We start from the raw sequence: 57,671 nt of genomic DNA on the forward strand, positions 1-57,671 counted from the left end.
CGAACTTTTTATTCGCATCACGTTGTAGCTCAGTTAAGTCATACAGACCAGGAGAAAATGACTTCTTCTGTTTTTTATCAATCTCCACAACAGTAGCATTTTGCTTATCTAAGCTCTTTACAATACTATCAATTTTTTCTTTGTTGAAGCTTCGATTATTCCCGTTAGTATCTTGCCAAGTTAGTTTGACTGAATCAGTTTGTGCTTCAATGCCATAGTATACTTGTGGTTTGAAGTTTTTAATTTCATCTTCACGTGCAGCTATCATGGCTACAGTAGGTGTCTGAACACGCCCACAATTTAACTGTGCATTATATTTTGTCGTTAAAGCTCTAGTGGCATTTAGTCCGATGTACCAATCTGCTTCAGAACGAGCTACGGCAGCAAAATATAAATTTTCGTATGCTTTACCAGGTTTTAAATTATTGAATCCATCTTTGATTGCCTTATCTGTTACAGATGAAATCCACAAACGTTTGATTGGTTTATTTACTTTAGATTTAGCAATTATCCAACGGGCCACTAATTCACCTTCACGCCCCGCATCTGTTGCGATAATGATTTCATTTACGTCATTACGATTTAACTGTGATTTAACAGAATTAAACTGTTTACCGGACTGTTTGATTATTGATAGTTTTAAACGATCAGGTAACATTGGTAAATCTTCTAAATTCCACTTTTGATATTTCTTATCATACATTTCTGGATCAGCTAAGGTTACTAGATGTCCAAGTGCCCATGTTACGATATATTTATCGCCCTCTAAAAAGCCGTTTCCTTTTTTATTACATTTCAGTACATTCGCAATATCACGAGCTACTGATGGTTTTTCTGCTAATACTAAGCTTTTTGCCATATCTTCATGCTCCTTCAATATCTTGTACTTATACTATAACACAGTTCTAATACATGAAATATGGTGTGGATTTGAAATAAAGTCACGATGTTTGTAAGAAAGACGTGATGTTTTGAAGGAATTTATGACGTTTATAAAAAAGATGCGATGCTCCTTCTCTTCAATCAAAGAATTCTCAATGAGTTTTGATTAAACTTTTTATAAAACTGAAAGTTCATTTAAAGAGAAAAGGATTGATTTTAATTAAACGCAGAAGGCAGAATAATAAAAAAATCATGGTCCTGATTCCTTTGCTGCAAGAGGATGGACCATGATTTTTTGTCTACTAACCCCACTTTATAAAACGGAATCTAAAACGGCTTTGATCTTACGAATAGCATCTTTTTTAATTTTAATCCCATTTTCAGTTCCTAAATCTTGAATTTTCACTAAGGCATCAAAAGCTTCAACGGCTTTGAGATCACTCATTAATTCTTCTGGCACACCATCTATTTTTTTCCTATAGTAAACCTTATTAAACCAATTACAGCTGTAAATGAAATCTTTCCCCGCAACGCATAGTTCAAATTCGTTATTATCGTAAGCTTGTGAAATATCATTTACAATATCCACAAACTCATCAATGCGTTCTGTCGGGATATGAAAAATTGTTTTCTCTTCTGAAGTTGGTGAAAAATTAGCTTGAATAAGTTTAGCTTCTAAAAGTTTGAAGAAGCTCGAATATTTACTGCCTTGGCTTCTTTTTTGATATTCCGATACAAAAACTTTATCTTTATCCTCGTCAAAATAAACATAACAAAACCTAGAATATCCATCAATAAATTCTGCACTGTTATGATAAATGTGAAAATTTTTTCTGGCTGTAACTAAAGTCCGAAGATTCCTAAATTTCGTCTTCAATGACTCGGGAAAAGAAGTCGCTTTTCCCTCTACCAACATCGACCTTGCAGGCCCAGCATTAGAGTTCGAGCTAAACCTAGAATTGGAACGGTAAATAATGACTTTATCAGGAAGCAATTCAGAATCTGAATTAAGCCCCTTTTGTGTGAAATATTTTGGTGTATCTCCTACTTTAAACATTTTCATCATCTCCGATTCGTTTTGTTAATCAACAAAGTGTATCTTGTATATTATATTAAACCACAAAACGCATTCTGTAAATATACAGAATGCGTTTTGTGAAAATGTAAAAAGCATAGCTGTTTCTTCCCCATTAAGGTGCGAAACAGCTATGCTTTTTATTAATTGAATATAAATAAACAGAAAATAATAATTTATCAATATTTTCATAAAAATGATACCGTATTTTAATCAAACTTTATTTCAAATCCACATATAGATAAGTATTAGTTCTATTTTGAAGTCATTATTGTCATTGCTTGTTTAAGTATTTCTACTTCCTGTTTTAAACGTTTATTTTCTTTTTGAATAGCACTAAGTTCTTTAAAAGAAATAGCCGATTCATCGGCATATAGTTTTATCCAAGAATAGATTGCCGTGGGTGACACTTTATATTCCTTACCCAGTTCAGTTATTGCCCTTCCTTCAAGATGTAATTGAACAATTTTCTTTTTAAAGCTTTCGTCATATCTCTTACTAGACATAAAAAATCTCCTTCAAAAAATATTTATTAATATTGTAGCACCACCTCTTAATGATGACTATAGTCGGTCGATTAAATTAGTGAATTTCTTAGTTAATTAACTAAGAGGTGAGCCTATGGAGATATCGAAAGCTTTTGGTACCGTGTTGAGAAAACACAGAAAACTAGCTGGTCTTTCCCAAGAACAATTGGCGTTACAATGTGACCTAGATAGGACTTTTATTGGATTACTAGAACGCGGACAAAGACAGCCTAGCATTACTACGATATTTATTATTTGTGGGGTACTAAAAATAATGCCTCATGAATTGATTAAAGAAGTTGAAAGTTTATGCGTTATTTAAATGATATATTTCACAAAACACAGAGGGAAATTGAAGAGCGAATATACTATACGAAAGCACGCCTAGATTAAGAGAACCCATGCTAGTTGAGTAAGGTTCTCTTAATTATAAGCGAAATATATTTTTTATTTTTCCACTTTATCGGAAGACTATAAGTCTAAGTCTTCAATAAGTGTATTTTTTGTCTTCGTTATTGTTACTACATTATCAATTGTATTGTCAGTATTAAGCTCTAGTATAGCCTTATTAGGCTGTTCTTTAAATATATCCTTAAATAGTTGTTCCACTGTAGCAGATCTAGTTTTTCCAGTTGTAATTAAGTTTATTAAGTCAAGATCTTTAACGCTTGATAAATTTGCCCATTGAAAAAAAACATTTTGATAGATCTCGTTATTGTCCTTAAGATTCACAATGTCAGCCTTTAGTTCGACGATTTCTTGTGTCATCTTAGCTTCTTTTTCTTTGAGTTGATTGTAGCGAGTAGATATTTTTCGATAGCCATACTCATTTACCTTCAGTTGATTAATAATTTTCTTTTTTGTGGCTGGAGTGTCCTGTGATAATCTGTTTATAACATCATTTGTTGAGATAATTTCAATGTATTGATTATTATTTTCTATTAAAGTGCTTCTCTTTTTATTGATTTCATCAACTAACAATTTCCCTTGACGATCGGGTTTTCTCCAAAAATCTTCACTCAGTTTAAAATCTAATATTCCTTTATTATATTCTTCTAGTGCATAAAGGAAGATTTCTTTATACCTTATAATTTGAACATTTTCCTGATTTCTTAAGAAATCATCAACAATCTTTAGAAGAATATCTTTAGAATATATTTTAGGCTTACGCCCTCGACTTTTCATACATTTCAAACCTTTCCTTTAGTTTTGCTAATTGGTATAATGCATCTTTTACTTTCTTAGAACTTTCAATTAACTGATAATTGAATTGCGAATTTTTTTCATCATATACATCATTTTTATGATGTATGAGACCGGTTTTATGAAGTGCTAATAGTTTATCGATGCATAATTTAAGAACACACTCTTGATTAACAAGGATGTTTTGTAATTTATCATAATGTTTTTGGTAATCATCGAAGGTTATTCTCCAATGTTTACAGAGATAGTGTTCATCTACGGGACAGTCTTGTAAAGGATCTGTACAATAACCGATTTCTAATGGAATTTTAACAACTTCAGAAACTTCCGTAGTGGTATTCATCGCATTTTTGAAAATAATTTCTTTGAAAAATTCGTTTGAAAGGTCACCTAAATGTCTTTTTTGATTCGCTAATAATTTTATTAGGTCTGAATCAACCCAATATTCCAAGTGATTATGATAAGCCATTTGAGAATAAATAGAATTGTGTCCCCCTAATCTAGCAATCTCACTGGGATGATAACCTTGCAACATTAAATTCAAAAATGCAAAATGGCGAGTATCATTTGGTCTTATTTTCCTATAAATATTGTAAGGTGATTGGATATGTGGCTCCAAGCTGTTCTCTAATAATTTGAGGCCATACTTCCCACAAACAATTTCACTATAAAATTTGTTTAATAAATTCTTGAAATTTGTGTAATTAAAGATTTCTGGTTTTATATTTCGAACTGTACTAGACGTTTGCAATAATGTTTTAGACGGTTTAACAGAATATATTTTTTGTTGATATAATTTGATTGAATTGGCAATTTTATCCGAAATCAAAATTTTGTCGTAAGCGATTTTACGATTCCTTAGATTTTTGCTTCGAGGTAAAGATAAAAAACATCCTTCTTTATTAAAATTTAAACAATCAAATTTCAAATTACAAAATTCGTTAATACGTATTGGGATAATGTTTGTTAAATTCCACCATAAATAAATTGGATAGTAGTCCAAATATTCTTTATCAATTTCCTCATTTGAAAAGTATACTTCAACTATTAAAGAAAATTTAAGAACATCTTGGCTTGATGGTAATTTTCTTATTGCTGTTGATTTCTGTATTTGATAGTATCTTAAAATTAGTTCCAGATACTCTTCTGGCACTATCAGATCTTGGCAAAAATCTAGAAATTCTAATAGAAAAGATGCTTTAGTTTGTAGAGAATTATGTTTAAGCTCTTTAGAAAAATAGTTAAGTTCAAATTCATCTATTGCTTCTAGATTAAATCCTTTACTTAGGATCAGTGCATCCTTTGCTCTTCTTGTTTTCCTTATCAAATGCTGAAAGCTGTTACCATCCTCTAAAAGTAAAATAAACCAAGATTTTAATAGCAAGATAAATTGGTCAGTATCAAACTTCTTTGATGAAAAAGAATCGAAGCTAAAGTCTACAAAATATGTTTGTGAAAAATATTCATCATAAATATTCCATCTGTTATTGGATGCTTCGGCTGTAAGATTTACACCCGTGCTTTTAAGACTGTTTATCCTATCTTGTAAAGTGCCACGGAGACTCTCATTATAATGAGTTGAGGTAGACGAAAAATCCAAACTATGATTATTCTCCATATTAATTGCCTCCAATTGTTAGATTTTCATTTATACTATCTAAGCTGCGTATGTTATTTAAAAAATCTGAGTAGTCCTTGCCTAAAAATGAGCTTAGTACATTTTCTCCAAATTGTTTTTTAGCAGTACTTATTAAAGAAAGGTTTTTGTATAATAAATTAGCTAATCTAACCCTTTCGCCTTTATAAGAAATGTTTTTAATCTGTTCTAATTTAGGTATCAAATTATTTAGGTTGTAAACAGTCTTTGTTAGTACATAGAAATGTGGGATTGCAAATGGACAACTGTTACATTTTCTATCTAGATATAAACAATCACCAAGAATACATTGCCAAAAAGATTCTTTGGCCGGCAATTGATTCATATTTATTAAATCCAATACTTCTCTCTGTTGTTCTTGCGATAAACTCTTAACGAACTCGTATAATGGTTTCTTTTGTTCTTCAATTGCATTTAACATTATGGAGAAATTTTCAATTTTATATATGTCTCCAAAAACTGTGGCTAACAGATTTTTTTCATTGTTTTCCATAAAATTATTTTGAGATTCACCAATAACAATTTGTTTTAAATAATTGTAGGTATAACCAAAATAGCCTTTATCGAATAATTGCTTACTAATTTTATTTAGATGTTCTTCATTTACATGGACATATCTGTTGGTAGTGTCTAAAGAATCATGATTTCTAATGAATTTAGTAATCTCCAAAGGATTACGATTTGTTTTTTGTTTTAGGATTGAATTCACAAAGGTTATAAATGTACTGTTAGCCATTAGCGATTTAAATTTAAAATTATTTATAGGAAAATTCCCGAAAAATTTATCATGCATGCTAGTAGTCAATTCGTTTGAATTACCTAAATCAATTAAGTTATTTCTTTTTGAATTTATCAATTGAGCCTTAAGTTCACATAAAACTATGGCATTAGCTACAGGTACAATCATATCTTCAGAAATAAAGAAAAAAGCCTTTTTACCATTTTTGTTATGATAAACATTCATTAAGTTTGATTTTAACTCCCAGATGATTTTTGTAGCTTCCTCTAAGGTTAAATTGTGATTTTTAAATGATTTATAATCCTGCACAGGGATAGACAAGGGGATACGAGGTATCTTTTCAATAAAATCAGTACTTCTCCATCCGTTATTTAAATGAAGCATTACGTATAACCAAATTGATTCATAATTCCCCTTTGTCCCATCCATTGATTTTGCTTTATATTCAGAAATAGCATTTTCTTTATGGAATTTACTGTCTTTAACATAGTCCAGTAGTGTTAAAAACTCATTAGTCGAATAGATTTTCTTATTGTGTTTAGAGTTTGCTAAACGCTCTTTTTTTTCCACATGGGGGTTATTAAGTTTTGAAACCAAGTACTTACAATTGGGAAATTTTGAAAACAAGTGATTAAAGAAACTATATAAAGATTCTTTGTAAGCACCTGGAACTTTATTGTTTAAAAATACGAAATTAATCTCATTAGAAGTCATGTCCATAATTTCTTTTGAAATTAATGTCGACTGTAGTAATTCTGTTATTTTAATAAATCGAACAAAAAGTTTCTTGATCGTTTTAATATTTCCGTTTGAACTTAATAATTTTTTTGAAACAAAATTATGCCATGCCTTTTCTGTACCTTTAACTAAATTTGGAAAATGCAAACCTAATTCTTTGACTGCTTTCAAAAAGATTTTATCTGGGAGGGTAGTGTACTCCAATTCATTTTTATATTGTTCAATTAAATTGGGGGATTTTAATGATTTTAAATAATCATCAATAACTTTCTTAGGATATACAATTCTAAGTTTTTTTAGCCGACCGAACCTCAAATGAGATGGTATTTGAAACTTTTCTCTATTTTTATTTAATACAGGGCTGGGGACTTTAGTAATTGCTTCATCATAAGTATAGTTTAATTTTAATAAATTATTTTGCTCTTCATATAACTTTTTTAAAAGATTAGAACAATCTTCTAGCAAATAATAATTAAGATTCTCGTACTCCAACTTTAAGATACGAAAGTTTTCTTTATTTTCATCAAACTGTTTTCTTGAATAGTCTAATTGGATTATTAAATCTTTTTCGGAAATTATGGTTTTAATTTTGTCATTTATAGAGGGCGTTGAATAGTTTGTTATTTCCTCTATAATTTGTACGATTTTTTCATCTTCTAAATGCCCAAGTACTTGAAGTGAGCTCTTTATTTCTGAGATGGTGTTTGGATCATATTTTATAACATCAATAGGATCCGTAATAGTAGTTGATTGATTAGTTTCTATAGGTGAAACATGTTTTTTGATTTTCTCAGTAATCAGTGCATTCTTTTCCTTCTCTAAATATTCAAGCATCCGGAATGAACTCTCTGCTCGTGGGATAATAGTTGAATCCTGTTGTATATCATTAATAGATTCCAAAACATTGGTCGTTTGATTATTAATAGTAATTTGCCGTTGTTTGTCATTTATTCTTGCAAGAATGGCATCGATTTTATCTTTCGGAAAAGCTACATGAGATTTATAGAATTTTTTAAATTTCACTTCAATCGGTAATTCTTCAGAAATAACGGGAATGTTAAAATTTGAGCAAATTCTGTAGAACTTACTTATTTTATATCCTAGTAAATATTCTACTTCACTAATTAAATAATAATTCGAATCGTAGTAGTTATATAAATCCGTCCTCCTTTTAACAAAATCATCAATCTCATCCTTGGGCCAATAATTTTGACCTAATGGAGAAATTTTTATAGGAGGGATCCTAAGTTTAGCCATATATCTATTAATATTACTTGGTATATCAAGCAATTCCATTAATTGTCTAGAAGTATAATATTCAGTTAAAACATTATTAGTTTCAGCTAGATCGCGATATTGTTTCTTTAGATCGAGAAATTGTTCCTTATCATAGAAAATAACGGCACTCGCAAACTTATATACGTTATCAATAGGCCTTGTATGGATAGGGGTTAATTTACGAATAAGTTTTTTAGAATATCCTAAGACTTTTATTTGACCACCAGTTATTTTGGTTTCAAGGTTATGTTCATAATTTTTATCTATAATATTTTTCAAGGAATCTATACTTGATTTGTCATAATAATTAATTTCATATTTCCCGTTTGAAGTTAATGCAATGTCATATTCTTGAATTACCTTTTTGAACTTTTTAGTATTTGTATAGCCTAAATGTTCTTTAGCATCCTTTTCGCAGATAGTATGAGTTAAAATTTTTCTGGATTTTAACTTTCCCTCCACTTCGACTTTATCATAAAAGGCGAGCACCCCAGCGTACTCATTAATTCTATCTATATGTTCTGCCTTAACCTTTTGAAGTACTATCCTATCATTTTTTTTAAATCCTAGTTCCTGCACTTGCTGAGTGCTCAAACGATTGGCTTTATTAAATGAATACCTTTTTTTAACTAAGTCAATAAAGGATTTTATATCTGATTCCTTATAATACTTGAAAGAGCTATATCCTCTTTTTACTTCTTTAATATCGCAATCATTTAATGCTTGTTGAAGTTGGTGGTGGGTTTTAAAACCCACTAATTCCATTATTTGCGAAAGTGATAATAATTCACAACTACAGTTTTTAGATGCTAAATATGCATTTACTTCTAATTTGTCATAGAAATAAGAGACTCCAGTAAAAGTCCTATATCTATCGAAAAGCTCAGTATGTTCGCTCTTAAGAATATCTCTATCGTGTTGAGTGCATCCTAACGTGATAAGTTCTTTAGGAGTATATTTATTTAAGCAATTGTCTTTATATCGTTTTTCAAGAACATTCCGTAAATTGTTTATAATATTGGTATCATAAATAATTTCTCTAGAATTATTAATACTTACTTTTTGTATTAAGGCTTCTTTAAGAAATAATCTAGTTTGATATATTGATAAGTTAAGGAGAGTTGAAACCTCTTTTAATGTCATATGATTAGGCAAGTCCTACACTTCCTTTAGTATGTCAAAATTATTAATTGCTAAATTCATAGAGCTAAGTAATGTATTTTCATCTACATAACTTAATGCAGACTGTAAGCTTCTATCGCCTCTAGCTAATGCAATTTGGGTAGGAGTTAGACCCAAATCTATTAATATGTTCGTGAAAACGCCCCTGCCAATATGTGTAGACCATTTATTGTTTGTTAACAGTATATAATCTTCGACTTGATTTTTTGCTAGTAAGTCATTTAAAAATTGTTGTTTAATCTTTTCAATTTTTGCTGAATATCTTTTTCCCCTTAAAGCTTTGAAATTCCTCGCTGAGATAAAAAGTGCTTCGGAAGTTCCTTTAGTTAGTTTAGTTAGCATTTTTAGATGTTCTTCACATAGGGGCTTTACAATTTCAGGACAAATACACATTTGATCTCTTGGATATTTAACTTGAATATCCGCCTTGTTTATTGCATCTGCAAATAAGATGTTTTGATTGTCTCTAATCTCAATTATTAGGTTGCTATTAGTCCATTTTAAACTAGAGCATTTTAAGTTAATGACTTCAGAACGTCTTAATCCCCCAAAGAATTGTAAAGCTATACCTAACGCCATTAATGGTTCAATACGCTTTGCTGTCATAATAAAATCTATAATTAGTCTATTTCTATTTTTACCGAAGTCTTTAATAACATTATTTTGAATGGAATTTCTTATTGGTAAAATAATATCTAAATCATTAGTGTTTTCAAAAATGTTAGTTTCTATTTTCCTGCTTTTTTGACCATAATAAACGGTCTGGTAATTCACACTAAAGGCCTGGTGAATTATGTTTTCTGACTTCAACCAATGGAAAAGTTTGTTTAGATACTGTATCTCAGTTTTTACATATTCACTCTTTAATTCACCTGCTCTACTTTTTAATGATAAATAGGAGATATAATCAGCTCCATGTTGAAGAGTTAAACTGCTTAGTCCCCCTATAATTAATTCAGGATAACTATCTTTATTTTTATATAAATGATTTAAAAATCTTGTTATTACATAAGCTGCATTTCTTTGACTATTAATAGACTTTCCCTTATTTTTATATTCTCTTTTTATAAAATTTGAAAGAGGTGAAGGAAATATTAGATAACTATTTTCTTTAATTCCGATACCAATACTACTGAATATTTCTCCGTTTTTTGAAGTTTCATCAAATTCCCTTACAACAAATCTCATAGTTCCCTCCCGTAAGTTCTATTACTATGTTTATTTACTTTTTATACCCAAAATAAAAATGTACATGGGTGAAATTATTATTGATATCATTACTATTAAAAGAATATATTAAATTTCGCCCTAAAAACAGTATACATGTTCAAACACCTACTGTAGCCATGATTGCAAGCCGTGAAGATGAAATCAAACATTTCAAAGCTCAAACTTTCTATGGTATCGAAGCTCAAACAGCTGAGAGATTAAAGCTAACTTGGCAAGATACAAAAGGAAATAGCCGTAGCTTTAATAAAGAAAAAACTGATGCAATCGTGAACAAAATTAGTAAGCAAAATGCTACTGTTGTAGACATTGATAAAAAACAAAAGAAATCGTTCGCTCCTGGTCTTTACGATTTAACTGAGCTACAACGTGATGCGAATAAAATATTTGGTTACTCTGCGAAAGAAACATTAAACATTATGCAAAAATTATATGAACAGCATAAAGTTTTAACGTACCCTCGTACAGATTCACGCTATATTTCATCTGATATTGTCGGAACACTTCCAGAGCGTCTGAAGGCTTGCGGAGTTGGAGAATACCGTCCTTTAGCACATAAAGTATTGCAGAAACCTGTAAAATCTAATAAATCATTTGTTGATGATAGTAAAGTAAGTGATCATCACGCAATTATTCCAACAGAGAGCTATGTAAACTTCTCAGCTTTCACAGATAAAGAGCGTAAAATTTATGACTTAGTTGTAAAACGTTTCTTAGCTGTTTTATTCCCGGCCTTTGAATATGAACAACTAACATTGCGCACGAAAATTGGTGACGAAACGTTCATCGCACGCGGAAAAACGATTTTACATGCTGGTTGGAAAGAGGTTTATGAAAATCGATTTGAAGATGATGATGCAATCGATGATGTAAGAGAACAAATCTTACCTCGAATCGAAAAAGGCGATACATTAAACATAAAACTAATTGTCCAAACATCAGGTCAAACGAAAGCACCTGCACGCTTTAATGAAGCAACATTACTTTCAGCGATGGAAAACCCAACAAAATACATGGATACGCAAAACAAACAACTTGCTGACACGTTAAAGTCAACTGGTGGATTAGGTACTGTAGCAACGCGTGCTGATATTATCGACAAGTTATTCAATTCGTTCTTACTTGAAAAACGTGGTAAAGATATTCATATTACTTCAAAAGGCCGTCAGTTACTTGATTTAGTGCCAGAAGAACTGAAATCTCCTACACTAACTGGTGAATGGGAGCAAAAGTTAGAAGCTATCGCTAAAGGAAAATTAAAGAAAGAAGTATTCATTTCAGAAATGAAGAACTATACGAAAGAAATTGTTGCTGAAATTAAATCGAGTGATAAAAAATATAAACATGACAACATTTCAACGAAGTCTTGTCCAGACTGCGGTAAACCGATGTTAGAAGTAAACGGCAAAAAAGGTAAAATGCTCGTTTGCCAAGACCGTGAGTGTGGTCATCGTAAAAATGTATCTCGTACAACAAACGCTCGTTGTCCGCAATGTAAGAAGAAACTAGAACTACGTGGTGAAGGAGCGGGCCAAATTTTCGCATGTAAATGTGGCTATCGTGAGAAACTTTCTACATTCCAAGAGAGACGTAAAAAAGAATCCGGCAGCAAAGCTGATAAGCGCGACGTTCAAAAATATATGAAACAACAGAACAAAGAAGAAGAACCATTAAACAATCCATTCGCAGAAGCATTAAAGAAATTAAAATTTGATTAAACAAAAAGGTTCCTACCACTATCGGTAGGAACCTTTTATTTTTAATGAATAATTTTACTTCCTTTTGCGTTCTCAACAAACTTTTCACTCGATTTGTTAATTGGTGTTTTCAGTAATAACGCAGCAATAATCATAACTACTACGAAAACACTTAACACAAGTAAATCTCTTATTACTATATCCCAAAGCATTCCGCCAACTGTTTCACGAATTGCACTAATTGCATATGTGAATGGTAAGAACGGATAAATCGCTTGGAAGAATGGTGGTGTCATTTGAATTGGGAACGTACCACCCGATCCTGCTACTTGTAGTACAAGTAAAATAATCGCCATCGATTTCCCAACGTTTCCGAAAATAGAAACGAGTGAGTATACGATACACACAAAGACTCCACCGATAAATAAACTAAATAATACAAACCAGAACTTATCGACTACGTACGTACCGAGTAAGAATATATCTCCCATTGATACGATAAACGCTTGTGAAAGACCTATCGTTAAGAATGTTAATAAACGTCCGAAGTAAACTTCATGGCTCTTATAATTCGCGCCCTCTTCATGTACTTCTACCGTTAATAACGAAACCATTAATAATGCGCCTACCCATAATGCAAGCACTGTATAGAATGGTGACATTGCTGAACCGTAGTTCGGCATTGCAAATAATTTATTCTCTTTTAAATTTACTGGATTTGCAAAGTAGTCACTTTGCTTTTCAACATCATTCTTTAATAAGCGTATGATGTCTTTTATATCCTCTTCAGATTCAAAATCACGAATTTTATCTGCTAATTCTTTAATCTTTTTCTCAGTAGCTGGCATTTCAGCTTTAATATCTGCAATTTTCTTTTGACCATCTACTAAGCCTTTTGATGAGTCTTCAAGTAATTTTTTCACATCTGGAAGCTTCTTATCTGCCTCGCCTAAAATTTGAGATGTATTTTTAGACATCTCTTTTGTACGAGCAATTGCTGCGTTAAAGTTTGGAACAATTTCTGAATCGTAATTAGCTAAGATGTCACCTATTTGTCCTGAAACACTTTTAGATACTTGATTAATACTTTCAATAACATCTGCTGCTGGTTTTTGACCTTTATTAATAGCGTCAATTCCTTTATCAGTTAAATCCATTCCTTTTTGCAAACCATCTTTTGCTTTATTTAACTTAGCAATTGTGCCATTAAGATTTTTATCACTATTCACATCGCCCAAAACTTTATTTGTACTTTCCATAACCGGAATCATATCATTAACTAAATTCCATCCTGCTTTGAACTGTCCATTTAAATCATTTAAGGCTACTTTTGTAGAATCTAATCCATTAACACCTTTGTTACTTAAGTCTTCTCTTGCTTTTTCAAGCTCCGTTTTTAATCTGCTGTAATCATTTACAGCCTTATCATATTTTTCCCTACCATTGTCTAATGCTTCATTTGTTTGGTTTACTAAATCATTTGCTGCTTTTATATCTTGATTTAAATTCCCTCTTAACTGCTGAGCGTCTTCTTTTACATTTTCAGCTTTGTTTTTCAATTGCTCAGCTGTGCTTACTGCTTTTTCAAAATCAGCTACAAATGTTGCGTTATAGTCCTTCTCAGCCTGATTAACTAAATTATTCACTGTGTCTAGTTTTTGATTAATACCATCTCGCACATCTTGTTTAACTTCTTGTCCCGAACTAATTAAATCTCCTACATGCTTAACTCTGTTATTAACATCCACCATAGAATTTTTAAGCACTTTTAGACTTTCCACTCTGTTTCCAAAGAACTGCTTACCAAAGTCCGTTGAAGCTGATTCTTTAAAAGTTGTAAAGAAATCAATTAAATATGAAACACTATCAATACGGTCTTGGAGAAGTTTTGAAGCATCCTGAACGTTTTTCTGAGCTACAGCTGGGTCCACACCCTTATTTTGAAGCCCATCCATAACACTTTTCACATAGGCCGTTCCAACACGAGTAGAATTGAAAACATTGTTTACAGTTTGATCAATATTTGTAGCAATATTTTTATACCCCTCACCATTCACTTGCGGTAACGCTGGAATTTCTGGTATTTGTGGTACGTGCGGAATAGTTATATTAGGCAACACTGGGAATTTAGCCGGATCTGGAAGTGTCAGATTAGAATCAAATGATGGATTTTTTAAGAAATCTGTAATTGCTGCCGCACTATCTAAACCTTGTTGCATTACAATTAAATTATTCTTAATAGTTCCTGGAGCACGTTTCAATGTTTCATCATTTCTCGCAAAGAATTTATCTAAATTCCCTAACGCTTCTTGCCCATCATTCATAACACTTTCTACAACTGGTAACTCTTTTTGCGCTACTTTCACAACATCTTCTGCCCGAGTCGCATCATCTAATGCCTTATCCACAAGTGTATTCATTTCTGGGAACTGTGCTTCTAACTTAAAGACAAGATCCTTGACCTTCTCAATACTCGGTAAGTTAGTTTCTAAATCGATTCCAAGGTCATTGAAGATTTTAAAAATCTCACCGTTTGCTGTTTTAACAAAGTTTTTACTAACCTCTTCTGTAAGACCCGATGCACCTTTAGCTGTAATCTTCGGTGCAATGGCATTCACCTTTTCATTTACATAGTAATCAATTTCTGGTTTCTGTGGATTTTCATTCAAGACTGTTGCAATCTTTTCAGAAAAATCTTTTGGAATAGTAATACTTGCGGAATAATCTCCACGCTCTACTCCATAAATTGCTTGCTTTTCATCAACAAACTTCCACCCGAAATTTTTGTCCTTCTTAAGTGAATCTACAATTTCTTCCCCGATGTTAATATCTTTCCCTCTTAAATTTGATCCAACATCTTGGTTAGAAACTGCAATCTGGATTCCTTTCGTATTTCCGTAAGGATCCCAAGAAGCTTTAATGTTAAACCATGCATATAACGATGGTAAAATCATTAACCCTAAAACAATAACAATTGCAGCCCAATGTTTGGCTACATTCCGTAAATCTGTCTTATAAATACGCCAAATTTGTTTCATAAAAGTTATCACCTAATTATATATTTTTCCTTCTTTAGAAAATGATACATACATTTTGCAATTATATCACTTTCTACATCGTGGATTAAACGAAAATGCATTATTTTCCCTATTAAATATTTCACTTACTTCATTATATAACGAAGTAAGTGAAAACATGAATACAAAATGACCAAATTGGTTTTACATTCAGTAATAACAAATATATAGGAAATGTCATAAAAAATACAAGTATTTTCTCTTGGAAATACTTGTATTCATTAAAAAATCCTCACAGCTTTTTATAATCTGTGAGGATTTCTTCTATTATATGTCTAATTGCATCTCTACACCGAAATGATCTGAAATTACATTTCGGTTTGTGCCATTAAAAATAACTTTTGAAGAATGAACTGTTTTACTTTGGTTACACAATATTAAATCGATTCGCAAATTATGTTTATTTTCATCCCAACCAGCAATCTCACCTTGGACAGTTGTTCCTTCATCCTTCTCTATCGCTAGTTCATATGTGTCATATAAACCTTTTTGCATCATATACTCATAACCCTCTCCTTCCAAACGAGCATTGTTATTAAAATCACCCATTAAGAAGGAAAGTTCATTGCTATTTACACGCTCCATTAAACGATCAACTTGGTCTTTGAATGATTCTTCTTCATCATTCCACCAGCCAAGATGGCAAGAATAAAACGTTATATTCTTATCATTATAAGCAATTGTTGCACTTACAATTTTGCGTGTTTTCCAATACGTTGTATCCTTATTTTCTGAGATAAAGAACGTATCTTCCTTTACAATGTTGTGCTTTGTTATAATTGCTAATCCTTCCTCGTACACATCATATCCAATATGAGAGAAATCCCAAATAATATTGTATTCTTTTACATTTAATGCTCTTAACTCTTCTAGCAGTAAAAGTCCAAAATTATCTTTTTTCTTGTTACCGCATACATTTTCAGCTTGTATAGACTGACTTACTTCTTGCAATGCGATCACATCATAATCTTCTTCTTGAATTACTTTAGCAAGATACTTTATTTTTTCAATTTGATTCTCTTCTTGCCAAGAGTGACAATTTAAAGTTAGCAATTTCATATTATTACGCACCTAACATATCTTGAATGTCTGACTTTAATACGTCAGCTTTCGGGCCATATACTGCTTGTACACCTTTATCTTTTACAATAAGTCCTAAAGCACCATTTTGTTTCCATTGTGCTTCTGGTGCAACAACATCTAAATCTTTTACTGTTACACGTAAACGTGTCATACAAGCATCTACGTCAGCAATATTTTCTTTTCCACCTAATAAATCGATAACTTTTGTTGCTAATGAACCATCTTGTACGTTTCCTGTTCCTTCTGATGACTCATCTTCATTATCAATATAGTTACCCGCACGACCTGGTGTTGGTAAATTGAACTTTTTAATTAAGAAGTTGAATAATGTAAAGTTAAGACCGAAGAACACTAATGAAACGATAACGAAATTGATTAAATCTCTTGTTAGACCTGCGTTAACCATCATTGGTGTACGTGTAATTAACTCAATAAATCCGAATGCGTGAACACGTAAATCAATTAAATCTGCTAATGCGAATGCAAGCCCTGTTGTAATTGCATATACAACATATAATACTGGAGCAATAAACATGAACATGAATTCGATTGGCTCTGTTACACCTGTTAAGAATACTGCTAATGCTGCCGATAAGAACATTGGTTTATATTTTGCACGTTTTTCTTTATCAACATTACGGAACATCGCAAACGCGATCCCCATTAGTGCTGCTGTTGAGCCGATAACTTGTCCTGCTTTGAAACGAGCTGGCACAACGTTATTTAATAAATCGTTATATGCTTTCGTATCTCCATTTGCTAATAAGTTATTTAAATCTGTAATCCATGCAAGCCATAATGGATCTTGTCCCGCTACGATTTGTCCAGCTTTTGAGCCAGTTAACATCGTGTATGTTCCGCCTAGCTCTGTGTAGTTCATCGGAATCGTTAACATATGATGTAATCCAAATGGTAATAATAAACGTTCTAAAGTTCCATATACAAATGGCGCAACAACTGGCGCACTATCTTTAGATGCTGCAATCCAACGACCAAATTCATTTAATCCACTTTGGATAAACGGCCATAAAAGTGATAATACAATCGCAGTGACTGTAGACCAAACAATTACAACGAATGGTACGAATCGTTTTCCATTAAAGAATGCTAATGCCTGTGGCAGTTTATTATAGTTATAATACTTGTTATATAAAGTAGCTCCTAGGAAACCTGTGATAATCCCTACGAAAACTCCCATGTTTAATGCTGGTGCACCAAGTACAGAAGTAAAGTAATCTTTTACAACTAAATCTCCTGCTAATACTGAAGAAACTGTTGCTTTTGAATCCGCTAACATTTGAGCGTTTACGCCAAATATAGCTCCTGTAATTCTATTTGTTAAGACGAATGCTAATAGTGCTGCAAATGCACCACCTGCGCGATCCTTCGCCCAAGATCCCCCAATTGCTACTGCGAATAAAATGTGTAAATTTGTAATAATTGCCCAACCGATGTCTTCCATTACGCGAGCAATTGTATGAACTGCGTTAATATCCCCAGCAGACATCCCAATTAACTTCCCGATGGAAATCATTAAGCCCGCTGCTGGCATTACAGCTACAACAACTAATAATGCCTTCCCGAACTTTTGCCAAAAATCAAAAGACGTAATTTTCATCTGTTCTTCCTCCCCTTTATTTATAACAACATAATGATTTAAATTATAATTTCTGTCTCTCTTATGAAAACGATTCCTTATATCCCTATTTTTTTATTGCGCAACCGTTTTCATAAATCTATTTTAATAAAAGCGTTTTCACATTGCAATAGAAATTTATTTTTTTTCATAAAAAAAGATGCTCAAAGAGCATCTTTTTTTATTATGAAATGCGATAAGCCCTTGTTTCATAAGGTTTTAACGTCATTGTAGTTACTTGTTCATGTTCTGCAACTTCATAGTTATTTAAAAGCAAACGTTTGCGTTCTAGTGCGAATAAAGGCTCATTATACACAGCTTCCTCTTTTGAGATATTACTAATTACAATGACTTTTTCATCCTGTAACGTACGTGTATACGCATAAATTTGTGGATCGTCCTCTAAAAGTAAATCGTACGTACCATAATTCAATACATCATGCTCTTTTTTCAAAGCAATCATTTTCTTATAGAAATTGAAAATAGACTTTTCGTCATTTTTTTGCTTTTCAACATTAATTTCTTTGTAATTTGGATTCATGCCAAACCAAGGTGCACTTGTTGTGAAACCAGCATTCATCTCATCGTTCCACTGCATAGGTGTACGTGAATTATCACGGCAAGAAGCCCATATAATTTCCATCATATCTTGATGTGATACGCCCTCTGCAATTTTCTCTCGATATAAATTTTTAATTGCTACATCATCGTAATCTTCAATATTTGGTAACTGAACATTTGTCATACCAATTTCTTGTCCTTGATAAATAAACGGTGTACCGTGCATAAAGAAATACATCGCTCCTAGAGCTGTTGCACTTTCACGCCAATATTGTTTATCATCTCCCCACGTTGAAACGATACGTGGCTTATCGTGATTCTCGATATATAAAGCATTCCATCCCTTATTTTCTAATCCTTTTTGCCATTTCGTTAATACCTTTTTCAATCCTACAACATCAAGGTCTTTCTTCTTTTCTGCATCCCATAAGCTTAAATGTTCAAACTGGAATACCATATTGAATTTACCTTGCTCTTCTCCAACCCAAAGCTCAGCATCTTCAATCTTGACACCATTCGCTTCTCCAACAGTCATAATATCGTACTTAGAAAATGTATTTTCTTTTAACTCTTCTAATAAAGGTTGAATACCGTCTACATTCATATGTTTATCAAAAGATGGTACATATTTCAATTCTTTTGGATTTGGCATATCCTTGAAGCCATCTTCTTTTTTAATATGGCTAATTGCATCAACACGGAAACCATCAATCCCTTTATCAAGCCACCAATTAACTGTATCGTATAACACTTCACGAACTTCTTTATTCTCCCAGTTTAAATCTGGTTGTTTACGTGAGAATAAATGTAAATAATATTGTTCTGTTACTTCATCATATTCCCATGCCGAACCATTAAAAATACTTTCCCAGTTGTTTGGTTCTACGCCGTCTTTACCATCATGCCAAATGTACCAATCACGCTTCGGATTGTCTTTAGATGAACGAGATTCAATAAACCAAGGATGTTCATCGCTTGTATGATTAATAACTAAATCAATAATAAGCTTCATGTCACGCTTATGAACTTCATCTAGTAAAGCATCAAAGTCTTCCATCGTACCAAACTCATCCATGATATCTTGATAATCACTAATGTCATAGCCATTATCATCATTAGGTGACTTATACATTGGACAAATCCAAATTACATCTATATCTAAATCTTTTAAATAATCCAGCTTTGCAATAATACCTTGTAAATCTCCAATACCATCACCATTTGAATCCATAAAGCTTCGTGGATAAATTTGATAAGCGACAGCTTCTTTCCACCATGTCTTATTCATACTAATTCTCTCCTTTTGCATCCCATCGGAATTTTATGCAAACGTTTTCGTAACACTATCATAACAAAATATGAATAGTTTGCAACTGTTTTCATTGAACTCTATGTAGATTCCTTCTTCTTATGCTTTATTTATTTCTCGCCAAGGCAAATCTCATTCTTCTCCTCTCCTTGTCCACGCGTATTACAGACCTTTTTCATATATTAATAAAAAGCCTGAATTATTTTAGGAAGGAGCTATAAATTGAAACATACAAAATTAACCGGTCGTGTCGTCATACCTTCAGATCCTGACTATGACGTGGCCCGAATAAATTTAAATTTAAGTATTCCAAAACTCCCTTGTATTATTGTTTTTTGTCAAAATAAAAATGATGTGTGTAACGCCTTAAAATGGGCACGCGAACGTCATATACCTTTTCGCTTAAGAAGTGGGCGGCATAGTTATGAAAATTTCTCTCTTTTAAATGGCGGACTTATTATTGATGTGAGTGAAATGCATCGAATTACTGTTAATACAGAGAAGTTAACAGCAACAATTGAAGCTGGTGCAAATCTTGGTACTGTTTATAAAGAGCTTTGGAAATATGGTGTTACAATACCAGCTGGCACAAGTGCAAGTGTTGGGGTTGTTGGGTTAACGCTTGGCGGTGGCATCGGTATGCTTTCACGCTTATTCGGATTAACATGTGACCAATTAGTAGAAGTTGAAGTGGTACAAGCATGCGGTAAATTGGGCGCAAAAATCATTCGCGCAAACGAACAAGAAAACCCTAACTTGTTTTGGGCATGCCGTGGCGGTGGCGGTGGAAATTTCGGCATTGTTACTTCCTTAACCTTTCGAGTCCACCCTATAAAAAACGTATCCATTTTCTCACTTGCATGGGAGTGGAAAGACTTTATTTCTGCATTTCAAGCTTGGCAAAACTGGGCCCCTTATATAGATGAACGTCTCACTTCATCTATCGAATTATTCTCCAAACAAAGAAATAAAATTGAGGTAAAAGGTGAATTTGTTGGCTCTCCTTCTGAACTCTATCCCCTATTATCCCCTCTTCTTGAAACTGGTAATCCTTCTCTCTTTATAGATGAAGTTCCTTATATAAAGGCCGTCCAATTCTTTAACAGTGGTAATATTCCCGAAAAATTCAAGCGTTCTGGTTCCTATGTATATAAACCTATTCCCCTTAAAGGCATTCAAATCATGAAATATTTTCTTTCTCATGCACCAAATAAAGAGGCAAGCATTTGGCACCAATCACTCGTAGGTGCTGTAGAAAATATTTCCCCTAATGAAACCGCTTATTTCCATCGCAAGGCAATTATTGTTCAAGAATATATTACCTCTTGGAAATGCGACGATGAAGAAAATCGAAATATACGCTGGGTTAAAGACTTACGAGAAAGTTTAGATCCTTATACACTAGGCGACTATGTCAATTGGCCCGATATCGACATAAAAAATTGGCAAACTAGTTATTATGGCTCTAATTTTCAAAGACTACGTAAAGTGAAGACTGCATATGACCCTTGCAACGTTTTTCACTTTCAACAAAGTATTCCCCCTTTTCATACGTAAAAAAGGAGGAATAAAATAAAAAATCATCCAACATGTTCGCTGCCTTATAGCATGTTGGATGATTCAAGTTAATGTTCTATATCGTTTCAAATTATTACTCCTACTCATAAACTTTCAATTACGGATTAATTGTATTTCCTATCATTTTCATGCAATGAATGTAATTTAATATTTGGTACTTTATCTTTTTCAATACCGCTATTATAAACAACAGGAATTTGAAATTCGAATTGCTTTGTCTCATGTTTTTGTAAATAGACTGGTTTCGGTACTTGATAACTTTTCGAATTCTCGTTTGCATTATCATATAAAACAACTTTTAATGCTTGTGAATGATTACGATAATTTTTTAAAGTAACAATGCACTTTTGTTCGATATCCTCTCCATTTTTCTCTATTCTACACTGGCTGTCTTCTTTTTATATTCTATTGCTTCTACCCCTGTTTTTCCTGCGTAATACCATGTTTTATTCAATGTCTGGAGGATGTTATTTAAAATAAACGGCATCATTAAAATCAAAATACTAATGCCTACTACTTTTACCTTATTCATTGTTCTAAATGTACTAGATTCCTTTTTTCCTAGCCATTTTACGAATAATATAAATGCAATTACATGTAGTACGAAAGAAACAATCAATATATTTGAGACTTTATAATCCATATAAATATATGTATGTACCGGAACCTTATAGAAATTGAATAGTTTTTCCCCAATTAATTCATTATCATTTGGAATTTTTAATAATAACAAAACCCCTATACTGTAACAAATAGCTACTAATCGATCATACTCAATTCGGACCATTCTTTCTCCCCTTCCCTTTGCTTTTTTATTATCGATTTTAGCTATTATTACCATACTATACAATCTTTTTATAGAGGATAACGTAAAAAAGCTCCTTATAAATATATAAAGAACTTTACTAATATACAGTATGAATTAGAAAATCAATATGCAATTTTCACATAGAGATTTCCTCAAAATATGTTGGATTATGTATTGTAATTTTTTTATCCAGAATTGTAACAATACTATCATTTTTTAATTGTTTTAATACGCCACTAACCGTCTCTCGAGACGTACCAGATATTTTCGATATTTCAATTGTTGTAAGTGGACAGGAAATTACAATCGTTTCGCCACTCTGTTCTCCTAAATCCTGCATTAAATAATTTAATGTTTGAATGACTCGATCTTGTGCATTAGGAATTGTAATATTTTGCACTCGATTTTCGTTTAGTTTTAATATCGATGATAATTGCTGAACAACGTACATTAACTGCGTCCTACTAGATTTCACCATATCTTCGAAAATTACTGTCGGAATATAGTATACTTCTACATCTGTCATCGCTTCTGCCGTATAGTTATATCCTCTGTCTGTAAACATACCACCATAAGGAAAAATAGAATACCGCTTTACATAGTCCTCATATAATAAATTCCCACTTTGATTTACCCGCTCTAACTTTACAAAACCATCTAACATGAAGTAAATTCTTTCTCTTGAATCCCCTTCTAAAAATAAAAATTGACCCTTTTTATAAGTTCGCCAATAGACAAACTCCGTCAAACCTTTCAATTTCTTTTCTGTTAAATGAGCAAATAATTCAAACTGCTTTAAATCTTTAACTACGTTCCGTCTATTCATAAAATTCCCTCTCTCTTGCTGTATGTTGGAGCGAAAAATCAAGAAAGCGTATTCAAATTAAATTTTATCATAATTAACTTATATATTCAGATTTCATCATGAAAACTTTATGAACAATGAGTACAAAAAATATTAATAAATAAAAAGAATGAAGTTACTAACTTCATTCTTTTTTTACCAATAAGTAGAGTACATAATTATTTAAACATACATGCATACATCCTGTTTAGAAATAATAGTACCAGCTTTTTCTTCTAGTGCTTCATATACTTTTTCTAAAGACGTAATAATTGTTTTTCTTTTTGGATTTGTATTAACAAAATTAATAGCAGCTTCAATTTTTGGAAGCATACTTCCCGCAGCAAATTGTTGTTCTTCAATGTATTCTTCTAATTGATTCACTGTGACATGCTCTAATTTCTTTTGATTCAGTTGATTATAATTTACATACACATGATCAACTGCAGTTAAAATTACGAGCGTATCGGCATCTACTAATTCAGCTAGTTTCTGCGCAGCGAAATCTTTATCGATAACCGCTTCAGTTCCTTTTAGCCCTTCTTCGGAATCAATCACTGGAATTCCACCACCGCCAACAGCTATTACTATATTTCCATCCTCGACCAAAGAATTAATCACTTTATGCTCATGAATACTTACAGGCTTCGGTGATGGAACAACACGTCTCCACCCTCTGCCAGCATCCTCTTTAAACACTGCTTTTGTTTCTTCCATTAATCTTCTGGCTTCTTCTTCTGTATAAAAAGGACCAATTGGTTTAGTTGGATTTTTAAATGCCTCATCTTTTTCATCCACGACAACGCGTGTTATAACCGTTGCTACGTCTTTTTTTATATTCCGTTTTTTCAATGCCTTTTCAATCGCATTTTCCATCCAATATCCAATCATCCCTTGACTCATTGCACCACAAGTATCTAATGGCATTGCAGGTGTCTTTTCCGTTTCTGCAGCTTTTTGCTGTAATAAAATATTCCCCACTTGTGGGCCATTTCCATGCGCAATTACTATATCTACATCATTTTCCATTATTTTCACAAGTTGTTCCGCTGTTTTTTCTAACGCTTCTTGCTGTGCTCCCGCAGTAGCTTTTCCAGACTGTATCGCATTTCCCCCTAGTGCAACTACAATTTTTCTTCGTGCCATATTTCAACCCTCCAATTGATTTCATTTTCACAGTGCTTTATAAAGTAATACTTCCTGTAATTAATCCATAAATGGCAAAGAATGCTAAAGCACCAATCGCTACCGACGATGCTAATTCCACTCGAGTAAATATTTGCTTCGAGCTCTTTTGCTTTTGAACATTGTAGAAAATAAAAATACCTGGTGCATATAAAGTCATTGTTAGTAATAAATAATCTAAACCAGCTGCATAAACTAACCACACGCCATAAATACTTGCTATCAAACCAATTATTATATTTTTATTTCGATCTGCTTCTTCAGACTTTAAGCTATGCTTCAGTTGATAAAATGCTGAAAAAGCATATGGGATTAAAATAGCAGAGGATGCTAGAGAAAATGCAAAATTATAAGCTTGATCGGAAACAACGAATGTCAATAAGAACATTTGAATCAAACCATTTGTTATCCATAATGAATTTACGGGCGCCTTATTTTTATTTTCTTTTGCAAACCATTTTGGAAATACTCCGTCTTTAGCAGCTAAATACGGAATTTCAGAAGCAAGTAAAGTCCATCCTAACCAAGCACCTAATACAGATATGACTAAACCTAAATTAATAAAGATAGCACCCCATTTTCCAACAACGCTTTCAAATAAATAAGCCATAGCTGGACTTTTCAAATTAGCAATATCTGCTTGTTGCATAAGTCCAAGAGACAATAATGTAATTAAAATGTAAATGATGAGTGTACCAATTAAGCCAATAACCGTCGCTTTTCCTACATCACTTCTACTTTTTGCACGACTAGATAAAACAACAGCTCCTTCTACCCCAATGAACACCCACAGAGTTACAAGCATTGTACTTTTAACTTGACTGCCAACCGCCCCCCATGAAAAAGAACCAGCTTGTCCCCAAAATCCATCTAGGAAAGTATCAATATGAAACGCGAAGATTCCTACGACAATAAATACAAATACAGGTACTAATTTCGCAATTGTAGTTACTAAATTCACAAGTGCTGCTGATTGAACTCCGCGTAAAATTAACATGTGAACACACCATAATAATACGCTTGCACCAATAATGGATGCTACATTTTGACCGCCTTCAAAAATTGGGAAGAAATACCCTAATGAAGAAAACAATAATGTGCCGTAAGCTACATTACCAAGCCAAGCAGATAGCCAATATCCCCACGCACTATTAAACCCCATGAAATTACCAAATCCTGCTTTTGCATAACTAAAAATACCACCATCTAAATCTGGCCGTTTTACAGTTAGATTTTGAAAAGATAATCCAAGCGCAATCATCCCAATTCCTGTTATAACCCAACCAATAATAATGGCTCCAGCGCCAGCACCTTTTGCCATATCACTTGCTAAATTAAATGCTCCACCACCGATCATAGAACCAACTACAAGAGCCGTTAAAGTAAACAATCCTAATTTCTTATCTTCACCCATTCCACTCACCTCTCTTTAATTGCAATAACAATACTAACGCAATAGTGAATGATAGTGCCTAAAGGAGGGGAAAGAAGAAAGGAAAATCCCCTTTCTTCTCTACTCCATGTTTCCTAAAGTAGCTGCCATAACAGCTTTAATTGTATGCATTCTATTTTCAGCCTGATCAAATACTTTTGAATGTTTACTGCGGAATACTTCGTCAGTTACCTCCATTTCTTTCAACCCATACTTTTCATAAACTTCCTCACCATACATCGTTTCAACATCATGGAATGCAGGTAAACAATGTAAGAAAATCATATTTTCATTTCCTGTTTCTTTAATCATTTTCATATTTACTTGATAAGGTTTCAATAACTCGACACGTTCAGCAAATTTTTCTTCTTCCCCCATAGATACCCATACATCTGTATAGATTACATCCGCACCCTCAACAGCTTCTTTAACATTACTTGTTACCATTACCCGTTCGTTATATTTTTTTGCTAAATCAATTACTTCCTGTTTTGGCCATAAAGATTCCGGTGTACAAATACGTACATCCATTCCAACGATCGCTCCACCAACTAGTAAGCTATTAGCGACATTATTTCGTCCATCTCCAACGTAAACGAGCTTCACATTTTTTAATTTCCCTACATGTTCTCTAATTGTTAATAAATCTGCAAGTGTTTGTGTTGGATGCCACATATCTGTTAATCCATTCCAAACCGGCACACCAGAATTTTGTGCTAAAGATTCTACAGTTTCATGATTAAATCCACGAAACTCAATTCCGTCAAACATGCGTCCTAACACTTTTGCTGTATCTTCTACAGATTCTTTCTTCCCAAGCTGAATATCACCTTTCCCTAAATATTCAGGGTTTGCACCTAAATCTGTACATGCTACTGTAAATGCACATCGTGTACGAGTTGAAGTTTTTTCAAATAAGAGCGCTACATTTTTTCCTTCTAAATAACGATGTGGGATACCATTTTTCTTTTTCTCTTTTAATTCTGCTGCTAAATCTAGAAAATATAATAATTCTTCTTGTGTAAAATCTTTTTCAGCTAGAAAACTTCTTCCTTTTACATTAGGTCTAGTCATTAACATAATTCATCCCTGCTTTCTCCGTTATTTATACTAAATATCTTTACGAACAATCGGCATACTCATGCAACGTGGACCTCCACGACCACGAGATAATTCCGAACTTAGCACCTCAATAACTTCTATACCATGTTCCCGTAATAAAGCATTGGATACATAGTTGCGATCATATGTAACAACTACTCCCGGCGCAATCGCTAATGTATTCGAGCCATCATTCCATTGTTCACGAGCAGAAGCAATTACATCTCCTCCTCCACAAGGGATAAGAACTAATTCACTTAAGCCTAATACCTCTTTTAATGCTTCCATTAAAGAAGTACGATGTGTAATTTTAAGAGTTTCTTCATCTGAGCCTTTTTCTAAAATATAAATATTCATATTTCCTTTCGGTCCTTGAATGGCCGGATGAATTGTAAATTTGTCATAATCGACCATTGTAAATACTGTATCTAAATGCATAAATGCTCGGCATTTTGGAATTTCTATTGCTAACACTTTCTTAATTTTATTTTGTCGACTAAAGAGATTTTTAGCTAAACGTTCAATTGCTTTAGCTGAAGTGCGGGCAGATACTCCAATTGCAATTGTTTCCTCATTTAAAATTAGCTCGTCGCCACCTTCAATTGGAAACTTATAATCACGATCTAGCCAAATTGGCACATTGTGATTTGCAAATCTTGGATGATATTTAATGATGTACTCCATGAATAATGATTCACGTCTACGCGCCGGTTCTCTCATCTTATTTATCGTTAAGCCATCACTCATGGCAGCTGCTGGATCACGAGTAAAATATAAATTAGGCATTGGGTCTAAGTAAAATGGATAGTGATCTTCCATTAACTCATATAAATGTGTTTTCTTACTTGTTTCAATTTCGTTTTTCCGTACACCACCCATAATTTTTTGAATTAATTCTTCATTTGAAAAGGAAAGTAAATATTCTTTTAAAGTTTGATGTGCAACATTTACGTCAGCCTGTCCTTCTTGTAAAATACGATCAACAAATTCTTCTCGAAGTTTTTTATCTACTAACGCCTCAGCAGCTAGTTTTTCTAAATAAAGAACTTCAACACCCCGATTGCGTAATGTTTGTGCAAAATAATCATGCTCTTTTTGAATAATTGGTAAGTATGGAATATCGTCAAATAATAATTGCTGTAAATAATCTGGCGTTAAGTTTTCCACTTCTTTACCAGGTCGTTTTAATAAAACCGTTTGTAATTCCCCAATCTCTGAAGTAACATGTATCGGATGCTTCATTTGTTGTACCTCCTTTTAAATATGTTTGATGTCTTACAAGTACATAATAAATGCTACACGCTTTTATCTTTGTGAAAGCATCCACATTATCATTGTGAAATATTAAACAAGTTATTTTTTTAAAATCATATAAATTTGTATTTTTATAACACTTCATCCCGCTTTTTCAATAAAAAAATACATATATTACGCATATATGTTGAATATTTAACTTCCGTATTTAAACAAAAATCCTGTTTTTAATTTTTATTAAAAACAGGATTTTGCATCTAAATAATTAAATTTAACCTTTCTTCTAAAATCTCCCTATCTGATTTCGACTGAGAAATTATAAGGCATGTATCATTTCCACATATACATCCTATTTTTTCTTTCCAATCTAACTCATCAAACAGAACACCAATAACATGTGCATTACCGGGTAATGTTTTAATAACCATTAATTGATCTACACAATCAATTTTTACAACAACCTCTCGTAATTTTTTCTTTAACTTTATATCAGTTTGTAAATGCTCTTCTGAGAAAAATTTATATATCATTAATCCTTCTTGAGAAGGTACCTTCGTTAAGTTTAACTCACGAATATCTCGAGAAACTGTAGCTTGTGTTACTAATACATCTTTTTTTGCTAACAATTCTACTAATCTTTCTTGCTTATCTATTTCATACTCCTTTACAAATTGTTTAATTAATCGTTGTCTTTTTTCTTTTTTCATAAAAGACACCCCTTTTAATATTATAGCTCGCTATAATTTTCATCCGAAAGGGACAGAAAAGAATGTTGCGGAAACGTTCATAGTTTATACTTTTTAACTGTAGATATTAAATCTAGCTAAAAAAAGAGAAGAACAGCATTCTGTTCTTCTCTTTTACATCGAAAACTGTTCAATCGTTTGTTTTAAATCGGCTTCTTGCTTCTCTAAATCTTTTAATAATTGATCGATTACCACCATATTTTTGGACTGTTGTAGCGTCACACGCGCCACTTCTTGTGAACCAGCTGACGTTTCCTCTGCAATTGCTGCTACAGCCTTTGTTTGTGATCCTGTTTGATGAATTTGATTCACTTGTTCATTCATATAACTACTAGTTTGCTTCGTAGCATCGGCTACTTCCATAATACTTGATGACATTTCTTGTAAAATTAATTCAGTAGCTTTCCTTGCAGCTTCTTCCAACTTCTGAAGTGGTTTAATTAAAAAAATTGCTGCTCCATATGCTAAAATTCCAGACCATACTACACCTAATAACATAAAGATAATATTATAAACAGTTAGACTTACATAAATTTGAAAATAATCATACATAACGTAAATAAAAAATATGCTTGTTGAATATGTAATGAAAGCTAAAACTGTCGTAAATAGCATAAGCTGTATACGTAAACCATAGGAAAATGTTTTCCTTTCTTTTTCCATCTCTTCTTTCCCCCTTATTTTAAGCAATATAAGTAATACCTATATATTGTTATCCATATTTTCGCTATAGAAAGATATAAAAATTTTAAAAATCATAATTTCCTTGAATATCAAATCTCGCCAAAAAAATAAAGGATTCTGACAATTTGTGACTAATAACAGAAATAAGGGGCAACATTTGTAAATATATTTTTGACTGGGGGTTTTGTATGATTCAAGTTCGAAATCTAGTAAAATCATTTGGTTCACTTGATGTTTTAAAAGGAATCGATTTAGAAGTAAAAGAAAAAGAAGTTGTTGTTTTAATCGGTGCCAGTGGTTCCGGCAAAAGTACATTACTTCGCTGTCTGAACTTTTTAGAAATGTACGATGAAGGTGAAATTCATTTACAAGGTGAACGAATTGATCCAAAGCATTCAAATTTAAACAAAGTCCGTGAAAATGTCGGTATGGTTTTTCAGCACTTTAACCTCTTTCCTCATATGACCTCACTAGAAAACATCATAGAAGCACCTATTCACGTAAAAAAATTGGAGACAGCAGACGCGAAGGATGTTGGTAATCAACTCCTACAAAAAGTCGGCCTACAAGATAAGGCGGATGTAACTCCTCACCTACTGTCAGGTGGTCAAAAACAACGCGTTGCGATTGCACGAGCTCTTGCTATGAATCCTAAAATTATGCTATTTGATGAACCTACCTCAGCCTTAGACCCTGAACTCGTTGGAGAAGTATTGCAAGTTATGAAAGAACTTGCTGAAGAAGGAATGACAATGGTTATTGTTACTCATGAAATGAATTTCGCAAGAGATGTAGCTGATCGCGTCATCTTTATGGATGACGGGAAAATTGTAGAGGATGCTCCACCAGCGCAATTCTTTTCAGCTCCATCACATGAACGAGCAAAACAATTTTTACGTAACGTTTTATAATGTGACTTCTATTTCAAACGTAAAGAAATACATTCATACGGTGCACAACTAATTGTCCAAATAAAATATCTCGATAACATACTTAAAACCATCCGTATGATCAATATATAGGAGGGGTTTTATGAAAAGAAAACTATTAACTATTGTTGCGAGTATTACACTATGTACATCCTTCATACTAGGAGCCTGTAGTAAGGAAAGTTCGACTACTTCATCAAATGGTGAAAAGGAATTTCGTTATGCGATGAGTGGATTATACAAACCTTTTAACTATAAAGAAAATGACGGAAAACTTGCCGGATTTGATGTAGAAATAGGTGAGGCGCTCGCGAAAAAGATGGGAATGAAACCCGCTCCTATTACAAATCCGTGGGAAACGCTAATTCAAGGTCTACAATCAAAAAAATATGATGCGATATTAGGAAGTATGGCCATTACAGAAGAACGATTAAAAGCTGTTAGTTTCTCAGACCCATATTATCGCTCTGGTGCCCAGATTTTCGTAGCTAAAAAGAATACATCTATCTCTTCTCCAGAAGATTTGAAAGGAAAGAAAATTGGTGTTGTAAAAGCTAGTACCTTTAAAACTCTTGTTGCAAAACATACAGATCAAATTACAGAATACGATAGTGATATTACCGCTCTTATGGACTTAGAGCCTGGGCGTGTTGACGCAGTAATCACTGATCAAATGGTTGGTCTTCGAATGATTAAAGAAGGTAAATCAAATATAAAAGAAGCTGGAAAACCATTAAATCTTGATGAAATGGGAATTGCTATTCGCAAAGATGATAAAGAAATGGTTGAGAAAGTAAATAAAGCTTTAAATGAAATCATTAAAGATGGTACGTACGAAAAGATTAGTAAAAAATGGTTTGGTCGTAATATTCTTGGAGAAGAGGCAAAAACGAAGTAAGTTAACTATTCAAAGATTCCATAAATCATGCCCCACTTTTTATGTGGGGTATTTCATTCCCTACTAAAATCTATACACTATGAGGTGAAACGCATGTTTGAAATTTTTATCTCTACCTACCCCACACTTTTAAAAGCTACTATTATCACATTACAATTAACATTAACTTCCCTAGTACTCGGCTCATTAATTGGATTACTATTCGCTTTTTTTCGAATCTCTAACAATAAAGTTCTAAATAGTATCGCTCATGTCTACATCGCCATTATTCGTGGTACACCTTTAATTGTTCAAATCGCAATTCTCTATTTTGGTATTACATCTGTTGTTGTGTTCACCCCTTTTTGGGCAGGAGCAATTGCTTTAGCAATTCATAACGGTGCATATATTACCGAAATTTTCCGTGGATCCATTCAATCCGTTGACCGTGGACAATTAGAAGCTGCTCGCTCTTTAGGCATGCCTTACCCTTTGGCGATGCGCCGAATTATATTACCACAAGCATTTCGTCTATCTCTTCCTCCTCTAGGTAATCAATTTATTATTGGATTGAAAGATTCCTCACTTGTTGCTTACGTAGGACTGTCCGAATTATGGGGATCGGGTTTATCAATTGCCGCAAGTAACTTCCAACAATTAGATACATATGTAATCGTTGGTTTATATTATCTCGTACTCGTTCTCCTATTTACTTATTTTGTTAACCTTTTAGAAAAACGATTACAGCGCAAAGAGACAAACTCTATCCAAGTCCATACAAAGAATAAAAAAGAAGTTTCTTTATAAAAAAAAGCAAGCCTGAGATGGCTTGCTTTTTCACTGCAAAATATATCAACTTTTACTGATTTACTTTTTTAATACTCTCTTTTTCCTCTATATGTTCCTCACGATATGAAATATTATGAGGATCTAGGCCATTTCCTAAAGAACCATAGAAATGCTCCCTATGCGGATCAACTAATTCACTTCCGTGATAATACACACGTGGTGTATTCCAAAGCGCTGCCAATGCTTTCGTCATCGGCATTTCGTGATAGCGTTCTGGCCACATTTCTTTAATTTTATCTTTTACTAATGGATAGTATTTAGAACTCATAGCAGGAAACAGATGATGTTCTGTATGGTATGAGAAATTGAAATGTAAAACGTCTACCCAACGCGGCACTGTTACTGATAAACAGTTTGCTAAAGGATCATTTACTGGAACAATTGGATTTAAGCGGTGATTTGTTGCGATATATGCCATTACAATGAAGTTAGCAATTAACAACGGAATCACATATGCAAATAACCATTTTGCAGGTCCCATAATAAACAATAAACTAATCCAAACTGTCCAGGGCAAAAGAAGTTGCAGCCATACAGATTTTTGATTGGATGACTTAAATTCCTTTATAAAATGAAAGAACATTCGAGTCGAATGTAACGTAAATTGAATTGTTAGTGATAGGAAACTAAAGAATGAACGTACATGAAGAGGCATGCGATATACCCAACTCAAAAACTTACTCTTTTTAAGTTTCTCAAGTGTTGGCCATGCATCTGGATCATTCTCTTCATGCTGTGTGTGAACATGATGCGTTGCATTATGCCACTTTCTCCAAAGTTTTGGACCAGTTGATAATGGCATAAATGCTATCGCACCTAAAAAATCACGAAGCCATGCCTTTCTTACAACTGTTCCATGTAAAATTTCATGTCCTAAAAATCCAAGTGAAGCAAAACATAATCCAAGAACAATTGCAATTCCTAGATTTGCCCACACATTCAATTCAAATACACCGATCGTTATTAAACCAGCCAATGCCACAAGTAAATAAGCCAGTCCACCAAATAAACGAGTAGGAACTGGTTTAAATGCTTTTTTCGGCAAATGTGGTGATACACGCGCTGCATACCACCCAAACGTATGAAGCTCCTTCATCCTTTTGCCCCTTTCTTATGCCGCGCCCTGCGCAACTTGCATATATTAATTCTTGCTTCCAGATTGATTTTACTATGTGATCCAAAAAGCATTTATCATAAGGAAAATATACTCACTCTATCGTCACTTATTTTTCCGCTTTTATTATCAATGAAAAACATTTCTCTTTTTACTCTCTATCAACCTTTCCACATGATGAATCATAACAATAGACTTTCTGTATTGTCAACAACTTTTATGACCTAGTAATAAAAGTTGGTTATATTTTTATAATTATACTTTATTTCACTAAAGAAAAAGCATAGATTTCATAAGGCTTTATCCGCTATATATACACATCCACTTAAACACCATATCCTCTATCCTATTCAAGAACTCTCTATATAATCAACAAATTGAATCATTTGAATTGAGTTTTATATAAATCCTACTTCTTCATACTGCCCCTAATAAAATAATTATATTAAAATAACTTTATCTTTCGTTTGATAAAGTGAAACTTTAATCAGTGGGGGTTTTGTTCATCCCCCACTGATTATTAGCCTTCACCAATCGGGCTTTTACGGGCAGCAGGGCTCCAGCCGAATTTTGAGTTGGGAGTTTTACTACCCACAAATAGCGGGATAAAAATAGGATGCTACGAAAACAACATACATGAATTCCATATAATATGGAAATATTAAAAGGAAAATTGTTCTAATTTAGGAGGTTTCCAAAATGACAGATGACACATTTCCGCAGTTACCATCATCCTATTGGATTGAATCTACTCAATTGCCTACTTTTCCTCACCTATCCGAAAATATAAAGACAGAAGTTGCTGTTATCGGCGCTGGCATTACAGGCATTACCACCGCCTATTTACTCGCTAAAGAAGGAATGAAAGTCGTTTTAATTGATTCTGGCTCTGTTTTAAATGGAACAACTGGGCATACAACCGCAAAAGTAACAGCACAACATGATCTTATTTACGACGAACTAATAAATCATTTCGGTGTTGAACAGGCCAGGATTTACTATGAATCAAATAATCACGCTCTACAATTCATAAGTGACACTGTGCAAACATATAAAATCGACTGTAATTTCACAAATGAAGATTCGTATTTATATACAACTACCAATAATGGACTGCGAAATTTAACGAAAGAATATGAAGCCTATCAAAAATTAAATATTCCTTGTGAATATGTTCAATCCCTGCCGCTTCCTATTCCCTTACAATCTGCACTTGTGATGAAAAATCAAGCGCAATTCCATCCCCTCCTTTATTTAAAAACACTTTTAGAAAAGTTTGTTGCGATGGGCGGAAAGGTTTATGAACAAACAACAGCTATTGATGTGGAAAAAGGAGATTATCCACAAGTAATTACAAAGGGTGACCATCGCATCACTTGTAAATATATTGTCTCTTGTTCACATTTTCCTTTTTATGATGCTAATAGCTTTTTCTTTACGCGAATGTATGCAGAACGCTCCTATGCTCTCGCAATAAAAGCAAAAACGGATTATCCAGGCGGCATGTATTTAAGTATCGATGATCCAAAACGCTCCTTACGTTATATGACAAGCAATGGAGAAAAGCTGATATTAATTGGCGGAGAGAGCCATAAAACAGGACAAGGAATTAATACGATGCTTCATTACGATGCACTATATTCCTTTGCTGAAGCTACTTTTGGAGTAGATGAAGTTCCCTATAGATGGTCAGCACAAGATTTAATCACTCTAGATAAGCTTCCTTATATCGGACATATTAACGAAAGGAATCCAAATATATTTGTTGCAACTGGCTATCGTAAATGGGGTATGACAACTGGAACTGCTGCAGCCCATTTACTGAAGGATTCCATTCTAAAAATCCAAAATCCTTATAAAGAACTGTTTGCACCATCACGCTTTCATGCAAATCCGGATATAAAAACATTTCTCTCACAGAACATTGATGTTGCTAAACATTTAATTGAAGGAAAAATTGAAACCGCATTACGTAAACCAGAAGATCTTGAAGTTGGCGAAGGATCTGTAGTACATGTAAATGGGAAACGCGCAGGTGCTTATAAAGATAAAGAAGGAAAATTACATATCGTCGACACCACTTGTACGCACCTCGGCTGTGAAGTTGAATGGAATAACGGTGATTGTACATGGGATTGCCCTTGCCATGGTTCCCGTTTTTCAATTGAGGGCGACGTTATTGAAGGTCCTGCAGATCAACCATTAAAACGAGTTGATAACGAGTAAAAAACAAAGAAGTTCAACAAGAATCCTGTTGAACTTCTTTGTTTTTCATGACACCTTTTCATATAAATTTCGACACAAGCAGGGAAATATTAACATTAAATAAAATAATATATTCATCTACAAATAAAAGGGGTGAATACTATGCAACCTTCTGCTCCACCTCATCTAGAAGCTACAGAAACTATCTTTTCAAGCTCTATTACAAAACTTGTTGTTTTTATTTGTTGGCTCGCCATTCTAGCTGACGGATATGATTTAGGTATTTACGGCGCTGTTCTGCCAAAGCTTCTAGAAGACAACAGCTGGGCGCTATCACCAGCTCAAGCTGGAACAATTGCCAGCTATGCTCTATTTGGGATGTTTATTGGCGCTATTCTAGTCGGAACCATTACAGATTTAATTGGACGAAAGTGGACACTTATATGCTGTTTAGCTCTTTTTTCTATCACAATGGGCTTAGCTGCAATTGCTCCTTCTCCTGAATTATTTGGGTTATCTCGATTTATCGGAGGAATCGGATTAGGCGGTGTTATCCCAACGGCTTCAGCACTTACTGTTGAATATTCACCAAAAAAACGGCAATCTTTTATTTACGCTCTTATGTTTACCGGCTATCCTTTAGGTATCGTGTTAGGTGCTATTTTATCCATGTTTATGTTAGAAGATTTCGGATGGAGAATTATGTTTGGCATCGGAATGATTCCGCTACTCCTCATTCCTTTCATTATTCGTTATTTACCTGAGTCCATTCAATTTTTATTATCACGGAATCGACAAGAAGAAGTGAACAAAATTCTTAATCGCTTTCAAATTGAATTCCATGTAAAAAATGAAATTCCTGAAACACCATCTAATATACAAAAGAAAAATGGATTTCTTACGTTATTCTCAAAAGAGTACATAAAAGCAACGCTACTTTTTTGGATTACTTATATAATGGGAATGTTTTTAATCTATGGTTTAAATACTTGGTTACCACAGATGATGCGCCAGGCAGGATATCCTCTTGGATCTAGTTTATCATTTCTACTTATGCTAAATATTACTGCAGCTATCGGCGCATTATTTGCCGGGGCAATTGCCGATCGGGTAGGAGCAAAAATTGTTATTAGCATCTCCTATCTTATGGCAGCCATATGTGTTGGACTGTTAACAATTCAACCATCTGTTACAATCATTTATCTTTTAATTGGTCTTGCTGGAATTGGATCTGTCGGTATTACTCAAATATTAAATGCTTATGTAACACAATACTTCCCATCACATATACGAGCTACCTCCTTAGGATGGGGACTTGGACTTGGCCGAGTTGGTGCGATTGCTGGCCCTATTCTTGTCGGTATTATTATGACAATGCAATATGACTTGGCGTGGAATTTTTACTTATTCTCCTTTGCAGGTCTTATCGCAGCTATATCTGTTTTCTTTATTCCTACAAAATAAAGTGAAACTTTAATCAGTGGTGGGGTGCATCCCAGCTGATTATTAGCCCACACCAATTAGGCGCTTACGGGCAGTAGGCTCCCACAAATCGCGGGATAAAAAAGAGCACAAATTTATTTGTGCTCTTTTTGGTATACTTCAAACAACATGTTTCTAAATAGTGTATTCAAACTCTCAATATCAATCCCTAATCCCTTTTCAATCCCTTTCACGTATTGCTGATAATAATCAATTTGTTCTTCTAAAAATTGATTTAACACCTGAATTTTCAATCCAACATCTAATTCCGTACCTGCTTTTTTCTTTACTAACAATTTCTCAATCTCATTCAATACACTACGTTCTATAGATAGTTCTGTAATTAATCGGTCAAATTCTACTGGAGGTAATGTCCCTTTCTCTTCTAGCCATTGACAAGCTAAAATAGGACGTAATACATAAAAGTACTTTTTCAACTTTACATTCTCGCCTTGCAAAAATTCACGATAATTTTTTGAAGCCATATGTAAGTAATGATATATCGTTGCCTTTGGATCAAAATTCTTTTCACTCATTTGCTGAAGCTGCTCTGGAAAATTAGAGTTTTTCGAATAAAAAATTGGTGATCGAATCCACTCAAGTAAAGCTGGATTTGACTTCGCGAATAGTTGCAATGCCTTTTTAATATCCCAGCCACTTATATCTAAATCATCACTAATCGGATATTCAATTACATCTCGTTTATCATGAATTGATAAATACCATTCTAATGGATGTATATAAACAAACCTAACATCATAATCACTATCTTTCGATGGAAATCCCCAAGCACGACTCCCTGATTCCACTGCAAATAAAATTTTCACATCATTCTCTTGCTCAATTCTTTCTAGCTCTAATTCAATTTTCCCTCTCATTTCATACCATCCTCATGTTTTGATTATTTCCCTGGAAATTCGACAAATATACGCCTGGTTTTATTATATATTAAAACAGCTGTCAGACAATTTCTGACAGCTCAATAAAGCACCTATTTTTTCTTTTCCATTACAGTAGCCGCAATGCGTTCAAACTCTTTTTGAATCTCATCTTTAAATGCATCCACTTTTGAATAATCCATAGCAGAAATATAAATTCTTTCTAATTTATCACGGACCGATTTTGCTTTTGCTAAGAAAGACATCGCCTCATTCATTTTTGTTTTATACTGAATTGATACGTCACGAATTTCTGTAGCATACTTCTCATCTGTCCCTGGTGTAACAATGAGGTCATACATATCAATAACCTCGTCACCTTCGCGACTTGGAAAGTATTCATGCGGTGCGGTGCTATCAAAAATTGCAAATCCCAGTTCTCTTACGATAATCATATCAAGACTATTCGGATCAAATCCACAATGATATACTTCTACTTCAAATCCTTTTTCTTCTGCTACCTTTGCTAATTTTTTAAGCATCGTTGATTTTCCAGAACCCGGGCGCCCTTTTATAAAATAGCGATGCGGGAGCCCTTCCGTTAAATTAGGAACGAAATCAACTGCTCCTTTCGGTGTAGCAGCTCCTAGGAATCGATGTTTCACAATCGAATTTTTTCCACTTTTATCTGTAAATAGTTTCTGTATAAACTGATCTGTTAATTTGTTTGCTTTATTAAAATCAATGTTACTAATATATATTTTTTCCCACTCATCATGTATTTCCAGAGCCTCTTTAAAACAACCGTAAGCTGCTTGAAAGGCTTTACTCGCCTCTGAAACGAATCGTTCAATCTCTAATTTTTTCTCTCTTAATTTACCTGCGTCCCAAGCAACACCTAAATTTATATACTCTTCAACAACTCCAGGCATTTTCGGCTCAATAACGTGCGGTGATGTACCGTCAACAATCCCTACTTTTAATTTTGGAATAATCACACCATCAACTGATTTATTGTCAGAAGAACAATGTAAAAGTTCAATATTATACCCTTTATCGACCCATTCACGCCCTATTGCCTTTATTAAAGAAGATTTTCCCGTTCCTGGGCCTCCCTTTAAAATAAACAACCTGTCTAGCCCCTTCAAATTCTCTTCGTATAAGCTGTGAAATCCTCTAGCTGTATTTCCACCAGCATAATAATTCAATACATTACCTGTCACTGCACTCACTCCTTCGCAGCATTCTATTTACATAAGCTACAATATGCGAGCCACCTTATTTGGGTGAATACCTATTTTGTATTGCACTAAAAAAGGAAATGAATTACAATTTAATTATTAAAAAAATCAAAATATTAAAACTGAATATATCTTTATCAAGAGAGGCAGAGGGACCGGCCCTTTGAAGCCCAGCAACCTCAGTTTATACAAACTGAATAGGTGCTAATTCCTGCAAAATGCAATGCATTTTGAAAGATAAAACTTAACCATTGTGTGCAAAACTCATCTTTCTTGATTATGAAAGATGAGTTTTTTATATTTTAAAACATATATTGGAGGTATTTAAAATGAAAGTAATCGACCTATCACAAACATTTGAAAACAATATGTCTCAATTTCCTGGAACACCAAAAATCCAACTAGAAGCAATTACAAACGTTGAAGAGACGGGCTATCAAGTTACAGATTTTCATTCTGTCGTTCATGTAGGTACACATTGCGATGCCCCTGCGCATTTCATTTCAGGTGCAACCACTATTGATCAATTACCCCTAAAACAATTTGTAGGTGAGGCCGTTCTTATCGATGTAACTCATATCCAAGAGAGAAAGTTGCCTAAGGAAGTATTGCATAATACCGATATAAAAGAAGATGATATTGTCATTTTCCATTCCAATCTATCTAATAAGTGGAATACAGCAGCTTATGAGAAAGAAGCGTTTTATCTTTCCGAAGAATTAGCTGAAGAACTGGTTCAATTAAAAGTAAAATCAGTCGGTTTAGATTTCATTTCTCCTGATGAGGTAACGACAGAAACATCACCGATTCACCACATATTACTAGGGAATAACATTTACTTAATTGAAAACTTAACAAATCTAGATGCTATTAAAGCGAAACGTTTCTTTTTCTCAGCAGCACCTTTAAAAATTAAAGATAGTGACGGTGCTTTCGCAAGAGCATTCGCTGTTATTTTTTAAACACGCCTACAAAAAAAGCAAAGATCATTTTTGACCTTTGCTTTTATATTTTTTATTTAAATTTAAAAAGAATTGTTCCACTCTTGGGCGTAACCAAGCTAAATAGTCTTTATCTTTCTTCTTTGTACAAGTTATCTCTTCTCCATCCACCATTTCGACAAGTTCTAGCTCTAACAATTGCCTCGTAAATGCTACCATATTTACTTCTTCAGCCGGATACTCTTCTTTTAATTTCTCCTCAATTTCTCCCAATAAAAAGCCGTCTCGCATCATTGCTAGTGCATCAATCCAAAGTGGCGGCATTTCATATGTTTCTCCTGTAATTGTATCTTTTACAATATAATTCAAGTTCTCTTTTCGAAATTGAATCGTGTGTAAACATACAGTCGAATTTAATGTTAATTCCATCATACCACCTCTTTCATAATATCCGCATAGAAAAAAGGATGCGCGTGCACCCCTTCTTTTCTTTTCATCACACTACCGAACCGTTACACGAGCTAAAAGCTCTATGTCGATATTTTCCTCCATTATAAACGAAGTGTTTTATAAAAAAAACCCTTCTTGAAACATTTTATAAAATGTTTATATTTACACAACAAGAACACTTTTCTGAAAAATAATTTCGTCTACTGCACTACACTGTTGGTAAATAAATTTCCACTTTCGTTCCTACACCCATACTACTTTGAATCGCGATACTCCCTTGATGTTCTTCAATAATTTTATATGTAATCATTAGTCCAAGACCTGTACCATTCTCTTTTGTTGTATAAAAAGCTTTTCCGATCTTTTCTATCTTCTCATTTTCTATCCCAAAACCTTGATCTTCAATAGAAATACACAAATTCTCTCCACCTTTTTCATATGCACGAATCTGAATATTCCCACCCTTTGGCATCGATTCTATTCCATTTTTGATAATGTTTAATAACACTTGCTTTAATTGTTTATCATCACCATTTATAACAGGTAAATTTCCATCTACTTGCAAATGAAATTTCACTTTATATTGAGTCGCATAACTTTCCATTAACTGTACAACATATAAAAGGATTTCCCGTATATTACACCATTCATAATTTGTTGGTTTCGGTTTTCCTAATAACATCAATTCACTAACAAACTCATTAATTCTCTCAATTTCTTGCAGCATAATCTCATAGCTCAGCGTATCCTCAAGATTTCTTTCCTTTTGAATTTGTGTAAATCCTTTTAAAGCTGTTAATGGATTTCGAATTTCATGAGCAATTGTTGTAGACATAGTCCCAATAAGAGCTAAATTTTCGGTCTCTTTCATATTGCTCATCATCTTAACAACTGTTCTTACATAAGACTGGAAACGTTTTAACAGAGAATGTGAAATAATAAAAAAGAATACACATAAAACAAGCGGAATCACAACTTTTATATCTTGTAATATCAACGTGAAAAATACATATTTACCAATTACACTACCGGAAACAAAATAAAAATATTTTCTATTCACGAAAATCGGTGCAAATAAAATTAAAAATATTTCAACCATATTTCCATTTTCAAAAACACGATCACTGTGTAAATAAATCATTAAGTTATTAATAATGTCAATAAACATATATCCAATTAAAAATAAATATTTTACAAAATATACATACCCTTGTTTTCGAAGATATATTGAAATAGGAAACAAAGATATTACTAATATATATACGCCTATTCCCATACCACCTTCTGGCCAACCTATCCTTGCTTCGTTAATATTCATAGCAGGATAAACAAAATAATAGATAACGTCATATAAAAAGAATATAATATAGAATAATAATATAAATACTTTTAAAGCTTCTCTTTCTTCATAAATCAAGCTCTTGTATTTGTTCATATAAAAACTCCTCTTGATCAATACAAAAATGACATTTCACATGTTATCCCCTTAAATTATACGTATGAAATTGCTTTCAGAGCAATATATAACCTTCTAATACTAAAAGGAAGGAGATACAGCTCCTTCCTTTTCAATCACAATTTATATCCACCTTACCCTATCGTGTAGCAATCCATCTGTAAAATTATTATGTCCTACTACAATATCCTTCATATATAAATTTAAATATTCCCCATACTTACTTTCAGTATTTAATAATAATTCTTCAACATAATAGGCGCCTTGTCCAAAAGTATCTAACAATAAACTACATAAGCCTGCATAAATTCCACACCCTACTTGGAAGTATGTCGCATTTGTTTTATATTTTTGAAAAACTTTGCTACTATTCATTACATTATACATGTATGTCTCGTTATTTTCATAAACGAGTAATACACCGACTAGATCTTCTCCTGCAATCTCTTCTTCCGCTGGATTGAATACTTTACGATTCCAGTTCCATAAATCTTCTACATTATCTAAGTTCTGTCTAATTAAATCTGTTGTATACTCATTAATTCGATAAAGAAAACCAACTTCCATGTTGAAGTTTTTCCCTAAAATTAAAACTTCCTCATGTGGCATTAAACAACCATAAAACTCTTCTTCTCCTAACTTTACTTTGTACTCTGAAGCATATACATCCTCATAAAAATAAAGAGGACGATGATGACTCATATACATCGGATAACTCCATATCGCTTCATCTAGAAATCGTTCTACTGCCCATGAAGCATAAAGTGTATGTGGCTTTATAAGTGCCGTATCATTCAAAAATGACGTATCATGTTCTACAATATAGCATGCTCGTGGCTTTTCATTTGGGCGTTCTTTCATAAGCTCCACAACCATCCATTGAACAACACCAGGATTCATACCTGAGCCTATAATCGCTCTTGTATTTGTAAATGTTGCTTTCTCCTTCTCAAACCTCGTATACCTTTCCGTAAGCTGAAAACCGAGTAAACTATTGTTCTGATCTACTGCCTCATTTTCCAAAGCCGAATTAATGTAACAAATGCCAAGTTCATTACAACAACTCAGTACCCTAATCGTATCCGCCCCTGAAACATCAATAACAACCTTCGTTCTTTTTTCTTTTAAATGTTGTTTAAATTTGACTACATCTTGAAGGTTCATTTCATATAAAAAAAATTGCTCTTTCAAATTTGGAAACAACTCATCATAATAATTTTTATCTTTTTGTTTTATATCCACCAAATGGAAATCTACATTCTTTATCACTTCATAAATTGGATCTTTTTCATTTACTACCGCTTGATTCAAAATTGCTAACACTGCTTTTGCTGCTCCACCAGCACTGCCAAGCAACGTAATCGAAAACGAATTTGGAAACTGCTCCACAAATAAAACCCCTTTAATAAATTAGTTGAGCAGCACTTACTCAAAAGTGAATTGAATACAACAAAAAGTAGCTCGTACATCTTTTTTATAATGTAGTACAAGATTACCTCTTTATAAGTAAAAACAGTAACATACTTATATATTCAATTCACTTTCCCCCTCATATCCAAATAACGGTAAAAAATAGGCTCGACCTTTTCTTCCGCATATATAAAAGAAAAAGCCAGCCCTTTAAACTAGCCTACGGACAATGGACAGATTTCACATGTTGAATATTCACATACATTTTTGCGTCACGTGCTTTTAATATTTCAATATGTCCTTCATCAATTTTCTCCATCTTTCCGATTTTGTTATATTCCTCACCTAAATCAAAAACCATAATTTTCCCAGCCATTTTAATAAGCTGTTCTTCAAATGTTCTAGCTAAAGTAATATTTAGTGGATTTACGGGGAGTTCATTTTTGTTGAGGGAATAAGGTACTTGGTTCTCTTTATAAGGAATTAACCATTTCAAATGCTTTAAAGATATATACACCGTTTTATAAACTGGGCTATAAAAAACAATATAATCGTTCATTACACTTGTAACATAACCGTGTATTGGAGCATTTCCTGCCACATAAATTTCTGTAAAAATCCCTTTAGATGTGCTTAATACTTTCCTCAAAGAAATTGAAGGTGATTCTCTCTTAATTACAGAGTCCACATCTGGTTTTAATATTTCTTCTTCATGCCCTCTCAAAAATTTATAATATTGGACATGGTATAAAGATATATATACATAGTCTTGTCCATTGTAAAGAACTACAATATCATTTCCTACATCAATTAATACACCTTTAAATCTTTTTTCACCGATTAATTTAACGTATATATTTTCTCCAATATTTTTGTTCAGCTCATTCATCTATATCCTCCTTTCTATGAAATTGTACTTTTCTCTCTTCTATTTCCCAAAAATAATCGGGGGCACTTTTCTGTTTTTTAATAGTAAGAAATTCCTTTTCATATATCGCGAAATAATTGCAGCGATATATGAAATCGCTCTTCAATTTCAATCATAATGCCCCTCTTATTTATTAAACATTATTCTTCTTCATTCTTTTTGTTTTTAACTATTTGACTCACACTCTTAATATGAGAATTAATTACATAAATGACTTCATCACCGTTTACTAGTGTAATATTTCTATCATGTATATCACTTAATAAACCTTCCACACACTCTGGTCCACCACGATTAATCTTTATCCACGTATACTTCAAGTCATTTAATACATCTAAAAAAGTATCGTCATCAGCGCAGAAACATGAACCATAGTCTCCTTGTGCTTCTTTCACTTTCCTGACTAGACTCTTCACATGTTTCAGCTGATAATACACTAATTCTCCATGAGGTAATTGTAGTGTAAGGTAATCTTTTCCTAACAATGACAGTAAACCTACTCGACTTTCCGGTCCGCGAAGATTTACTTTTACATTCTCACCGACTAAACCTTTGATTTGATCACAGCATACTACATTCTTCAAGTTCCTACCCTCCTTTCTGTATTATCTTCCTCTACTTGATTGTCTTAGTGCGCGAGCTCGACTTGAATTATTGCTGTTTTCATTACTTTTCTCATCGCTACTCTCATTACTACTCTCATCGTTCTCGCCACTTCCTGGTGCATTATAATTAACACTTTTAATATGAGACAGTGCAATTAGTACAAGTTCTTCTTTTATAATTAACGTTACATAACCGCTAGAAACATCTTGTAAAATACCTTCAATTTTCTCTGGACCACCACGATTAATTTTCACCCAGCGGTATTTGAAGTTTTGAAGTAGCGTTTCAAAGTCTTCTGCAGCGTCTTCTCCCGCCCCTCCAGAATCAGCTATTCCACCATCTTTCGTATTTCTTGTAATGCTTTTCAGATGGCGAAGCGAATAGTAATGGTGCTCCCCTTTTTCATTCTGTAATAAGAAGTAGTCCGCACCTATTGATACTATTGTTCCTGTTTGAGATTCTGGTCCACCTCTGTTTACTCTTACATCAGATCCAATTAAACCCTCCAAAAAATCCCAATTAAATAAACTCACGAGAAAACCCCTTCCATTAATTTATAAGCTTTTGCACTGATAGTATATGTATCTGTACAGGTTCCGTTCTCTATGTTTGTCCCCTGTATAAAAAAATATGCTTTTAACTAATAGTACGAATCCCTATAAAATCTTCTTTCCCTTAAAGTAACTCTAGGATTTCGGATGACTTTTTCATCCCTTAATATAAAAAGCCCCCGTATTAAGATACATTTCTGCATATCTTAATACGGGGGCTTTTCATAAATTTAGTCTTCGTCTTTAACATCCATGTCTTCTGGAATTGGTTCGTTTAATATTTCTTCCACTAATTGCTTATATTTCTCCATTTGTTCTAAATGTGTATTAAACTGTTCCTTGTTTAATAAATATCGCTCTCCATCAAACAGTGCACGAACTTTCTTTTGCTGAATTAAATCTTCAACATACGATTTGGGTAAATTCAAATATTCCGCAGCCTCTTCTATCGTTATATACAATGTGTTCATTCCTTTATAGTTTTTTCATATATATACTGTATCTTACTTTATTTTTGTAAACAAATAAAAAAGATTTTGTAAATACAAATTAAAAAGCAGGTAGATGCATTCCATATATTGTATAATAATATAGTAAGTATTTTTTAAAAATATAGAATGGTATTACCCATTTACACAAAGGAGAGTTAACATATGGCTACTCGTCACATCATTACAATGTTAGAAAAAACATTACGAGTTGAAACAGAAAACACAATTTCTCATCTATCTAAGTCTTTATCCGATCGTATTCTTTCACAAAGTGCAGCAGTACATGAAAGCAATTGCTATCATACAATTGGCGAATGGTACAAAAATCATTTCTTATTCCAACAAGATGATTTCCTTTGGGCTAAATACGTTTTCTATGATGCATATTGTGAGGCTATAAAAAAACAAGGCCATCTTACAAAACGCGTTCGCCAAATATTAGAATCATTAGCTCGAAAACATGGAAAACAATACATTGCTTCTATACTAAATATGCCATTTCCGAATGAACAGGCGAAAGGGACAGCATAAATCAAACCTAGATTCATTGTTTTCTAGAGAGATTACAAATAAAACGTTCATGTCACATGAACTAATGAAACCGGTGTCATGATAATGATTGCAGATATAATAAACAGGAAAACCCCCATTCACCTCTCTCGTCCATACGAATAGAGAAGTGAATGGGGGTATACTTGTTCCTTTATTATTTCATCATCTGCTTAATCAATTCTCGATTTCTCTTCTTAAATACCTCATTATGAGAAGAAACCATACCATACTCACTCGCATCTGGTTGAATAAATTGTTTCGCTTTATTCACAGCATTTCCAGCATCTTGGAATGCCCCTGCAATTAAATGTAATTTTCCGTCATGCTTTAAAATATCTCCAGCAGCATATAATCCGTCTACCGAGGACTCACTATTTGCATTCCCTGCAATAAAGTAATTATCTACAATTGCGACATCTAGCTCACTATTTTCCAATAATGTAATGTCACGTTCATATCCATGATTAATAATAACTTCATCGATAGATAACTGAGAAACCTCTCCCGTTTCATGATTTGTTAATGCTACATATTCAATCGTTTCATGGTTATCACCAGCAATTAATTTTGTAATCGATGTATTAAAGAAACATTCTGCTGAACTGTTCATAAGTTGTTTGACTTGTGCTTCGTGACCAGATAATTCTTCTTTTCTATATGTTAAATACACTTTTTTCGCGATTGGTTCTAATTCATTCGCCCAATCAACTGCAGAGTTCCCTCCACCGGAAATAATTACCGTTTTATCTTTAAAACGTTTTAACGATTTAACTGTATAATTTAAATTTGAGACTTCGAATCTCTCTGCACCTTCAATTGACAACTTTTGTGGATTCAATATACCACTCCCAGTTGCGATGATCACTGTTTTTGAAAAATGTTCTTCTCCATTGCTTGTTTTCAACGTAAAAATACCATCTTCATTACGAATAATTGATTCTATTTTTGTATTCAATACAACTTCAGGCTGAAATGTTAATCCTTGTTGTACAAGTTGCTCAATTAATTTCTCGCCAGTAACCGGTAATAATCCGCCAATATCCCAAATCATTTTCTCCGGATAAACATGTATTTTACCACCTAACTGTGGTTGAAATTCTATTATTTTCGTTTTCATCTCTCTTAGTCCACTATAAAAAGCTGAATAAAGCCCCGCAGGCCCTCCGCCTATCACGGTTACATCAAACAATTCTTCTTGATTCATTCGTGTTCACTCCTCAGCTATTAATCATTGATTATCATTCTCAATAAAATATAACCTGTTTCCTCAAAATTTACAATCAAAATCACTATTGACAATACACCTATATAAAATTATAGTATTTAAAGAATCAATATTGATAATCATTATCAATTTGTTAATTATTAGCAACTGTGAGATTACATCTTCTTCTATTACTATGGTGAATACTATGTGGTAAAATCTCAAGTTCAAGATTGTTAATAAGACTTTTGTATTACCACTAACTTTTCAAAAGATCAAAGCTAAACAATTTATTGTATATTACATATCATCTATCAAAAGGAGAAAGACGATGAAAAAATTATTTATTTCACTAACAGTTCTGTTCGTCCTTGTTATGAGTGCTTGTAGCAATGGTTCAACAGACAAGAAGAGCGACGCAAAAGGTAAGAAATCAGAAACAATTACATACCAATCTGAAAATGGTAAAGTTGAAGTTCCAGCAAATCCACAACGTGTTGTTGTCCTATCATCATTCGCTGGTAACGTAATGTCATTAGGTGTAAATCTTGTTGGGGTAGATTCATGGTCTAAACAAAACCCACGTTTTGATAGCAAGCTTAAAAATGTTGCTGAAGTATCAGATGAGAATGTTGAAAAGATTGCAGAATTAAATCCAGATTTAATCATTGGTTTATCCAATATTAAAAATGTTGACAAGTTAAAGAAAATCGCTCCTACTGTAACATACACTTACGGAAAAGTTGATTACTTAACACAACACTTAGAAATCGGTAAATTATTAAATAAAGAAAAAGAAGCAAAAACTTGGGTTGATGATTTCAAGAAACGCGCACAAACAGCTGGAAAAGACATTAAAGCTAAGATCGGTGAAGATGCAACAGTTTCTGTTGTTGAAAACTTCAATAAACAGCTTTATGTATACGGCGAAAACTGGGGCCGTGGAACAGAAATTCTTTACCAAGAAATGAAATTAAAAATGCCTGAAAAAGTAAAAGAAAAAGCTTTAAAAGAAGGATACTACGCATTATCTACTGAGGTATTACCTGAGTTCGCCGGTGATTACTTAATCGTAAGCAAAAACAAAGATACTGATAACTCATTCCAAGAGACAGAATCATATAAAAACATTCCAGCAGTAAAAAATAATCGTGTATATGAAGCAAACATGATGGAATTCTATTTCAATGATCCACTTACATTAGATTTCCAGCTAGACTTCTTCAAGAAGAGCTTTCTTGGTCAATAATACAAACATGAGGAATTCTTAATTTAAGAATTCCTCTTCCTTTATTCTATGAAAAGAAAAGATGTGAAACTGATGACAAAAGAGAAAGACAACCTACGTTCCAACGCTTTTACATACAAATTAATTTTGAGTATCATTGCATTCTTTCTTATTTTTATGTTTGCAATGGTGTTAGGTGCTGCGGATACTTCTATAAAAGATGTATGGTTAGCACTTACTTCCTCTGCTAAAGGGGATAAGCTATCCATCCTTCGTGAAATACGTTTACCACGTGAAGTTGCTGCTATTTTTGTAGGCGCTGGACTCGCTGTTTCTGGTGCAATTATGCAAGGATTAACGCGAAACCCTCTTGCTGATCCAGGATTACTTGGCCTAACTGGCGGCGCAAATGCTGCACTTGCACTAACACTTGCTTTCAACCCTTCTATAAGCTACCTTTACTTAACACTAGCTTGCTTTATCGGCGCTGCAATTGGCGCTATTATGGTATTTGGAATTGGCATGGTGAAAAAGGGCGGACTTTCCCCTCTTCGAATTGTATTAGCTGGTGCTGCTGTTTCAGCATTTCTACTTGCAATCTCAGAAGGTGTTGGCATTTACTTTAAAATTTCACAAGATGTGTCAATGTGGACGGCTGGAGGCGTAATTGGAACGAGTTGGAGCCAATTAAAAATTATTATTCCGGTTATTTCAATAAGTATATTTATCGCTATCTTACTTGCAAAGAAATTAACAGTCCTTAGTTTCAGTGAAGAAGTTGCCGTTGGACTCGGTCAAAAAATTATCGTCATTAAAACAATTTTATTTATCATTATTATCTTGCTTGCAGGTGCTTCTGTAGCGCTTGTCGGAAACATGGCATTTATCGGCTTAATGGTACCTCATATGGTTCGTCCAATCGTTGGACCAGACTATCGTTTTGTCATACCCATGTCAGCAATCGCTGGTGCGTCCTTTATGCTACTCGCAGATACAATTGGGCGTACAATTAACGCTCCGTACGAAACGCCAGTTGCTGCAATCGTTGCAATTGTAGGATTACCATTCTTCCTATTCATTGTACGTAAAGGAGGAAGAACTTTCTCATGATGCAATCTATTCTAAAAAAACAACGCCTTATCATACTTGCATTACTTATACTTATCATCACAACAATTGTAATTGGAATGGGACTCGGTTCTGCCGCTCTCTCCTATGACAGATTAATCCCAACACTTATGGGACAAGGTACGTTTAAAGAAGAATTCGTTTTATACTCTTTAAGGCTACCTAGAATTGTCATTACATTATTAGCTGGTATGGCTCTTGCTTTATCAGGTGCTATATTACAAGGTATTACCCGAAACGATTTAGCTGAACCAGGTATTCTCGGTATTAACTCTGGTGCTGGTGTCGCAGTTGCTGTTTTCTTTCTATACTTCCCAATAGACGTAGGTTCATTTCTTTATTTACTACCATTCGTTGGGTTTATCGGTGCTTTTCTAACAGCTGTTCTAATTTACGTATTTTCATACAGTAAAACAGAAGGACTTCAGCCAATACGCTTAACATTAACCGGCATCGGTTTTTCATTTGCACTATCTGGAGCGATGATTGTCCTTATTTCATCCGCTGATCGTATGAAAGTGGACTTTATCGCAAAATGGATTGCTGGAAACATTTGGGGAGATGACTGGACATTTGTTTTAGCAATGCTTCCATGGCTAATCGTATTAATTCCATTTGTCTTCTATAAAGCAAATCGATTAAATATACTAGCATTAAACGAACCAGTAGCAATCGGAGTTGGTATTGAAATTGAAAAAGAACGAAGATACTTATTAGTTGCAGCCGTTGCGCTTGCAGCTGCAGCTGTTTCCGTAACAGGAGGAATTAGCTTTATCGGACTGATGGCTCCTCACATCGCCAAATCTTTAGTAGGGCCAAGGCATCAAATATTCATCCCTATCGCTGTTTTAATCGGCGGATGGTTATTGCTACTAGCGGATACAATTGGACGAAATATCGTCGAACCTAGCGGTATTCCAGCTGGTATTGTCGTTGCTTTAATTGGTGCACCTTACTTTATGTATTTGTTGCTTAAGAAAGCGTAAAAAACACTCTCGTCTTGAGAGTGTTTTTTTTACCTTTCACTTCGTTCTTTTAATCCTTTACTCATCATTCCTATTTTTCTACATCACTACAAATCCTTCTTAAAATTTTTTGATTACAAATCCATTTAATGTTATATAGTTATTTATAAATTCAACATTTGAAGGAGCCTCACAAAATGAAAGCTATCGCTATTATTCTTATATTAATTGGCATTTTCGGTATATTAATGGGCGGCATGATGTTTGGAGATATCGGTATTGCTGCAATTATTGGTTCATTAGCAGCACTATTCTCAGGAATCGGTTTTTGGAAATTAGATTCGTAACTCAAAAATATATCTAAATAATAAAAATCCTAAAATGGCCGTGAAAGAATATATATTCTTTCACGGCCATTTTAATACACATTGAATAGCATTTCCGTTAGATTTTTACTGCTGCCCATACCCTTCAAACTTCTTCGCCAAATTCTCCATCTCGTCTTCTGGCAGTAGCTTCGGTTCGCCGACGCTTTTCGTTTGATAATAAATTTGAGCACAAAACTCAATTTCTTCTGCGATAGTAAATGCCATTTTTATATTATTCGCTCCAGCCATTAAACCATGGTTCGCAAGCAACACTGCACGACGATCAATCATCCCTTCAAACGCTGCCTCTGCTAATTGCTTCGTACCAAATGTTTCATACGGTGCACAGCGAACATTTGGACCTGCAAAAGCAATTAAATATGACACAGCAGGAAGCTCCCACCCTAACGATGCAATCGTCTTTGCATAAGGGGAATGTGTATGCACAAGCGCATTTATATCTTCACGCTTTCTATAATAAATAAGGTGCATATCTAGTTCACTTGATGGCTTTCTTTCTCCTTCTACTACTTCACCATCTAAATTTAATATAACTACATCTTCAGGCTTTGTTTCATAATAATCTAAACCACTTGGGCTAATTGCAACAAGCCCTTGTTCACGATTAAAAATACTAATATTACCCCCAGTCCCCTTTGTTAAACCACTGGATATCATTTTCTTTCCATACGCTACAATTTCTTCTCTTTCGTTTTGTAATAACATATACATCCCCCTAAGTATGAAGCTTATGATGACTGACTATATATCTACTTACTAAAATAGCTTTTTTAAGTTCTCCGTAAACGGTGCTTCCACAATCCCTTTTTCCGTAATAATCGCTGTTACATTTTCATATGGCGTAACATCAAATGCCGGATTATATACTTTACTTTCTTTCGGAGCAGAATATTGTCCGAAACGATTGATCACTTCGGAAGCATCTCTTTCTTCAATTGGAATTTCTTTTCCTGTCGGTGTTTTCAAATCAATTGTCGGCGTTGGTGCTGCTACATAAAATGGAATATTGTGGTATTTAGCTAAAATAGATACGCCTAATGTTCCAATTTTATTTGCTACATCCCCGTTTGCTGCTACGCGGTCACATCCAACGATTACCGCATCAATTTTCCCTTGTGACATGACCATTGCTGCCATATTATCTGTAATGACCGTTACATCAATTCCCGCTCGCTGCAGTTCTAATGCTGTTAACGTTGAACCTTGTAATCTTGGGCGTGTTTCGTCAGCGTAGATTTTAAGGTCCCATCCTTTTTCTTTCGCTAAGTACATTGGAGCTGTCGCGGTACCGTACTTAGTCGTTGCTAACGCACCTGCATTACAATGCGTTAATACTCCCATGCCATCACGGAATAATGTTAATGCGTGTTCTCCAATTTGACGGTTAATTTCTTCATCTTCTCTATGAATCTCTTTTGCTTCTTCTAATAATCTATCTTTCAACTGCGCAATTGATAAGTGAGCATTCTCTTTCGCTACACTTTCCATTCTTTCAAGTGCCCAAAATAAATTTACTGCCGTCGGTCTTGATGTTGCTAAATATGCACATACCTTTTTTACTTCCTCTATGAATTCTTCCGCCGAACTTTCAGCAACTTCCTTTACCCCTAAATACACACCATAGGCTGCTGAAACTCCTATTGCCGGTGCTCCTCGTACTTTCATTACTTGAATCGCATCCCAGACACCCTCAGCCGTTTTAAAAGATTCATAGACTACTTCGTTCGGCAATACCGTTTGATCCAACAACACTAAAGCATCATCTTTCCACTGAATTGGTATTAATTGCTCTGCCATCATCTTCTCCCCTTACTTCGCACTATGCATTTGTTGTTTTAACGTTTCTACAAAACTGCCACCTGTTTTATATTGATTCGCTTGTAAAATAAACTTCTTCGCGGCCTGAAGACAAATTCGCTCCGCTCTAGCACGCGCTGCATCATTCTCAATACAAGTAATATCCTTTACCTTCGCTAGACCAACAATACGGCGAATTAACTCAAGACCCGTCACTGCAGCTGTATCCTCTAATACAGATTGTAAATAAACTTGGTTAAAGCCTTCTTCCTTCGCCATAACCTCTGTCACATGAATATCCCAAGCATCTAAAAACTTCTTCTTAAATAAATCAATTACATCTATCATGGTAGATTCTAGCCAATTCATATATGTATCTTTCTCCATACCAGATTGCATCACTGCATCTGCATTCACCCATGCAAACATTAAATTCGCCATTACATTCCCAACGTCATATCCCATAGGTCCATAAAAAGCAAACTCTGGATCAATCACCTTTGTAGAATCACGTTTTACAAAAACAGAACCAGTATGTAAATCACCGTGAAGCAGCGCCTGTGCATTCGTCATAAAAGAAAACTTAAGTTTTGCTACTTCCATACGAAGCTCTTTATCACTATAAATATGCTCTCTAATCCATCCTTCATTTAATTGAAACAATTCGTTGCGTTTATTATGATTTGTAAACGGCTCTGAATATACGAGGTCCTCTGTAATCTCACATAACTCAGGATTTATATAATTCTTCACGAGTTCCTTCTTCTCTTTATGATTCATTACAACATCTGATGTTAATAGAAGAGTATTTACCATAAAAGTAGTTAAATCATCAGCAAGCCTCGGAAACATTTGATGATTTATGAGTGCTGTGCGCAATATTGTATGACTTGATAAATCTTCCATCACACAACAATTCATCACACTATCGAACAAATATACATCTGGTACAAGTCCAGGTGCTAACTCTCCCTCTAATCGCAAAACATCCGATTCTATACGAATTCGATTCGTCGATAACTTAAACTCATCTGAAATACGCGCTGTATCCCCAGCTTGCTTTACAATGACAGAAATGTTCTTCTGTTCATCCCAAACGCGGAACACATAATTTAAATTACCATCACCTATTTCTTTACACTTTAACCCCTTTGCATGTTCGAACTTAGGTAATCTCTCTTGCACATATGCAATCACATCTTTAGCTTCCATTAAAAAATACTTCGTGAACTTAGACATGGTTTCCCCTCCACACTAAATGTAAACGTTTTCTAAAAGCCGTAAAAAAATAATAGACTGAAATTTTTTCAATCTATACTATATCTTATTTGTTGCAATACATATCTCGTTTTTATTATATCTTGTTAGAAATGAGCGTCAATGTTTCTATTTCTCATTGCAATATACTTCTTATTATATATATTTATGATGACAATAATTGTTCACAAAGATTCCGATACATTTTGTTTTATTTATCTCACAATTCTTTGTAAAATAGAAGTAAGCAGTTCCTTTTCAAATCTACAACTTCTAAGAAATATTTCCTTCCTAAGAATTTATACTTACACCATGTCTCTAACATACACACTACTCTTTCAAGCACTCATTGAAAATTTATGACTTGAAAATTACCTTTTAATTCCCTAGTAGCCTTAATTGAGAATAAATATTAATTAAATTGGTATAAAGTTGGTTTATTCTCTTGACAAAATAACCACTTCTATATGATAATTAATATCGAATTAGAATTATTATAGTTAATTAAAAAATATATTTTATGAGCAAACTATTTTTTGATGCTCAAAACCAACCTTTAGGAGGAATATTAATATGTTATTAATCGGCACAGAAGTAAAACCGTTTAAAGCTAACGCTTACCATAATGGAGAATTTATCCAAGTTACTGACGAAAGTTTAAAAGGAAAATGGAGCGTAGTTTGTTTCTATCCAGCAGACTTCACATTCGTTTGCCCAACTGAACTTGAAGACTTACAAAACCAATATGCAACTCTAAAAGACTTAGGCGTTGAAGTATACTCTGTATCTACAGACACTCACTTCACTCACAAAGCATGGCATGATAGCTCAGAAACTATCGGCAAAATCGAGTACATTATGATTGGTGACCCAACTCGCACAATCACTACAAACTTCAACGTTTTAATGGAAGAAGAAGGTCTTGCTGCTCGTGGTACATTCATCATCGATCCAGACGGCGTTATCCAATCTATGGAAATCAATGCTGACGGTATCGGCCGTGACGCAAGCATTCTTGTTAACAAAATTAAAGCTGCTCAATACGTACGTAACAACCCAGGTGAAGTTTGCCCAGCTAAATGGCAAGAGGGTTCTGCAACACTTAAACCAAGCCTTGACCTTGTAGGCAAAATCTAAGGAGTTCGATCAAAATGATACTAGATGCAGATATAAAAACACAACTATCCCAATACCTTCAGTTAATGGAGAACGATATTTCACTTAAAGTAAGCGCAGGAGACGATAACGTATCTAAAGATATGTTAGCTCTAGTAGACGAATTAGCTACTATGTCATCTAAGATTACAGTAGAAAAAGTTGAATTAGAGAGAACACCAAGCTTTAGCGTAAACCGCCCTGGTGAAGACACTGGTGTCGTATTCGCTGGTATTCCATTAGGACACGAATTTACTTCATTAGTGTTAGCTTTACTACAAGTAAGTGGACGCGCTCCAAAAGTTGAACAAAAATTAATCGATCAAATTAAAAACATTCAAGGCGAATATCATTTTGAATCTTATATCAGCCTAAGTTGTCATAACTGTCCTGATGTTGTACAAGCTCTTAACGTAATGAGCGTTCTTAACTCTGGTATTACACATACTATGATTGATGGCGCTGCATTCAAAGAGGAAGTAGAAAGTAAAGACATCATGGCAGTACCAACTGTGTACCTAAACGGCGAATCTTTCGGAAGCGGTCGTATGACACTTGAAGAAATTTTAGCTAAAATGGGTAACGGTCCAGATGCATCAGAGCTTTCTGATAAAGATCCATACGATGTTCTTGTTGTTGGTGGCGGCCCTGCTGGTGCAAGTGCAGCAATTTATGCAGCACGTAAAGGCATCCGCACTGGTATCGTTGCTGAGCGCTTCGGTGGTCAAGTAATGGATACTATGGGCATTGAGAACTTCATCAGCGTAAAACGCACTGAAGGTCCTAAGCTAGTAGCAAGCCTTGAAGAGCACGTAAAAGAATACGACATCGATGTAATGAATCTACAACGTGCGAAACGTTTAGAGAAAAAAGAACTTATTGAAGTGGAACTTGAAAACGGCGCTATTCTGAAAAGTAAGAGCGTAATCGTTTCTACAGGTGCTCGCTGGCGTAATGTTGGCGTACCAGGTGAAGCTGAGTTCAAAAATAAAGGTGTAGCATACTGCCCACACTGTGACGGTCCATTATTCATCGGAAAAGATGTAGCAGTTATCGGCGGAGGTAACTCTGGTATTGAAGCAGCTATCGACTTAGCAGGTATTGTTAAGCACGTAACTGTTCTTGAATTCATGCCAGAATTAAAAGCGGATGCTGTATTACAAGAGCGTCTTAACAGCTTACCAAACGTAACTGTTCTGAAAAATGTTCAAACGAAAGAAATCACTGGTACTGACAAAGTAAACGGTATTTCTTACATCGATCGTGAAACTGAAGAAGTTCATCACGTTGAATTACAAGGTGTATTCGTTCAAATCGGTCTTGTGCCAAACACAGACTGGTTAGGCGAAACTGTCGAACGCGCTCGCGGTGAAATCGTAACAGATAAGCACGGTGCTACAAACGTACCAGGAGTGTTTGCTGCAGGTGACTGTACAAATAATCCGTACAAACAAATCATCATCTCTATGGGTTCAGGTGCAAACGCAGCTTTAGGTGCATTTGATTACTTAATCCGTAACTAATAAAAAAGACGCGCTACCAATAGGTAGCGCGTCTTTTTTATTATATTTCATGTAAATAGTTATCAAGTTCCTTCCAACCCATTACTGTATAAGGTGTTCCTACATTCAATACTACTTTTACATTTTCTGCTACTACTTGCATTCTCTTAGTTGGGTTATCTCTTTTTCCTGAAGGATAAATAGCGAGTTTCATCATTTCTTGCTTTCCATCTTCATAAATCCTTTTCTTTAAACCGAATTGGTTAATTTGTTCCTTGGAAGGCACTTCTTCGCCTTCCCAGTCACATATTTCAAATAGCGGATACCGATCTCCGTGCCATTCCTCAATAATCTCAATGACTTTAAGAATAATATAACTCCCTGATACTAATTCATAACTAACAGCATCACCTGCTTTTAAAGAAGTATTAGCTATAAATCTCTTCGGCACTTTTTTAGCTTCTGGCTGCGGAGAATGTAACTGTTCTCTTAGTTTATTTAAAACTACTTCACGTTTCTTCTGTAATTTAGGTTCTTCTTCCCAGCGGGCTAAATCTGCACCACTTTCTATTATTTGCAATGC

At 33.9% G+C, this 57,671-nt stretch carries 49 protein-coding genes, 1 pseudogene and 1 riboswitch (2 of these 51 cut by a window edge); of the genes and pseudogenes, 16 read left to right on the forward strand and 34 right to left on the reverse strand.

The genetic code is table 11. The features are described 5' to 3' along the window. From JDS80_RS13400 to JDS80_RS13410, 3 genes are all read right to left on the reverse strand, one after another. On the reverse strand, window positions 1–859 hold the 5' end (the start) of the coding sequence (locus JDS80_RS13400; protein WP_199638827.1) for a DNA topoisomerase III. Its footprint begins 1,328 nt before the window's first position; only the first 859 of its 2,187 coding nucleotides appear in the window; it begins with the start codon at window positions 857–859; its stop codon lies beyond the left edge, outside the window. 336 nt (window positions 860–1,195) lie between these two features. Beyond that, a complete protein-coding gene (locus JDS80_RS13405; RefSeq protein WP_199638829.1) occupies window positions 1,196–1,939 on the reverse strand; it encodes a hypothetical protein in 744 nt (247 codons plus the stop codon). Between the two features lie 272 nt (window positions 1,940–2,211). Further along, on the reverse strand, window positions 2,212–2,463 hold the full coding sequence (locus JDS80_RS13410; RefSeq protein WP_002201908.1) for a transposase: 252 nt from the start codon (window positions 2,461–2,463) through the stop codon (window positions 2,212–2,214). Window positions 2,464–2,578: 115 nt separating this feature from the next. Here JDS80_RS13410 and JDS80_RS13415 point away from each other — a divergent pair, with 115 nt between their 5' ends. Then, on the forward strand, window positions 2,579–2,806 hold the full coding sequence (locus JDS80_RS13415; RefSeq protein WP_016103240.1) for a helix-turn-helix domain-containing protein: 228 nt from the start codon (window positions 2,579–2,581) through the stop codon (window positions 2,804–2,806). A 149-nt stretch (window positions 2,807–2,955) separates the two neighbouring features. Here JDS80_RS13415 and JDS80_RS13420 read toward each other — a convergent pair whose 3' ends face one another. Genes JDS80_RS13420 through JDS80_RS13435 form a run of 4 tightly spaced genes read right to left on the reverse strand, consistent with a single transcriptional unit; the run spans window position 2,956 to window position 10,469 of the window. Beyond that, window positions 2,956–3,669, reverse strand: a complete 714-nt coding sequence (locus tag JDS80_RS13420; protein WP_199638831.1) for a hypothetical protein — start codon at window positions 3,667–3,669, stop codon at window positions 2,956–2,958. After that, complete coding sequence (locus tag JDS80_RS13425) at window positions 3,650–5,305, reverse strand: tyrosine-type recombinase/integrase (RefSeq protein WP_199638833.1); 1,656 nt, start codon at window positions 5,303–5,305, stop codon at window positions 3,650–3,652. Before JDS80_RS13425 ends, JDS80_RS13420 begins: the two co-directional genes overlap by 20 nt. A 1-nt stretch (window position 5,306) precedes the next feature. Continuing rightward, complete coding sequence (locus tag JDS80_RS13430; protein WP_242477358.1) at window positions 5,307–9,254, reverse strand: helix-turn-helix transcriptional regulator; 3,948 nt, start codon at window positions 9,252–9,254, stop codon at window positions 5,307–5,309. Window positions 9,255–9,257: 3 nt separating this feature from the next. Further along, entirely contained in the window at window positions 9,258–10,469 is a 1,212-nt protein-coding gene (locus JDS80_RS13435; RefSeq protein ID WP_199638835.1) for a site-specific integrase, read from the reverse strand. Between the two features lie 68 nt (window positions 10,470–10,537). Here JDS80_RS13435 and topB point away from each other — a divergent pair, with 68 nt between their 5' ends. Beyond that, a complete protein-coding gene (gene topB, locus JDS80_RS13440) occupies window positions 10,538–12,226 on the forward strand; it encodes a DNA topoisomerase III (protein ID WP_199638837.1) in 1,689 nt (562 codons plus the stop codon). A 41-nt stretch (window positions 12,227–12,267) separates the two neighbouring features. Here the strand turns inward: topB and JDS80_RS13445 are convergent, their stop codons facing one another. The 4 genes from JDS80_RS13445 to JDS80_RS13460 form a co-directional block, all read right to left on the reverse strand. Continuing rightward, on the reverse strand, window positions 12,268–15,243 hold the full coding sequence (locus JDS80_RS13445; RefSeq protein ID WP_199638839.1) for a YhgE/Pip domain-containing protein: 2,976 nt from the start codon (window positions 15,241–15,243) through the stop codon (window positions 12,268–12,270). Window positions 15,244–15,549: 306 nt separating this feature from the next. Beyond that, entirely contained in the window at window positions 15,550–16,341 is a 792-nt protein-coding gene (locus JDS80_RS13450; RefSeq protein WP_044739883.1) for an endonuclease/exonuclease/phosphatase family protein, read from the reverse strand. Window positions 16,342–16,345: 4 nt separating this feature from the next. Continuing rightward, window positions 16,346–17,983 carry a PTS transporter subunit IIBC gene (locus JDS80_RS13455; protein ID WP_098888191.1) on the reverse strand — a complete coding sequence of 546 codons (1,638 nt, stop codon included), beginning with the start codon at window positions 17,981–17,983 and terminating at the stop codon, window positions 16,346–16,348. 202 nt (window positions 17,984–18,185) lie between these two features. Then, window positions 18,186–19,850, reverse strand: a complete 1,665-nt coding sequence (locus JDS80_RS13460; protein ID WP_199638841.1) for a glycoside hydrolase family 13 protein — start codon at window positions 19,848–19,850, stop codon at window positions 18,186–18,188. A 243-nt stretch (window positions 19,851–20,093) separates the two neighbouring features. Between JDS80_RS13460 and JDS80_RS13465 the strand changes: the two genes are divergently transcribed. Continuing rightward, window positions 20,094–21,428 (forward strand): FAD-binding oxidoreductase, encoded by a 1,335-nt coding sequence (locus JDS80_RS13465; protein ID WP_199638843.1) that lies wholly within the window; start codon window positions 20,094–20,096, stop codon window positions 21,426–21,428. A gap of 125 nt (window positions 21,429–21,553) precedes the next feature. On the opposite strand, the pseudogene JDS80_RS13470 reads toward JDS80_RS13465, so the two are convergent. The 8 genes and pseudogenes from JDS80_RS13470 to JDS80_RS13505 form a co-directional block, all read right to left on the reverse strand. Beyond that, window positions 21,554–22,236: pseudogene (locus JDS80_RS13470) on the reverse strand (ABC transporter permease). Window positions 22,237–22,393: 157 nt separating this feature from the next. Then, window positions 22,394–23,083: a Crp/Fnr family transcriptional regulator gene (locus tag JDS80_RS13475; RefSeq protein WP_071747261.1), complete on the reverse strand. Its 690-nt coding sequence runs from the start codon at window positions 23,081–23,083 to the stop codon at window positions 22,394–22,396. A gap of 201 nt (window positions 23,084–23,284) precedes the next feature. Continuing rightward, window positions 23,285–24,247 (reverse strand): carbamate kinase, encoded by a 963-nt coding sequence (gene arcC, locus JDS80_RS13480; protein ID WP_199638845.1) that lies wholly within the window; start codon window positions 24,245–24,247, stop codon window positions 23,285–23,287. A gap of 37 nt (window positions 24,248–24,284) precedes the next feature. Further along, window positions 24,285–25,700: an arginine-ornithine antiporter gene (gene arcD, locus JDS80_RS13485; RefSeq protein WP_199638847.1), complete on the reverse strand. Its 1,416-nt coding sequence runs from the start codon at window positions 25,698–25,700 to the stop codon at window positions 24,285–24,287. 99 nt (window positions 25,701–25,799) lie between these two features. Beyond that, on the reverse strand, window positions 25,800–26,798 hold the full coding sequence (gene argF / locus JDS80_RS13490) for an ornithine carbamoyltransferase (protein ID WP_199638849.1): 999 nt from the start codon (window positions 26,796–26,798) through the stop codon (window positions 25,800–25,802). A 30-nt stretch (window positions 26,799–26,828) separates the two neighbouring features. Continuing rightward, window positions 26,829–28,061 carry an arginine deiminase gene (gene arcA / locus JDS80_RS13495; protein ID WP_071772383.1) on the reverse strand — a complete coding sequence of 411 codons (1,233 nt, stop codon included), beginning with the start codon at window positions 28,059–28,061 and terminating at the stop codon, window positions 26,829–26,831. Between the two features lie 269 nt (window positions 28,062–28,330). Then, on the reverse strand, window positions 28,331–28,780 hold the full coding sequence (argR, locus tag JDS80_RS13500; RefSeq protein WP_199638851.1) for an arginine repressor: 450 nt from the start codon (window positions 28,778–28,780) through the stop codon (window positions 28,331–28,333). A gap of 153 nt (window positions 28,781–28,933) precedes the next feature. Continuing rightward, window positions 28,934–29,482, reverse strand: coding sequence for a hypothetical protein (locus JDS80_RS13505; protein WP_199638853.1), 549 nt, complete (start codon window positions 29,480–29,482; stop codon window positions 28,934–28,936). A 209-nt stretch (window positions 29,483–29,691) separates the two neighbouring features. Between JDS80_RS13505 and JDS80_RS13510 the strand changes: the two genes are divergently transcribed. The 3 genes from JDS80_RS13510 to JDS80_RS13520 all read left to right on the forward strand — a co-directional run bounded on the left by JDS80_RS13510 (window position 29,692) and on the right by JDS80_RS13520 (window position 32,116). Continuing rightward, window positions 29,692–30,414 (forward strand): amino acid ABC transporter ATP-binding protein, encoded by a 723-nt coding sequence (locus JDS80_RS13510; RefSeq protein WP_000616929.1) that lies wholly within the window; start codon window positions 29,692–29,694, stop codon window positions 30,412–30,414. A 121-nt stretch (window positions 30,415–30,535) separates the two neighbouring features. Next, window positions 30,536–31,330, forward strand: coding sequence for an ABC transporter substrate-binding protein (locus JDS80_RS13515; RefSeq protein ID WP_199638855.1), 795 nt, complete (start codon window positions 30,536–30,538; stop codon window positions 31,328–31,330). A gap of 93 nt (window positions 31,331–31,423) precedes the next feature. Then, window positions 31,424–32,116, forward strand: a complete 693-nt coding sequence (locus tag JDS80_RS13520) for an amino acid ABC transporter permease (RefSeq protein ID WP_242477359.1) — start codon at window positions 31,424–31,426, stop codon at window positions 32,114–32,116. A 52-nt stretch (window positions 32,117–32,168) separates the two neighbouring features. Here the strand turns inward: JDS80_RS13520 and desB are convergent, their stop codons facing one another. Next, on the reverse strand, window positions 32,169–33,254 hold the full coding sequence (gene desB / locus JDS80_RS13525; RefSeq protein WP_199638858.1) for a Delta(10) desaturase DesB: 1,086 nt from the start codon (window positions 33,252–33,254) through the stop codon (window positions 32,169–32,171). A gap of 717 nt (window positions 33,255–33,971) precedes the next feature. On the opposite strand from desB, the gene JDS80_RS13530 reads away from it, so the two are divergent. Together JDS80_RS13530 and JDS80_RS13535 are read left to right on the forward strand one after the other, a co-directional pair. Continuing rightward, window positions 33,972–35,498: an FAD-dependent oxidoreductase gene (locus JDS80_RS13530; RefSeq protein WP_199638860.1), complete on the forward strand. Its 1,527-nt coding sequence runs from the start codon at window positions 33,972–33,974 to the stop codon at window positions 35,496–35,498. A gap of 141 nt (window positions 35,499–35,639) precedes the next feature. After that, window positions 35,640–36,941, forward strand: coding sequence for an MFS transporter (locus tag JDS80_RS13535; protein ID WP_199638862.1), 1,302 nt, complete (start codon window positions 35,640–35,642; stop codon window positions 36,939–36,941). 113 nt (window positions 36,942–37,054) lie between these two features. On the opposite strand, the gene JDS80_RS13540 is transcribed toward JDS80_RS13535, so the two are convergent. Both JDS80_RS13540 and JDS80_RS13545 read right to left on the reverse strand, forming a co-directional pair. Further along, window positions 37,055–37,837 (reverse strand): nucleotidyltransferase domain-containing protein, encoded by a 783-nt coding sequence (locus JDS80_RS13540; RefSeq protein ID WP_199638864.1) that lies wholly within the window; start codon window positions 37,835–37,837, stop codon window positions 37,055–37,057. Window positions 37,838–37,950: 113 nt separating this feature from the next. Beyond that, a complete protein-coding gene (locus JDS80_RS13545) occupies window positions 37,951–39,060 on the reverse strand; it encodes a PRK06851 family protein (RefSeq protein ID WP_199638866.1) in 1,110 nt (369 codons plus the stop codon). A gap of 149 nt (window positions 39,061–39,209) precedes the next feature. Then, window positions 39,210–39,322, forward strand: a riboswitch (SAM riboswitch). Between the two features lie 85 nt (window positions 39,323–39,407). On the opposite strand from JDS80_RS13545, the gene JDS80_RS13550 reads away from it, so the two are divergent. Then, entirely contained in the window at window positions 39,408–40,040 is a 633-nt protein-coding gene (locus tag JDS80_RS13550; protein ID WP_071735259.1) for a cyclase family protein, read from the forward strand. Between the two features lie 24 nt (window positions 40,041–40,064). Here JDS80_RS13550 and JDS80_RS13555 read toward each other — a convergent pair whose 3' ends face one another. The 7 genes from JDS80_RS13555 to JDS80_RS13585 form a co-directional block, all read right to left on the reverse strand. Next, the gene (locus tag JDS80_RS13555; RefSeq protein WP_199638867.1) at window positions 40,065–40,448 is read right to left on the reverse strand and encodes a hypothetical protein; all 384 of its coding nucleotides are present in this window, start codon (window positions 40,446–40,448) and stop codon (window positions 40,065–40,067) included. A gap of 229 nt (window positions 40,449–40,677) precedes the next feature. After that, window positions 40,678–41,904 (reverse strand): ATP-binding protein, encoded by a 1,227-nt coding sequence (locus JDS80_RS13560; protein ID WP_199638868.1) that lies wholly within the window; start codon window positions 41,902–41,904, stop codon window positions 40,678–40,680. 144 nt (window positions 41,905–42,048) lie between these two features. Beyond that, window positions 42,049–43,314: an S-adenosylmethionine decarboxylase related protein gene (locus tag JDS80_RS13565; protein WP_199638869.1), complete on the reverse strand. Its 1,266-nt coding sequence runs from the start codon at window positions 43,312–43,314 to the stop codon at window positions 42,049–42,051. Window positions 43,315–43,555: 241 nt separating this feature from the next. Further along, the gene (locus JDS80_RS13570; RefSeq protein ID WP_071747245.1) at window positions 43,556–44,224 is read right to left on the reverse strand and encodes an LSm family protein; all 669 of its coding nucleotides are present in this window, start codon (window positions 44,222–44,224) and stop codon (window positions 43,556–43,558) included. A 179-nt stretch (window positions 44,225–44,403) separates the two neighbouring features. Continuing rightward, window positions 44,404–44,847, reverse strand: coding sequence for a spore coat protein (locus JDS80_RS13575; protein ID WP_199638870.1), 444 nt, complete (start codon window positions 44,845–44,847; stop codon window positions 44,404–44,406). Window positions 44,848–44,868: 21 nt separating this feature from the next. Next, window positions 44,869–45,402 (reverse strand): spore coat protein, encoded by a 534-nt coding sequence (locus JDS80_RS13580; RefSeq protein WP_199638871.1) that lies wholly within the window; start codon window positions 45,400–45,402, stop codon window positions 44,869–44,871. A 248-nt stretch (window positions 45,403–45,650) separates the two neighbouring features. After that, window positions 45,651–45,890 carry a helix-turn-helix domain-containing protein gene (locus JDS80_RS13585; protein ID WP_199638872.1) on the reverse strand — a complete coding sequence of 80 codons (240 nt, stop codon included), beginning with the start codon at window positions 45,888–45,890 and terminating at the stop codon, window positions 45,651–45,653. 183 nt (window positions 45,891–46,073) lie between these two features. Between JDS80_RS13585 and JDS80_RS13590 the strand changes: the two genes are divergently transcribed. Beyond that, window positions 46,074–46,442 (forward strand): hypothetical protein, encoded by a 369-nt coding sequence (locus tag JDS80_RS13590; protein WP_071747242.1) that lies wholly within the window; start codon window positions 46,074–46,076, stop codon window positions 46,440–46,442. 175 nt (window positions 46,443–46,617) lie between these two features. Here the strand turns inward: JDS80_RS13590 and JDS80_RS13595 are convergent, their stop codons facing one another. Then, window positions 46,618–47,667 (reverse strand): NAD(P)/FAD-dependent oxidoreductase, encoded by a 1,050-nt coding sequence (locus JDS80_RS13595; RefSeq protein WP_199638873.1) that lies wholly within the window; start codon window positions 47,665–47,667, stop codon window positions 46,618–46,620. 331 nt (window positions 47,668–47,998) lie between these two features. Here JDS80_RS13595 and JDS80_RS13600 point away from each other — a divergent pair, with 331 nt between their 5' ends. The 4 genes from JDS80_RS13600 to JDS80_RS13615 all read left to right on the forward strand — a co-directional run bounded on the left by JDS80_RS13600 (window position 47,999) and on the right by JDS80_RS13615 (window position 51,335). Beyond that, window positions 47,999–48,916 carry an iron-hydroxamate ABC transporter substrate-binding protein gene (locus JDS80_RS13600; protein ID WP_071747239.1) on the forward strand — a complete coding sequence of 306 codons (918 nt, stop codon included), beginning with the start codon at window positions 47,999–48,001 and terminating at the stop codon, window positions 48,914–48,916. Window positions 48,917–48,964: 48 nt separating this feature from the next. Then, window positions 48,965–50,005, forward strand: coding sequence for a FecCD family ABC transporter permease (locus tag JDS80_RS13605; protein WP_199638874.1), 1,041 nt, complete (start codon window positions 48,965–48,967; stop codon window positions 50,003–50,005). Then, window positions 50,002–51,009, forward strand: a complete 1,008-nt coding sequence (locus tag JDS80_RS13610; protein WP_199638876.1) for a FecCD family ABC transporter permease — start codon at window positions 50,002–50,004, stop codon at window positions 51,007–51,009. Before JDS80_RS13605 ends, JDS80_RS13610 begins: the two co-directional genes overlap by 4 nt. A gap of 176 nt (window positions 51,010–51,185) precedes the next feature. Further along, window positions 51,186–51,335, forward strand: coding sequence for a hypothetical protein (locus JDS80_RS13615; protein WP_199638878.1), 150 nt, complete (start codon window positions 51,186–51,188; stop codon window positions 51,333–51,335). 105 nt (window positions 51,336–51,440) lie between these two features. Here the strand turns inward: JDS80_RS13615 and JDS80_RS13620 are convergent, their stop codons facing one another. Genes JDS80_RS13620 through mtnK form a run of 3 tightly spaced genes read right to left on the reverse strand, consistent with a single transcriptional unit; the run spans window position 51,441 to window position 54,413 of the window. Beyond that, on the reverse strand, window positions 51,441–52,082 hold the full coding sequence (locus JDS80_RS13620; RefSeq protein WP_199638880.1) for an L-fuculose-phosphate aldolase: 642 nt from the start codon (window positions 52,080–52,082) through the stop codon (window positions 51,441–51,443). Window positions 52,083–52,133: 51 nt separating this feature from the next. Continuing rightward, window positions 52,134–53,174 (reverse strand): S-methyl-5-thioribose-1-phosphate isomerase, encoded by a 1,041-nt coding sequence (gene mtnA, locus JDS80_RS13625; RefSeq protein ID WP_199638882.1) that lies wholly within the window; start codon window positions 53,172–53,174, stop codon window positions 52,134–52,136. A gap of 12 nt (window positions 53,175–53,186) precedes the next feature. Further along, window positions 53,187–54,413 carry an S-methyl-5-thioribose kinase gene (mtnK, locus tag JDS80_RS13630; RefSeq protein ID WP_199638884.1) on the reverse strand — a complete coding sequence of 409 codons (1,227 nt, stop codon included), beginning with the start codon at window positions 54,411–54,413 and terminating at the stop codon, window positions 53,187–53,189. A gap of 591 nt (window positions 54,414–55,004) precedes the next feature. On the opposite strand from mtnK, the gene ahpC reads away from it, so the two are divergent. Beyond that, entirely contained in the window at window positions 55,005–55,568 is a 564-nt protein-coding gene (gene ahpC, locus JDS80_RS13635) for an alkyl hydroperoxide reductase subunit C (RefSeq protein WP_000924420.1), read from the forward strand. Window positions 55,569–55,582: 14 nt separating this feature from the next. Next, window positions 55,583–57,109 (forward strand): alkyl hydroperoxide reductase subunit F, encoded by a 1,527-nt coding sequence (gene ahpF / locus JDS80_RS13640; protein WP_097904958.1) that lies wholly within the window; start codon window positions 55,583–55,585, stop codon window positions 57,107–57,109. Window positions 57,110–57,149: 40 nt separating this feature from the next. Here ahpF and JDS80_RS13645 read toward each other — a convergent pair whose 3' ends face one another. Beyond that, window positions 57,150–57,671, reverse strand: the 3' portion of a protein-coding gene (locus JDS80_RS13645; RefSeq protein ID WP_071747231.1) for a hypothetical protein. Its footprint extends 225 nt past the window's final position; only the last 522 of its 747 coding nucleotides appear in the window; its start codon lies off the right edge, out of view; the stop codon is at window positions 57,150–57,152.

The sequence above is a fragment of the Bacillus cereus group sp. N8 genome (genome assembly GCF_016483685.1).
GTDB lineage: Bacteria > Bacillota > Bacilli > Bacillales > Bacillaceae_G > Bacillus_A > Bacillus_A proteolyticus.

What these genes read in the sequence shown, in the direction of transcription:
- JDS80_RS13405 (WP_199638829.1), bottom strand. Translation starts at nt 1,939, where the DNA reads ATGTTTAAAGTAGGAGATACACCAAAATATTTCACACAAAAGGGGCTT.
- JDS80_RS13410 (WP_002201908.1), bottom strand. Translation starts at nt 2,463, where the DNA reads ATGTCTAGTAAGAGATATGACGAAAGCTTTAAAAAGAAAATTGTTCAA.
- JDS80_RS13415 (WP_016103240.1), top strand. Translation starts at nt 2,579, where the DNA reads ATGGAGATATCGAAAGCTTTTGGTACCGTGTTGAGAAAACACAGAAAA.
- JDS80_RS13420 (WP_199638831.1), bottom strand. Translation starts at nt 3,669, where the DNA reads ATGAAAAGTCGAGGGCGTAAGCCTAAAATATATTCTAAAGATATTCTT.
- JDS80_RS13425 (WP_199638833.1), bottom strand. Translation starts at nt 5,305, where the DNA reads ATGGAGAATAATCATAGTTTGGATTTTTCGTCTACCTCAACTCATTAT.
- JDS80_RS13435 (WP_199638835.1), bottom strand. Translation starts at nt 10,469, where the DNA reads ATGAGATTTGTTGTAAGGGAATTTGATGAAACTTCAAAAAACGGAGAA.
- JDS80_RS13445 (WP_199638839.1), bottom strand. Translation starts at nt 15,243, where the DNA reads ATGAAACAAATTTGGCGTATTTATAAGACAGATTTACGGAATGTAGCC.
- JDS80_RS13450 (WP_044739883.1), bottom strand. Translation starts at nt 16,341, where the DNA reads ATGAAATTGCTAACTTTAAATTGTCACTCTTGGCAAGAAGAGAATCAA.
- JDS80_RS13455 (WP_098888191.1), bottom strand. Translation starts at nt 17,983, where the DNA reads ATGAAAATTACGTCTTTTGATTTTTGGCAAAAGTTCGGGAAGGCATTA.
- JDS80_RS13460 (WP_199638841.1), bottom strand. Translation starts at nt 19,850, where the DNA reads ATGAATAAGACATGGTGGAAAGAAGCTGTCGCTTATCAAATTTATCCA.
- JDS80_RS13475 (WP_071747261.1), bottom strand. Translation starts at nt 23,083, where the DNA reads ATGAATAGACGGAACGTAGTTAAAGATTTAAAGCAGTTTGAATTATTT.
- arcC (WP_199638845.1), bottom strand. Translation starts at nt 24,247, where the DNA reads ATGGCACGAAGAAAAATTGTAGTTGCACTAGGGGGAAATGCGATACAG.
- arcD (WP_199638847.1), bottom strand. Translation starts at nt 25,700, where the DNA reads ATGGGTGAAGATAAGAAATTAGGATTGTTTACTTTAACGGCTCTTGTA.
- argF (WP_199638849.1), bottom strand. Translation starts at nt 26,798, where the DNA reads ATGTTAATGACTAGACCTAATGTAAAAGGAAGAAGTTTTCTAGCTGAA.
- arcA (WP_071772383.1), bottom strand. Translation starts at nt 28,061, where the DNA reads ATGAAGCATCCGATACATGTTACTTCAGAGATTGGGGAATTACAAACG.
- argR (WP_199638851.1), bottom strand. Translation starts at nt 28,780, where the DNA reads ATGAAAAAAGAAAAAAGACAACGATTAATTAAACAATTTGTAAAGGAG.
- JDS80_RS13505 (WP_199638853.1), bottom strand. Translation starts at nt 29,482, where the DNA reads ATGGAAAAAGAAAGGAAAACATTTTCCTATGGTTTACGTATACAGCTT.
- JDS80_RS13510 (WP_000616929.1), top strand. Translation starts at nt 29,692, where the DNA reads ATGATTCAAGTTCGAAATCTAGTAAAATCATTTGGTTCACTTGATGTT.
- JDS80_RS13515 (WP_199638855.1), top strand. Translation starts at nt 30,536, where the DNA reads ATGAAAAGAAAACTATTAACTATTGTTGCGAGTATTACACTATGTACA.
- JDS80_RS13520 (WP_242477359.1), top strand. Translation starts at nt 31,424, where the DNA reads ATGTTTGAAATTTTTATCTCTACCTACCCCACACTTTTAAAAGCTACT.
- desB (WP_199638858.1), bottom strand. Translation starts at nt 33,254, where the DNA reads ATGAAGGAGCTTCATACGTTTGGGTGGTATGCAGCGCGTGTATCACCA.
- JDS80_RS13530 (WP_199638860.1), top strand. Translation starts at nt 33,972, where the DNA reads ATGACAGATGACACATTTCCGCAGTTACCATCATCCTATTGGATTGAA.
- JDS80_RS13535 (WP_199638862.1), top strand. Translation starts at nt 35,640, where the DNA reads ATGCAACCTTCTGCTCCACCTCATCTAGAAGCTACAGAAACTATCTTT.
- JDS80_RS13540 (WP_199638864.1), bottom strand. Translation starts at nt 37,837, where the DNA reads ATGAGAGGGAAAATTGAATTAGAGCTAGAAAGAATTGAGCAAGAGAAT.
- JDS80_RS13550 (WP_071735259.1), top strand. Translation starts at nt 39,408, where the DNA reads ATGAAAGTAATCGACCTATCACAAACATTTGAAAACAATATGTCTCAA.
- JDS80_RS13555 (WP_199638867.1), bottom strand. Translation starts at nt 40,448, where the DNA reads ATGGAATTAACATTAAATTCGACTGTATGTTTACACACGATTCAATTT.
- JDS80_RS13560 (WP_199638868.1), bottom strand. Translation starts at nt 41,904, where the DNA reads ATGAACAAATACAAGAGCTTGATTTATGAAGAAAGAGAAGCTTTAAAA.
- JDS80_RS13570 (WP_071747245.1), bottom strand. Translation starts at nt 44,224, where the DNA reads ATGAATGAGCTGAACAAAAATATTGGAGAAAATATATACGTTAAATTA.
- JDS80_RS13585 (WP_199638872.1), bottom strand. Translation starts at nt 45,890, where the DNA reads ATGAACACATTGTATATAACGATAGAAGAGGCTGCGGAATATTTGAAT.
- JDS80_RS13590 (WP_071747242.1), top strand. Translation starts at nt 46,074, where the DNA reads ATGGCTACTCGTCACATCATTACAATGTTAGAAAAAACATTACGAGTT.
- JDS80_RS13595 (WP_199638873.1), bottom strand. Translation starts at nt 47,667, where the DNA reads ATGAATCAAGAAGAATTGTTTGATGTAACCGTGATAGGCGGAGGGCCT.
- JDS80_RS13600 (WP_071747239.1), top strand. Translation starts at nt 47,999, where the DNA reads ATGAAAAAATTATTTATTTCACTAACAGTTCTGTTCGTCCTTGTTATG.
- JDS80_RS13605 (WP_199638874.1), top strand. Translation starts at nt 48,965, where the DNA reads ATGAAAAGAAAAGATGTGAAACTGATGACAAAAGAGAAAGACAACCTA.
- JDS80_RS13610 (WP_199638876.1), top strand. Translation starts at nt 50,002, where the DNA reads ATGATGCAATCTATTCTAAAAAAACAACGCCTTATCATACTTGCATTA.
- JDS80_RS13615 (WP_199638878.1), top strand. Translation starts at nt 51,186, where the DNA reads ATGAAAGCTATCGCTATTATTCTTATATTAATTGGCATTTTCGGTATA.
- JDS80_RS13620 (WP_199638880.1), bottom strand. Translation starts at nt 52,082, where the DNA reads ATGTTATTACAAAACGAAAGAGAAGAAATTGTAGCGTATGGAAAGAAA.
- mtnA (WP_199638882.1), bottom strand. Translation starts at nt 53,174, where the DNA reads ATGGCAGAGCAATTAATACCAATTCAGTGGAAAGATGATGCTTTAGTG.
- mtnK (WP_199638884.1), bottom strand. Translation starts at nt 54,413, where the DNA reads ATGTCTAAGTTCACGAAGTATTTTTTAATGGAAGCTAAAGATGTGATT.
- ahpC (WP_000924420.1), top strand. Translation starts at nt 55,005, where the DNA reads ATGTTATTAATCGGCACAGAAGTAAAACCGTTTAAAGCTAACGCTTAC.
- ahpF (WP_097904958.1), top strand. Translation starts at nt 55,583, where the DNA reads ATGATACTAGATGCAGATATAAAAACACAACTATCCCAATACCTTCAG.